This is a genomic window from Parageobacillus caldoxylosilyticus (genome assembly GCF_019272935.1).
Classification (GTDB): domain Bacteria; phylum Bacillota; class Bacilli; order Bacillales; family Anoxybacillaceae; genus Saccharococcus; species Saccharococcus caldoxylosilyticus.
Map to the genome: position 1 here is coordinate 3,612,349 of NZ_CP040553.1, position 57,671 is coordinate 3,670,019.

General features: G+C 43.5%; 55 protein-coding genes, 2 pseudogenes and 1 riboswitch (2 of these 58 only partly in view). Of the genes and pseudogenes, 47 read left to right on the top strand and 10 right to left on the bottom strand.

Annotated features, from left to right (window positions below):
- A protein-coding gene (metA, locus tag BV455_RS18370) for a homoserine O-acetyltransferase MetA (protein ID WP_081160219.1) crosses the window boundary here: on the bottom strand, positions 1 to 22 show its beginning. Its footprint begins 887 nt before the window's first position; only the first 22 of its 909 coding nucleotides appear in the window; its start codon is at positions 20 to 22; its stop codon lies off the left edge, out of view.
- A gap of 153 nt (positions 23 to 175) precedes the next feature.
- Here metA and BV455_RS18375 point away from each other — a divergent pair, with 153 nt between their 5' ends.
- The 21 genes and pseudogenes from BV455_RS18375 to BV455_RS18475 all read left to right on the top strand — a co-directional run bounded on the left by BV455_RS18375 (position 176) and on the right by BV455_RS18475 (position 17,432).
- The gene (locus BV455_RS18375; protein ID WP_223845386.1) at positions 176 to 319 is read left to right on the top strand and encodes a formate--tetrahydrofolate ligase; all 144 of its coding nucleotides are present in this window, start codon (positions 176 to 178) and stop codon (positions 317 to 319) included.
- A pseudogene (locus tag BV455_RS18380) lies at positions 312 to 896 on the top strand (formate--tetrahydrofolate ligase); the annotation flags it as partial. The gene BV455_RS18375 and the pseudogene BV455_RS18380, both read left to right, overlap by 8 nt.
- Before the next feature lie 12 nt (positions 897 to 908).
- The gene (locus BV455_RS18385; RefSeq protein ID WP_042407942.1) at positions 909 to 1,430 is read left to right on the top strand and encodes a hypothetical protein; all 522 of its coding nucleotides are present in this window, start codon (positions 909 to 911) and stop codon (positions 1,428 to 1,430) included.
- A 61-nt stretch (positions 1,431 to 1,491) separates the two neighbouring features.
- Complete coding sequence (locus tag BV455_RS18390) at positions 1,492 to 1,968, top strand: glutathione peroxidase (RefSeq protein WP_017434155.1); 477 nt, start codon at positions 1,492 to 1,494, stop codon at positions 1,966 to 1,968.
- Between the two features lie 201 nt (positions 1,969 to 2,169).
- Positions 2,170 to 4,050, top strand: coding sequence for an ABC-F family ATP-binding cassette domain-containing protein (locus BV455_RS18395; RefSeq protein WP_218687531.1), 1,881 nt, complete (start codon positions 2,170 to 2,172; stop codon positions 4,048 to 4,050).
- Between the two features lie 18 nt (positions 4,051 to 4,068).
- Positions 4,069 to 5,202: a conserved virulence factor C family protein gene (locus BV455_RS18400; protein WP_042407945.1), complete on the top strand. Its 1,134-nt coding sequence runs from the start codon at positions 4,069 to 4,071 to the stop codon at positions 5,200 to 5,202.
- Positions 5,203 to 5,403: 201 nt separating this feature from the next.
- Entirely contained in the window at positions 5,404 to 5,841 is a 438-nt protein-coding gene (locus BV455_RS18405) for a BrxA/BrxB family bacilliredoxin (RefSeq protein ID WP_017434152.1), read from the top strand.
- A gap of 102 nt (positions 5,842 to 5,943) precedes the next feature.
- Positions 5,944 to 6,075: a YuzL family protein gene (locus tag BV455_RS18410; RefSeq protein ID WP_017434151.1), complete on the top strand. Its 132-nt coding sequence runs from the start codon at positions 5,944 to 5,946 to the stop codon at positions 6,073 to 6,075.
- 247 nt (positions 6,076 to 6,322) lie between these two features.
- Complete coding sequence (locus BV455_RS18415; RefSeq protein ID WP_017434150.1) at positions 6,323 to 7,486, top strand: LL-diaminopimelate aminotransferase; 1,164 nt, start codon at positions 6,323 to 6,325, stop codon at positions 7,484 to 7,486.
- Positions 7,487 to 7,502: 16 nt separating this feature from the next.
- Complete coding sequence (locus BV455_RS18420) at positions 7,503 to 8,114, top strand: YpjP family protein (RefSeq protein WP_017434149.1); 612 nt, start codon at positions 7,503 to 7,505, stop codon at positions 8,112 to 8,114.
- Positions 8,115 to 8,246: 132 nt separating this feature from the next.
- Entirely contained in the window at positions 8,247 to 8,954 is a 708-nt protein-coding gene (locus tag BV455_RS18425; RefSeq protein ID WP_017434148.1) for an anthrax toxin lethal factor-related metalloendopeptidase, read from the top strand.
- A gap of 62 nt (positions 8,955 to 9,016) precedes the next feature.
- Positions 9,017 to 9,811 carry a thymidylate synthase gene (gene thyA, locus BV455_RS18430; protein WP_017434147.1) on the top strand — a complete coding sequence of 265 codons (795 nt, stop codon included), beginning with the start codon at positions 9,017 to 9,019 and terminating at the stop codon, positions 9,809 to 9,811.
- 12 nt (positions 9,812 to 9,823) lie between these two features.
- Entirely contained in the window at positions 9,824 to 10,312 is a 489-nt protein-coding gene (locus BV455_RS18435; protein ID WP_042407947.1) for a dihydrofolate reductase, read from the top strand.
- Positions 10,313 to 10,419: 107 nt separating this feature from the next.
- The gene (locus tag BV455_RS18440) at positions 10,420 to 10,860 is read left to right on the top strand and encodes a YndM family protein (protein WP_017434145.1); all 441 of its coding nucleotides are present in this window, start codon (positions 10,420 to 10,422) and stop codon (positions 10,858 to 10,860) included.
- A gap of 169 nt (positions 10,861 to 11,029) precedes the next feature.
- Complete coding sequence (ilvA, locus tag BV455_RS18445; protein ID WP_218687532.1) at positions 11,030 to 12,301, top strand: threonine ammonia-lyase IlvA; 1,272 nt, start codon at positions 11,030 to 11,032, stop codon at positions 12,299 to 12,301.
- Between the two features lie 107 nt (positions 12,302 to 12,408).
- A complete protein-coding gene (locus BV455_RS18450; protein WP_042407952.1) occupies positions 12,409 to 12,660 on the top strand; it encodes a YpmP family protein in 252 nt (83 codons plus the stop codon).
- Positions 12,661 to 12,801: 141 nt separating this feature from the next.
- A complete protein-coding gene (locus tag BV455_RS18455) occupies positions 12,802 to 14,370 on the top strand; it encodes an IS1182 family transposase (RefSeq protein ID WP_218687463.1) in 1,569 nt (522 codons plus the stop codon).
- A 186-nt stretch (positions 14,371 to 14,556) separates the two neighbouring features.
- The gene (locus BV455_RS18460; RefSeq protein ID WP_017434142.1) at positions 14,557 to 15,399 is read left to right on the top strand and encodes a DegV family protein; all 843 of its coding nucleotides are present in this window, start codon (positions 14,557 to 14,559) and stop codon (positions 15,397 to 15,399) included.
- 31 nt (positions 15,400 to 15,430) lie between these two features.
- The gene (locus tag BV455_RS18465) at positions 15,431 to 15,997 is read left to right on the top strand and encodes an SCO family protein (RefSeq protein WP_042407956.1); all 567 of its coding nucleotides are present in this window, start codon (positions 15,431 to 15,433) and stop codon (positions 15,995 to 15,997) included.
- Between the two features lie 71 nt (positions 15,998 to 16,068).
- The gene (locus BV455_RS18470) at positions 16,069 to 16,860 is read left to right on the top strand and encodes an SGNH/GDSL hydrolase family protein (RefSeq protein ID WP_042407957.1); all 792 of its coding nucleotides are present in this window, start codon (positions 16,069 to 16,071) and stop codon (positions 16,858 to 16,860) included.
- Positions 16,857 to 17,432, top strand: coding sequence for a YpmS family protein (locus tag BV455_RS18475; RefSeq protein WP_017434139.1), 576 nt, complete (start codon positions 16,857 to 16,859; stop codon positions 17,430 to 17,432). The genes BV455_RS18470 and BV455_RS18475 overlap by 4 nt, the downstream gene beginning before the upstream one ends.
- Positions 17,433 to 17,458: 26 nt before the next feature.
- Here BV455_RS18475 and BV455_RS18480 read toward each other — a convergent pair whose 3' ends face one another.
- Positions 17,459 to 18,823: an RsmF rRNA methyltransferase first C-terminal domain-containing protein gene (locus BV455_RS18480; RefSeq protein ID WP_042407960.1), complete on the bottom strand. Its 1,365-nt coding sequence runs from the start codon at positions 18,821 to 18,823 to the stop codon at positions 17,459 to 17,461.
- A gap of 96 nt (positions 18,824 to 18,919) precedes the next feature.
- Positions 18,920 to 19,513 carry a glycerol-3-phosphate 1-O-acyltransferase PlsY gene (gene plsY, locus BV455_RS18485; protein ID WP_017434137.1) on the bottom strand — a complete coding sequence of 198 codons (594 nt, stop codon included), beginning with the start codon at positions 19,511 to 19,513 and terminating at the stop codon, positions 18,920 to 18,922.
- A 193-nt stretch (positions 19,514 to 19,706) separates the two neighbouring features.
- On the opposite strand from plsY, the gene BV455_RS18490 reads away from it, so the two are divergent.
- Complete coding sequence (locus tag BV455_RS18490) at positions 19,707 to 20,132, top strand: OsmC family protein (RefSeq protein ID WP_017434136.1); 426 nt, start codon at positions 19,707 to 19,709, stop codon at positions 20,130 to 20,132.
- 100 nt (positions 20,133 to 20,232) lie between these two features.
- Here BV455_RS18490 and BV455_RS18495 read toward each other — a convergent pair whose 3' ends face one another.
- Positions 20,233 to 21,693 carry an aldehyde dehydrogenase family protein gene (locus tag BV455_RS18495; protein ID WP_218687533.1) on the bottom strand — a complete coding sequence of 487 codons (1,461 nt, stop codon included), beginning with the start codon at positions 21,691 to 21,693 and terminating at the stop codon, positions 20,233 to 20,235.
- 283 nt (positions 21,694 to 21,976) lie between these two features.
- Here BV455_RS18495 and BV455_RS18500 point away from each other — a divergent pair, with 283 nt between their 5' ends.
- Positions 21,977 to 23,608, top strand: coding sequence for a bifunctional metallophosphatase/5'-nucleotidase (locus BV455_RS18500; RefSeq protein WP_218687534.1), 1,632 nt, complete (start codon positions 21,977 to 21,979; stop codon positions 23,606 to 23,608).
- Between the two features lie 45 nt (positions 23,609 to 23,653).
- Here the strand turns inward: BV455_RS18500 and pepT are convergent, their stop codons facing one another.
- The gene (pepT, locus tag BV455_RS18505) at positions 23,654 to 24,886 is read right to left on the bottom strand and encodes a peptidase T (RefSeq protein WP_218687535.1); all 1,233 of its coding nucleotides are present in this window, start codon (positions 24,884 to 24,886) and stop codon (positions 23,654 to 23,656) included.
- 154 nt (positions 24,887 to 25,040) lie between these two features.
- Positions 25,041 to 25,174, top strand: a riboswitch (FMN riboswitch).
- A 156-nt stretch (positions 25,175 to 25,330) separates the two neighbouring features.
- On the opposite strand from pepT, the gene BV455_RS18510 reads away from it, so the two are divergent.
- On the top strand, positions 25,331 to 25,912 hold the full coding sequence (locus BV455_RS18510) for an ECF transporter S component (RefSeq protein ID WP_081160196.1): 582 nt from the start codon (positions 25,331 to 25,333) through the stop codon (positions 25,910 to 25,912).
- A 63-nt stretch (positions 25,913 to 25,975) separates the two neighbouring features.
- Here the strand turns inward: BV455_RS18510 and BV455_RS18515 are convergent, their stop codons facing one another.
- Positions 25,976 to 26,593 (bottom strand): sulfite oxidase-like oxidoreductase, encoded by a 618-nt coding sequence (locus BV455_RS18515; RefSeq protein WP_218687536.1) that lies wholly within the window; start codon positions 26,591 to 26,593, stop codon positions 25,976 to 25,978.
- A 335-nt stretch (positions 26,594 to 26,928) separates the two neighbouring features.
- On the opposite strand from BV455_RS18515, the gene BV455_RS18520 reads away from it, so the two are divergent.
- From BV455_RS18520 to rhaA, 5 genes are all read left to right on the top strand, one after another.
- A complete protein-coding gene (locus BV455_RS18520) occupies positions 26,929 to 28,263 on the top strand; it encodes an MFS transporter (protein ID WP_218687537.1) in 1,335 nt (444 codons plus the stop codon).
- A 36-nt stretch (positions 28,264 to 28,299) separates the two neighbouring features.
- Positions 28,300 to 28,671 (top strand): sensory rhodopsin transducer, encoded by a 372-nt coding sequence (locus BV455_RS18525; protein ID WP_218687538.1) that lies wholly within the window; start codon positions 28,300 to 28,302, stop codon positions 28,669 to 28,671.
- 131 nt (positions 28,672 to 28,802) lie between these two features.
- On the top strand, positions 28,803 to 30,872 hold the full coding sequence (locus BV455_RS18530) for a bifunctional aldolase/short-chain dehydrogenase (protein WP_218687539.1): 2,070 nt from the start codon (positions 28,803 to 28,805) through the stop codon (positions 30,870 to 30,872).
- Positions 30,873 to 30,955: 83 nt separating this feature from the next.
- Positions 30,956 to 32,392 (top strand): rhamnulokinase, encoded by a 1,437-nt coding sequence (rhaB, locus tag BV455_RS18535; RefSeq protein WP_033313578.1) that lies wholly within the window; start codon positions 30,956 to 30,958, stop codon positions 32,390 to 32,392.
- Positions 32,389 to 33,639: an L-rhamnose isomerase gene (rhaA, locus tag BV455_RS18540; RefSeq protein ID WP_017434126.1), complete on the top strand. Its 1,251-nt coding sequence runs from the start codon at positions 32,389 to 32,391 to the stop codon at positions 33,637 to 33,639. Before rhaB ends, rhaA begins: the two co-directional genes overlap by 4 nt.
- Positions 33,640 to 33,781: 142 nt before the next feature.
- Here rhaA and BV455_RS18545 read toward each other — a convergent pair whose 3' ends face one another.
- On the bottom strand, positions 33,782 to 35,350 hold the full coding sequence (locus BV455_RS18545) for an IS1182 family transposase (RefSeq protein ID WP_218687463.1): 1,569 nt from the start codon (positions 35,348 to 35,350) through the stop codon (positions 33,782 to 33,784).
- A gap of 243 nt (positions 35,351 to 35,593) precedes the next feature.
- Between BV455_RS18545 and BV455_RS18550 the strand changes: the two genes are divergently transcribed.
- The 6 genes from BV455_RS18550 to BV455_RS18575 all read left to right on the top strand — a co-directional run bounded on the left by BV455_RS18550 (position 35,594) and on the right by BV455_RS18575 (position 45,279).
- The gene (locus BV455_RS18550; protein WP_223845256.1) at positions 35,594 to 37,369 is read left to right on the top strand and encodes a cache domain-containing sensor histidine kinase; all 1,776 of its coding nucleotides are present in this window, start codon (positions 35,594 to 35,596) and stop codon (positions 37,367 to 37,369) included.
- On the top strand, positions 37,366 to 38,853 hold the full coding sequence (locus BV455_RS18555; protein WP_081162816.1) for a response regulator: 1,488 nt from the start codon (positions 37,366 to 37,368) through the stop codon (positions 38,851 to 38,853). Before BV455_RS18550 ends, BV455_RS18555 begins: the two co-directional genes overlap by 4 nt.
- Positions 38,854 to 39,101: 248 nt before the next feature.
- Positions 39,102 to 40,415 carry an ABC transporter substrate-binding protein gene (locus tag BV455_RS18560; protein ID WP_218687540.1) on the top strand — a complete coding sequence of 438 codons (1,314 nt, stop codon included), beginning with the start codon at positions 39,102 to 39,104 and terminating at the stop codon, positions 40,413 to 40,415.
- A gap of 87 nt (positions 40,416 to 40,502) precedes the next feature.
- On the top strand, positions 40,503 to 41,369 hold the full coding sequence (locus BV455_RS18565) for a carbohydrate ABC transporter permease (protein WP_218687541.1): 867 nt from the start codon (positions 40,503 to 40,505) through the stop codon (positions 41,367 to 41,369).
- Positions 41,366 to 42,253, top strand: coding sequence for a carbohydrate ABC transporter permease (locus tag BV455_RS18570; RefSeq protein WP_217994785.1), 888 nt, complete (start codon positions 41,366 to 41,368; stop codon positions 42,251 to 42,253). The genes BV455_RS18565 and BV455_RS18570 overlap by 4 nt, the downstream gene beginning before the upstream one ends.
- A gap of 95 nt (positions 42,254 to 42,348) precedes the next feature.
- Positions 42,349 to 45,279 (top strand): glycoside hydrolase family 78 protein, encoded by a 2,931-nt coding sequence (locus BV455_RS18575; protein ID WP_042407988.1) that lies wholly within the window; start codon positions 42,349 to 42,351, stop codon positions 45,277 to 45,279.
- Between the two features lie 248 nt (positions 45,280 to 45,527).
- On the opposite strand, the gene BV455_RS18580 is transcribed toward BV455_RS18575, so the two are convergent.
- Positions 45,528 to 46,304 carry a DeoR/GlpR family DNA-binding transcription regulator gene (locus BV455_RS18580; protein ID WP_017434119.1) on the bottom strand — a complete coding sequence of 259 codons (777 nt, stop codon included), beginning with the start codon at positions 46,302 to 46,304 and terminating at the stop codon, positions 45,528 to 45,530.
- Between the two features lie 318 nt (positions 46,305 to 46,622).
- Here BV455_RS18580 and BV455_RS18585 point away from each other — a divergent pair, with 318 nt between their 5' ends.
- From BV455_RS18585 to BV455_RS20520, 4 genes are all read left to right on the top strand, one after another.
- The gene (locus tag BV455_RS18585; protein WP_042408052.1) at positions 46,623 to 47,009 is read left to right on the top strand and encodes a GNAT family N-acetyltransferase; all 387 of its coding nucleotides are present in this window, start codon (positions 46,623 to 46,625) and stop codon (positions 47,007 to 47,009) included.
- On the top strand, positions 47,006 to 47,503 hold the full coding sequence (locus BV455_RS18590) for a GNAT family N-acetyltransferase (protein WP_042407990.1): 498 nt from the start codon (positions 47,006 to 47,008) through the stop codon (positions 47,501 to 47,503). The genes BV455_RS18585 and BV455_RS18590 overlap by 4 nt, the downstream gene beginning before the upstream one ends.
- A 162-nt stretch (positions 47,504 to 47,665) precedes the next feature.
- Positions 47,666 to 48,160 (top strand): hypothetical protein, encoded by a 495-nt coding sequence (locus tag BV455_RS18595; protein ID WP_042408056.1) that lies wholly within the window; start codon positions 47,666 to 47,668, stop codon positions 48,158 to 48,160.
- 207 nt (positions 48,161 to 48,367) lie between these two features.
- Positions 48,368 to 48,457 (top strand): putative holin-like toxin, encoded by a 90-nt coding sequence (locus tag BV455_RS20520; RefSeq protein ID WP_017434114.1) that lies wholly within the window; start codon positions 48,368 to 48,370, stop codon positions 48,455 to 48,457.
- A 364-nt stretch (positions 48,458 to 48,821) separates the two neighbouring features.
- On the opposite strand, the gene BV455_RS18600 is transcribed toward BV455_RS20520, so the two are convergent.
- Entirely contained in the window at positions 48,822 to 49,670 is an 849-nt protein-coding gene (locus BV455_RS18600; protein ID WP_218687542.1) for an MBL fold metallo-hydrolase, read from the bottom strand.
- A 150-nt stretch (positions 49,671 to 49,820) separates the two neighbouring features.
- On the opposite strand from BV455_RS18600, the gene BV455_RS18605 reads away from it, so the two are divergent.
- The 3 genes from BV455_RS18605 (at position 49,821) to BV455_RS18615 (ending at position 52,464) form a co-directional block, all read left to right on the top strand.
- On the top strand, positions 49,821 to 50,279 hold the full coding sequence (locus BV455_RS18605) for a YoqH family protein (RefSeq protein WP_061579189.1): 459 nt from the start codon (positions 49,821 to 49,823) through the stop codon (positions 50,277 to 50,279).
- 164 nt (positions 50,280 to 50,443) lie between these two features.
- Positions 50,444 to 50,737 carry a phasin family protein gene (locus BV455_RS18610; protein ID WP_017434110.1) on the top strand — a complete coding sequence of 98 codons (294 nt, stop codon included), beginning with the start codon at positions 50,444 to 50,446 and terminating at the stop codon, positions 50,735 to 50,737.
- A 50-nt stretch (positions 50,738 to 50,787) separates the two neighbouring features.
- Positions 50,788 to 52,464 (top strand): ABC1 kinase family protein, encoded by a 1,677-nt coding sequence (locus BV455_RS18615; protein WP_218687543.1) that lies wholly within the window; start codon positions 50,788 to 50,790, stop codon positions 52,462 to 52,464.
- Positions 52,465 to 52,844: 380 nt separating this feature from the next.
- Here BV455_RS18615 and BV455_RS20835 read toward each other — a convergent pair.
- A pseudogene (locus tag BV455_RS20835) lies at positions 52,845 to 52,928 on the bottom strand (zinc ribbon domain-containing protein); the annotation flags it as partial.
- A 214-nt stretch (positions 52,929 to 53,142) separates the two neighbouring features.
- Here BV455_RS20835 and BV455_RS18625 point away from each other — a divergent pair.
- The 5 genes from BV455_RS18625 to BV455_RS18645 all read left to right on the top strand — a co-directional run.
- Positions 53,143 to 54,045, top strand: coding sequence for an XdhC family protein (locus BV455_RS18625; RefSeq protein ID WP_245005299.1), 903 nt, complete (start codon positions 53,143 to 53,145; stop codon positions 54,043 to 54,045).
- 283 nt (positions 54,046 to 54,328) lie between these two features.
- Complete coding sequence (locus tag BV455_RS18630) at positions 54,329 to 54,919, top strand: nucleotidyltransferase family protein (protein WP_061579186.1); 591 nt, start codon at positions 54,329 to 54,331, stop codon at positions 54,917 to 54,919.
- 226 nt (positions 54,920 to 55,145) lie between these two features.
- Positions 55,146 to 55,628, top strand: coding sequence for a MogA/MoaB family molybdenum cofactor biosynthesis protein (locus tag BV455_RS18635; RefSeq protein ID WP_042408002.1), 483 nt, complete (start codon positions 55,146 to 55,148; stop codon positions 55,626 to 55,628).
- A gap of 42 nt (positions 55,629 to 55,670) precedes the next feature.
- Positions 55,671 to 56,105: a MoeA family protein gene (locus tag BV455_RS18640; RefSeq protein ID WP_042408059.1), complete on the top strand. Its 435-nt coding sequence runs from the start codon at positions 55,671 to 55,673 to the stop codon at positions 56,103 to 56,105.
- Between the two features lie 444 nt (positions 56,106 to 56,549).
- On the top strand, positions 56,550 to 57,671 hold the 5' portion of the coding sequence (locus BV455_RS18645) for a cytochrome ubiquinol oxidase subunit I (RefSeq protein WP_042408005.1). The gene runs 285 nt beyond the window's last position; the window shows 1,122 of its 1,407 coding nt (coding positions 1–1,122); its start codon is at positions 56,550 to 56,552; its stop codon lies beyond the right edge, outside the window.

Consider the following 57,671-nt stretch of genomic DNA (forward strand, 5'->3'; position numbering starts at 1 on the left):
CTTTTGGAATGTTGATTGGCAACAGTCTCACCCTCCATTCTTTCAATGTTTTAAATAACTTAATTATAAAAACATTACAAATTTTATTCAACGAATTTTTTTTCAATTTGTATCAATGGTAAAATGTATATGTTTACGTTTATTACAATCAATGGGGGAACAGAGGATGGCAATAATGGCGAATCAGGCGACCAACTTGGAAATCGCACAACAGGCGAAGCTGGAGCACATTCAAGACATTGCCGAAAGCTTAGGTCTTCAAGAAGACGAATGGGAGCCATACGGACGCTACAAAGCAAAACTTTCCTTAACACATTGAAACGGTGCAAGCGTTTGGTTTGCCGTTTGTGATTGCCATTAACCGTTTTACGACAGATACAGCTCGTGAAATAAAAGCGCTTACGGATTTTTGCGATATGAATGGATATCCTGTATCGTTAACGGAAGTGTGGGCAAAAGGTGGAGAAGGCGGCCTCGATTTAGCGGAAAAAGTTCTCCATGCGATCGAAAGCGAAGAGAATCATTTCTCCCCTTTATATGACGTTAACGAACCGATTCCGGAGAAAATCCGTAAAATCACCCAAATCGTGTACGGGGCGAAAGATGTCGAATTTTCTTCCAAAGCACAAAAACAAATAAAACAGTTTATGGAATTTGGCTGGGACAAGCTTCCGATCTGCGTGGCGAAAACGCAATATTCGCTTTCTGATGATCCGGCAAAACTAGGCAGGCCGACAGATTTTACGATTACGGTGCGCGAATTTAAACCGTCGATTGGCGCGGGGTTTCTCGCTGCATTGACAGGAGATGTGATGACGATGCCAGGCTTGCCGAAGCAGCCGGCGGCGCTACGCATGGATGTTGATAAAAAAGGAAATGCAGTCGGGCTATTCTAAAGGAGAGATGAGATGTTTGATCCAACAGCGTTTGACAATTTAAAGACGGTGCTCGAAGGTGCAGTGTACGATTTGGATTTAGAGGGAGAGATTGTAGTCATTGACCGGCATGACCTGGTCGATTTAGCTCATTTTTCACGAACGTATACCATTACTTTTGGCTTGGCGTCGGATCATACACCGCATGTATCTTGCACGATCCGCTTGGAAATGGATTTAGAGCAGATTGCCAAAGAGCTGCTTCGGCAGACGATTCGACCGGGCTGTACGCTTTCCATTACGTTTTCGTTACCGATTCGGCAAACAGCGGCATGTTTACATATAGAGAGGGTGTTGCGCCAAGTTTGGGGAAAGGAGCGCACCATCCGGCAAACGTTAAGCCATGAGTTTCTTCATGAAACACCTAGCTATCGCAATGAGGCAACGATCGAATTCGGCCGTTTGATTTATGAAGATAATGTCGCCGACCTAGAGGAAATGATCCCGTACATGATCGCTTCGCTCGAACAATTGCAGAAGTTTTCTGACAAGTAAAGAGCGCGGAAGTGGAAAAAGGGAGGAAAATCCATTATGATGGGAAGTGAGGTGAAGTGGGGTGAGTGTATACGATTTTACCGTGAAAACGATTCGCGGCAAAGAACAGTCATTAGCGGATTATAAAGGGAAAGTATTGCTGATTGTCAATACGGCAAGCAAATGCGGCTTTACCCCGCAATATAAAGAGCTGCAGGAGCTGTATGAGCAATACCGTGATCGCGGTTTTGTCGTTCTCGGCTTTCCGTGCAATCAATTTGGCCATCAAGAGCCGGGCACGGAAGAAGAGATTGAACAATTTTGCCAAGTCAATTACGGGGTTACCTTTCCGATGTTTGCCAAAGTCGATGTCAATGGCGAAAACGCCCATCCGCTTTTCCAGTATTTAAAGGAAAAAGCCTCAGGTGTGCTGGGAACAAAGGTAATTAAATGGAACTTTACGAAGTTTTTGGTTGATCGAAACGGAAATGTGGTCGCCCGTTTTGCTTCGCAGACGCGGCCGAGCGAGTTAAAAAGCGAAATTGAAAAACTGTTATAAAAAAGGAGAAAAACTGTCTTTCCACTGCGGAAGACGGTTTTTTGTCCATAGCGGAAGAAAGCGGAAGCGGTAAGCGATGGCGATTCGGCACATTTGGAAATAGAAAAGCAGTTATGGTTTTTCCTAGCGGTGCACAAGCGGGATATCACGCTCCGCCCATTCCGCGCCCGAAGAAACCGAAGCGAGAGTGGGATGATGGTCATGAAAATGTTAACAGTAGAAGGGATTTCGAAAAACTACGGAGAAAAAACGCTGTTTCAGCAATTGTCTTTTACAGTGAAAGAAGGGGAGCGCATCGGCATCATCGGCGTCAATGGCGCCGGAAAATCGACATTATTGCGCATCATTGCCGGTGTGGACGCGCCGGATGAAGGAAATATTGCCTATCCAAAAGATTTCACGATCGGCTATTTGCCGCAGCAGCCGGAACTTCGCCCTGATTTGACTGTGCTAGAGCAAGTATTTCAGCGCGATACGCCGCTGATTCGCCTGTTGCGCGATTATGAGCTGGCGCTCGCTGCGCTCGCCGAGCATCCGCTTGATGAAAAGCGTCAAGCGCGCTTGTATGCCCTCTCACAGCAAATGGATGCGCAAAATGCGTGGGATGCCAATGCCAACGCCAAAGCGATTTTAACAAAGCTGGGTATTCCAGACATGACGAAGCGAATCGGCGAGCTTTCCGGCGGACAAAAGCGGCGTGTCGCGCTGGCACAGGCTTTAATTGAAGCGCCCGATCTGCTTGTGCTTGATGAGCCGACGAACCACCTTGATGACGAGGCGATTCGCTGGCTCGAGGAATATTTGGTGCGCTATCAAGGGGCGGTATTGTTTGTCACGCACGACCGCTACTTTTTGGACCGCGTCACGAACCGCATCTTTGAGCTAGAAGGCGGCAAGCTATATACGTATGTTGGAAATTATGCGGCGTTTTTGGAAGCGAAAGCCCTTCGCGAAGAACAAGAGCGCACTGCTAGGCAAAAGCAGCGTCAGCTGTACCTTCGTGAGCTCGAATGGGTCAAACGTGGCGCCAAAGCGCGGACGACGAAGCAAAAGGCACGTTTGCAACGGTTTGCCCAGCTCGAAGCGTCGCTTGCGACGGAAAAAAGCGGACAGCTTGAGATGAAGCTGGGCGGCAGCCGGCTTGGCAAAAAAGTAGTCGAGCTGAAGCGAATCAGCCATTCGTTCGGCGGCAAGCCGCTTTTTCATTCCTTTGACCTGCTTGTCAAACCGGGTGACCGCATTGGCATTGTCGGGCCGAACGGCAGCGGCAAATCGACTTTGCTCAACATCATCGCCGGTCGGCTGCGGCCGAAGGAAGGAGAAGTGGAAATTGGCCCGACCGTGAAAATCGCTTATTATACACAAGAACAGGTGGAAATGGACGAACAAAAACGGGTCATCGAATATATTCGCGAAGCGGGCGAGGCAATACGCACCGTCGATGGAGAGACGATCTCCGCCGCGCAGTTGCTCGAGCAGTTTTTGTTTCCGATGCATATGCATGGAACGCTGATTCGCAAGCTGTCCGGCGGGGAAAAGCGCCGCTTATATTTGTTGCGCTTGTTGATGAGCGGGCCAAACGTGCTATTGCTCGATGAGCCGACAAACGATTTGGATACGCAAACGTTAACGGTTCTTGAAGATTATTTGCAGTCGTTTCCAGGTGTGGTGATAACCGTTTCCCACGACCGCTACTTTTTAGATAAAGTCGCCGAACAGCTTTTGATTTTAGATGGGAACGGCAACATCCGTACGTATATCGGCGAATATTCCGAATACTTGGAGGAACAGCGGCGACTGCCGCCAAAACGAGAAAAGCAAGCCGCAAAAGAAACGAAGCTGACAAGAAAACAGACGAAGCGCCGGCTGACGTACAAAGAACAAAAAGAATGGGAAGAAATTGAAACCAATATAGCCAAACTGGAAGAAGAATTGCAGCGGGTGGCCAAAGAAATGGAAAACTGTGCGAGCGACTATGAAAAAGTTCAGCAGCTTGCCGAGCAATACGAAACGCTTTCTGACGAGCTTGATGCGCTGTTAGAGCGGTGGGCCGAGCTGTCGGAGCTTATCGAGTCGTCATAAGCAAAGGAGGAAATAGAAATGAAAATTAAATCGATTGAACCGACGCCAAGTCCGAATACGATGAAAGTGCTCTTAGATGAGGAGCTGCCGTTTGGCACGAGCCATAACTATAAGCCGGACAATGTCGATACGGCGCCGCCTCTGATCCAAGAGCTGATGAAAATCGAAGGCGTTAAAGGGATTTACCATGTCGCTGACTTTTTGGCGATTGAGCGCAATCCCAAATACGATTGGAAAGGAATTTTGACAAAAGTTCGTGAAGTGTTCGGTGAAGATGTAGAAAGCGAGCAAGAGACGGCTAAAAAGCCAAACGAACATTTTGGCGAAGTAAAAGTATATGTGCAAATGCTTTACGGGCTGCCAATGCAGGTGAAATTGACGGACGGAGAGCGCGAGCACCGCGTCGGACTGCCGAAGCCGTTTGTCGATGCGGTGCTTGAAGCGCAAAAATATGCGGGTAATGTGGTGCTCGAGCGGAAGTGGGTGGAAAGAGGAGTTCGCTACGGCACGTTCGAAGAAATTGGAAACGAAATTGTTGAAGAGCTTTCCGCCGCCTATCCGCCGGAGCGGTTAGAGCGGATCGTGCAAATGTTCCGCCGCGGCGAGCAAGAAAAAACAGCGCAAAAACGACCGAACATGAAAGTAACGAAAGAAATGCTCGATGATCCGGATTGGCGGAAACGGTATGCGGCGCTAGAACAAATGGCAGAGCCGACAGAAGACGATATTCCGGTGCTGGCGAAAGCGCTGAAAGACGAAAAGGTGGCGATTCGCCGCTTGGCGACCGCGTATTTAGGAATGATCGGCGGCAAAAAAGTGTTGCCGTATTTGTATGAAGCGCTAAAAGATAAGTCGGTGTCCGTCCGCCGCACCGCGGGCGACTGTTTGTCTGATATCGGCGATCCGGAAGCGATTCCGGTGATGATAGAGGCACTGAAAGATCCAAGCAAGCTCGTTCGCTGGCGCGCTGCCATGTTTTTATATGAAGTCGGTGATGAATCGGCATTGCCGGCGTTAAAAGCGGCGGAAAACGATCCAGAATTTGAAGTAAGCATGCAAGTGAAAATGGCAATTGAGCGCATTGAAGGCGGCGAGGAAGCGAAAGGATCGGTTTGGAAACAGATGACGGAAAGCAGAAGAAAGGGCCAATAGTAAAACATGATAAAAATCGAAAAGGCTCGCTGCATACGATAACACCTTTTCTTTTTACGTCTTTGTCTATGGCAAAAATTTTATGTGAAATGTTTGCACTATTCATAACGTAATTACGTTCGTTTTAGTTATTTTGATTGATTTTTTAGGAACAAAATAGTATTCTGATGACAGCGAAAATGGTTTGGAGGGATTGTTGTTATGTCGATGGCTTACGAAGAATATATGCGCCAGCTTGTGCAGCCGATGCGCGACGAATTAGTGAACGCCGGATTCCGCGAACTGCGCACAAGTGAAGAAGTGGAACAATTTATGGAAAATGTCGAAGGCACAACCTTTGTCGTTGTGAACTCCGTTTGCGGATGTGCAGCAGGATTAGCGCGCCCAGCGGCAACGCAGGCGGTATTGCGCAGCGAGAAAAAACCGGATCATTTAGTGACGGTCTTTGCCGGCCAGGATAAAGAAGCGACGGCGAAAATGCGCGAATATTTTGTTGGCTACGCCCCTTCATCTCCGTCAATGGCGCTGTTAAAAGGAAAAGAAGTCGTCCACTTTATCCCGCGCGAAGAAATTGAATTTCAATCAATGGAAACTGTAATGGAAAACATTATGAATGCGTTTGAAAAGTATTGCGATTAAGGATGCTATCTAGCATCCTTTTTTTCATATAGATGATGGTAGATTTCGAAAGGGAATAGAAACAGGGAGGAAAGGGAACGTTAAAAGCGGAGGTGACGTAAGGTGGCAAAGCGGAAAAAAGATCCGTCGAAAACCGGGGTTAGTGCGCCAAACGTGAAAGGACAAGGAACAACGCAAACGGAAACTGGAGCGTATGAGCTCGATTCCGCCCGCAAAAAGACAAAAATTGATTAACAACAGAAAAACTCGCAGCCATCCTGCGAGTTTTTCTTATGCGTTGGCAATACAGCTGTAGATAAAATACAAAAGCGTAATAATGCTTGCAGCAAAAAAGACCGTATTCATATGATGTCTCCCGCCCTTCCCTCTATGTTTCTTTCCATAAAGTATGATACACTATTCATATACTCATAGTATATACCATTTCAAACAGAAAAAGAAAGCGGTTTTCCGCGACGCAAGTTGGGGGAGAGATCGGAACATGAAACTAGCTATGCGAATGAATGCTTTTTCTGCGTCTATTTTTGCCGAATTATCAGCATATAAACAGCAAAAACGCAGCGAAAACGACGACTTGATTGACTTAAGCATCGGCAGCCCTGATTTGCCGCCGCCGCCGTTTGTCATGGAATCGCTTAGCCGCTATGCCAACGATCCACAAGCGTACGGCTATACCTTAAAAGGAACAAGTGAATTTCATGAAGCGGTGGCATATTATTATCAAACTTCACACGGTGTCACGCTTTATCCGGAAACGGAAATTACGTATACAATCGGTTCGCAAGATGGGCTTGTTCATTTGCCGATGGCGTTTGCCGATCCGGGGGATATCATCCTCGTTCCGGATCCCGGCTATCCGGCGTATGTAGCAGGAATTGCGATGGCGGAAGCGGTTCCGTATTTCATGCCGCTTCGCAAGGAGAATAATTTCTTGCCAAATTTGCGGGAAATTCCGCACGAGATTGCGGAAAAAGCGGTGATGATGTTTATCAATTTTCCAGGCAATCCCGTTCCCGCACTGGCGACGGAAGCGTTTTTCCGCGAAGTGGTGGAGTTTGCTAAACGATATAACATTATTGTTGTTTCCGATTTTGCCTATAGCGAACTGTATTATGACGGTCAAAAGCCGATCAGCTTTTTATCAGTGCCTGGAGCAAAAGAAGTCGGCATTGAAATCAATTCATTATCGAAAAGCTACAATATGGCCGGCTGCCGCATCGGCTATATTTGCGGAAATGAAGAAATCATCCGCGTGTTTAGCAATTTTAAATCGAATTTGGATTACGGCATTTTTTTGCCGATTCAGAAGGCTGCGGTGATGGCATTAACAAAAGGAGCTTCTTTTTGTGAACAAAGCCGAGCTGTGTATCAGGCGCGCCGCGACTGCTTTATAGATGGTCTCGCTTCCATCGGCTGGCATGTCGATCGACCGAAAGCAGGGATGTTTGTTTGGGCGGAAATTCCAGAGGGATGGACATCGCTTGATTTTGCGTATGCGTTAATCGACCGCGCCGGTGTGGTCGTCACGCCTGGCCATGCGTTTGGACCAAGCGGAGAAGGCTATGTGCGCATCGCTCTTGTGCAAGAAGAAGACAAGCTGCTGCGGGCGGTAGAAAAGCTGAAGCAGAGCGGGATTTTTCACTAAAGAGAGGTGAAGAGGCGTGAAGCTACCAAAATGGCTGCGTAAAACGCTCGTTGTCGCGATCACCGCCTGTACGTTTGGTCTCGTTACCCCGCCGTCTTCCTTAATGGCGGCGGACGAACCGACTACGGATGATGCCCGGTCTTCTGATTGGCCACAAGGTGATCGCGGCCCACAAACCGCGTCCGTTGCGGCTGAATCGGCAGCGCAAGCTCTGCCCGTTACCCGTCAGCAATTTATCGAGCAGACGATGGAGAAAGCCGCTCGGCAATCGTACGAAAAGTTCGGGCGCAAAATCGCCCCCGTTATTGAAGACGAGTTTCGCGATGTGATTTTGCCGCGCATCGAGGAAGTGATTGCGTCGCTTGCCGAGCAATATCCGGAAGAACAGCTGCAGTATTTGGCGGTGACGGAAAACCCATCAGGCGGGATGGGGGAACGCATTTTTCATATTTACCGCGTTGATAACGGGGAGGATATTATCCGTTTCCATGTCAGACGCGAACACCCGCCGCAAGATGGGTATTGGTTTCAGTTTCATTACCATACGTACCATGACGGTTTCCAAGCCCATTATGAACTGGGAAAAATTTATTGGGATAAAAATACGCCGCCGCAATGGCGGACATGATCGGTTTTATGAACGTTTCTCGGTGATCCCGCTTCCTTATTTTACGCATTTGTCCCTGTTTTTGTATGTGTTATAATTTTAATAGAAAAAGAGATTTTCATATTTGTAGTAAAAGAAGCGGGGGAAAGGTTCATGAAACGGGTTCTTTTTTGGATCATAACGGTGCTGGCAATCGTTCCGCTTCTTTCACTTTCCCCTTATCCTGCCGCACACGGCGTTTTGCTTGATGACAGCAATATGGGCATAAAACATACAATGCCGTACGATATATTAAGAAAAATGGTCATTGTTCCGGAAACGAATTTTTCCCATAAAGAGGCGAAAACAATGATTGATACGCTGGCCCATATCGACCCATCCATATTGCAAAAAGCGGCAGATCATCATATTTACATTCAGCTGTTGAACGGGAAGATTACCGATGAACCGTCGGCGAGATATTTACGCGGGAAAACGCCGCGCGGATATTTGTCCTCTTCGGCAACGTGGGATGATGTTCCAGGGCTTGGCGGCTCGCATTTAGTGCTCGTTAGAATCGGTCACAGCGAGAAGGGAAAAGGGCACGGCTCGGTCAATTTGGAACTGCACGAGTTCGCTCATTCCATCGATTATATCGTGTTTAATCATATTCACGAGACTGCGGCTTTCCGTTCGATTTGGCAGGAAGAAGCAGCAAAACTGTTTCCGCATCATTATTATTTTCTTATGTATCCGGAAGAATATTTTGCTGAATCGTTTGCGTATTATTACTATAATGATGAGACACGCAGGCATTTGCAAATTGTCGCTCCCAAAACGTATCAGTTCATCCGCCATTTGGCCGAAAGAGCTCGTTTATGAGCTCTTTTTTCTGTTTCTGAATGAGACTCCTTTATGTTATGATAGAGCGTGAGGTGAGAACATTGCGTCAATACTTACAATTGCTAGAAGATATTTTAGAAAACGGGGTAGAAAAAGACGACCGTACTGGGGTCGGGACGTTATCTGTGTTCGGCCGTCAGCTGCGTTTTCATTTGCAAGAGGGCTTTCCGCTGCTAACAACTAAGAAGCTACATATCCGCTCGATTATTTACGAATTATTATGGTTTTTAAAAGGCGATACGAACGTTCGTTATTTGCAGGAAAACGGCGTGACCATCTGGGATGAGTGGGCTGACGAAAACGGGGATCTAGGTCCGATTTACGGAGCGCAGTGGCGGTCGTGGAAAGGGGCCGACGGCAAAACGGTGGATCAAATCAGCTGGGTCATTGAAGAAATAAAACGAAATCCGAATTCCCGACGCTTATTAGTAAGCGCCTGGAATGTGGCGGAGCTGGACGAGATGAAGCTTCCGCCTTGCCATTACGCGTTTCAATTTTATGTCGCCGACGGCAAGCTTTCCTGCATGTGGCAGCAGCGTTCCGTGGATACGTTTTTAGGCTTGCCGTTTAACATTGCCAGCTATGCGTTGTTGACGCATATGATCGCCCAGCAGTGCGATTTGGACGTCGGCGAATTGATTTTTAGCGGCGGCGATGTACATTTGTATAAAAATCATATGGAACAAGCGAAACTGCAGCTGACAAGAGAGCCGCGCCCGCTTCCGAAGCTGGTGATCAAGCGGAAGCCGGCATCGATTTTTGAATACGAATTTGACGATTTTGAAATTGTCGACTATGATCCTCATCCGCATATTAAAGCGCCGGTTGCAGTATAAAGGAGAGATACGATGATTTCGCACATTGTCGCCATGGATCAAAACCGCGTCATCGGCAAAGACAACCGCCTGCCATGGCATTTGCCGGCCGATTTAGCTTATTTTAAAAAAGTAACGATGGGTCACGCCATTGTGATGGGGCGTAAAACATTTGAATCGATTGGCCGGCCGCTTCCCGGCAGAGAAAATGTCATTGTCACTCGCAATCGTTCGTTTCAACCGGAAGGATGCAAAGTGTTGCACTCGATCGAGGAAGTGAAGCAGTTTGCCGCAAAATGCGATGATGAAGTGTTTGTCATCGGCGGCGCGGAGCTGTTTCGGGCGACGCTGCCGGTTGCCGACCGTCTTTACATTACGAAAATTGAGGCGAGTTTTCCGGGTGATACGTTTTATCCGGCTTTCAATGAGTCAGAGTGGCAGCTCGTTTCCTATACGAAAGGAATAAAAGATGAAAAAAATCCATATGATTATGCGTTTATCATTTATGAACGCAAACATTAACGTGTTTCGCCGTTTGGCGGGACACGTTTTTCTTTATGACCGAATAGAAGCAGCGCAAAAAAGGAACGATAACAGTAGTAAACAATGAGTGGAAATGGAGGAATACGATGAAACATATCGTTCCATTGGTGGTGAAATTCGTTGGCTGGAGCATCGCGCTGCTTTCCATCTTTGCGATTTTTAATGCCCCGTTGCTGCTGGTTTTGTTCATGGCGGCAGGAACCGCGCTCGCTTCTTATATTGTCGGCGATTTGCTGATTTTGCCCCGCTTTGGCAATTTTGTCGCTGTTATTGCCGATCTTCCGCTCTCGTTTTTGCTGATCTGGCTGGCAAGCTATGCGCTCATTGAACCAACGATGAACATGGCATACGCTTCCTTTTTCTGCACACTGGCCATCGGCGCCATTGAAGCATTTTTTCATTTGTTTATGGAAAACCATATTCTTGAAGAAGCGAGAAAGGAACAGGCGTACCGCTGGTATGACGAAGGGAGATGGGCGACGGAGTTTGCCGAGGAATATGAACGGGAGAAAGACGACCGCACATAAGACGGTCGTCTTTTTTTTTAGATGCAAAAAAATGCAGCAATACATCATCGTGCTGCCGCCAAGCATAAATGTTTTTATAAACTTTTTGAAAATTCCCTTTTCTTTTTTTTAATTTGTGATATAATTTACAAATTAAAAAAAACAACTTAGAAAGAAAGGGAAAGAAAGTATGGAACAACAACTGAAACGAAAACAAGGGACCGTTTACGTGGAAGACATTTTAATCGCTTATCATACGTTAAAAGACGTTGTCTATCATACTCCGCTGCAAAAAAATCCCCTATTGTCGGAACGATACGAATGCAACGTCTATTTAAAGCGCGAAGACTTGCAGGTGGTCCGTTCGTTTAAAATTCGCGGCGCTTACAATCGAATGAAGCATTTAAGCGCGGAAGAACGGAGAAAAGGGATCATTTGCGCGAGCGCGGGCAACCATGCGCAAGGGGTCGCGTATTCATGCCGGTCGCTCGGTGTGCATGGAAAAATATACATGCCGGCGACAACGCCGAGACAAAAAGTCTCGCAAGTGCAACTGTTTGGAAAAGATATGGTAGAAATTGTGTTAGTAGGCGATACGTTTGATGACTCCTTTAACGAGGCCATGAAGTGTGCGAAAGAAGAAGGCCGTACGTTCATTCATCCGTTTGATGATGAGTATGTCATCGCCGGACAAGGGACTATCGGCGTTGAAGTGCTCAATGACTGCGAAGAACCGATCGATTTTGTGTTTGCGAGCATCGGTGGCGGCGGATTGATGGCTGGGCTTGGTACATATATCAAGAGCATTTCCCCAGCCACCAATATTATCGGCGTCGAACCGGCAGGAGCCCCGTCGATGAAATCCGCACTTGAACAAGGCCGTGTTGTGACATTAGAGGAAATTGATAAATTTGTAGACGGGGCGGCGGTCAAAACGGTTGGTGAAAAAACGTTTGCCCTTTGCAAGGAAATCCTTGATGACATTGTTGTTGTCCCAGAAGGAAAAGTATGCACGACGATTTTGGAATTATATAATGAAAACGCGATTGTCGCGGAGCCGGCGGGGGCGCTTCCGATTGCGGCGCTCGACTTTTACAAAGAGAAAATCCGCGGCAAAACGGTCGTCTGCGTTATCAGCGGCGGCAACAATGATATTGACCGGATGCAGGAAATTAAAGAGCGGTCAATGATTTACGAAGGGCTGCAGCATTATTTTATCGTGAATTTTCCACAGCGCGCCGGCGCACTGCGCGAGTTTTTGGATGAAGTCTTAGGACCGACCGATGACATCACCCGCTTTGAATACACAAAGAAAAACAATAAAGAAAGCGGTCCGGCTTTGGTCGGCATCGAGCTAAAGCGCCGCGAAGATTACGCGCCGCTGATTGAACGGATGAAGAAAAAAGGCTTTCCGTTTCAAGAAGTGAATAAAGATCCGAAGTTATTCCACTTGCTCATTTAGAAAAAAAGCGCGAAAAAAGTCGGAAAGATTTCGCGCATTTCTGACATACTTTTTCACCGGTTTGGTGTATAATAAAAGTAAATCGGTGAAAAAAGAGGATTGATATTTTGTTATTCAAAAGCCTAGAGTTCAAAAACGCTTATGGGCAAAAGGTGAAGATTATCGAAATTCCAGTATTGGAGGAAGATAACACGTATCGATTTATGATTCAACTCCGTTTAGAAACGTTTATTGCCAAAGTATATCGATCCCCAAATGATCGTTCTGTGTATTCGTTTCGCGAATATTTGAAAAAAGTATTAAAATGGCCAGTGTACGAACAAATTTTTAAAACGAATGTATTAAAAAACAACGCGTAACACTTTCACAAGAGGATGTCCCAAAAGTGTTCGCATAGCGTTCGCTTTTGGGACACTTTTTTGGATAAAAAAGAAGAAAACCGTTCCTCTTTTGGTATAATAGAGTCACCACAACCCTACCAAAGAAAGGACGGTTTTCTTATGTACATTTATTATAACCGAGATCAACTCATTTTGCCAATGGATCTTGAAATTTTCATTCCCAAACATCATCTTTGCCGGATTGTGGATCTGGCAGTGGAAAAAATGGATCCGGCTCTGTTCGTTTCCCTCTATCCTGGCGGAGGGCGTCCAGCCTATCATCCGAAAATGATGTTGAAAGTCATCCTGTATGCCTACGCCAATCGGATCTACTCCTCTCGCCAAATCGCCAAGCAGTTGAAAGAAAACATTTACTTTATGTGGCTATCCGGCCATCAAACACCGGATTTTCGCACGATCAACCGATTTCGGTCGGAACGGATGAAGGACATCATTTACGAAACGTTTTTCTCCATTGTCGATCTTCTGCGTCAAGAAGGGTTGGTCAAGTTAGAGGATTATTTTCTGGATGGAACGAAAATCGAGGCCAATGCCAACCGATATACATTCGTTTGGCGCAAATCAACGGAAAAGTACGATCAGAAACTGGAGGAGAAATTCCGGAAAATCGTTGCCTCGATCGAACAGGTGACGAAAGAAGATGAAGAGGCGGAACAAGAGGGGGATTTTCAAGAAAAGCTGGAAGCTTCACCGATCACGTCCGAAAGGATCGAAGCCGTCATCGAACAAGTGGAAGAGCGCCTAAAGAAAGAGCCGAAGAATCGTACGTTAAAGAAAGCCAAACGGCAATTGGAACAAGATCTTCTCCCCCGTAAGAAAAAATATGAAGAATACAAAGAAAGATTAGGCGAACGGAACAGTTTTTCGAAAACGGATCCGGATGCCACGTTTATGCGGATGAAGGACGACCATATGAAAAATGGCCAGCTCAAACCGGGGTACAATGTGCAGATTGGGACAGAGAACCAATTCATCACTGGATTTAGCGTGCATCAACGGGCAGGGGATGCCGGATGTTTCATTCCGCATTTGGAGCAATTGGCCGCCTATGGGCGTCCAATGCCTAAACAAGCCATTGCGGATTCCGCCTATGGGAGTGAGGAGAACTACACGTACTGTGAGAAAAAGAAGATAGTCGCCCTGATCAAGTACAACACGTTAGATCGGGAACAAACGAAAGCGTGGGCGAAGGAGATCGGCCGAATCGAGAACATGACGTATGATGAGGAGCTGGATGAGTGGATTTGCGCTAAAGGGGAACGGTTGGTGTTTGTGTATGAACGGAAGGAAACGACCGACAACGGGTACGTTACCGTCAAACGGACGTATCGTTGTACGGCTTGTGCCGGATGTCCGTTTCAGGCGACATGCGCCAAAGGCAAAGACACGAAAACCATCCGCGTTTCCTTGAAAAATCAACAACAACGGCAAGAGATCCGTAAACGGCTGTCCACGGAAGAAGGGGCGGCGACGTACCGAAAACGACAAATCGAAAACGAGCCGGTGTTTGGGCAAATCAAGCACAACCAGCAATTTCAGCGCTTTTTGTTAAGAGGGCTCCCAAAAATTACCTTGGAATGGGGGCTTATTTGTGCTGCTCACAATTTGAGAAAGTGGGCGGCCACAACCGATCCAACAAAGAAAAAACAGGATAAAATTCAGAAATAAGGAGAAATTCCTGCTTCAAAAAAGGAATAAATAACCAAATAGTAAAGAAAAGAAACAGAGGCTGTCCCCAAAAGGTCGGTTTAACGACCTTTTGAGACAGCCTCTTTTTTCTTTGGTGGTTTTGTATAGGAATTTTTCTCATTTCATTATATAATTGTACAGAAAGCTATATTTAGGAGTGAATGCATGAAAAACGTAAAAATTGTAACCGACTCGACGGTGGATTTATCGAAAGAGGTGCTCGAGGAACACGGAATTGAAGTCGTCCCGCTTCATTTTACGATTGACGGGGAAGCGTTGATCGACCGCGTCACGATTACGCCTGATGAGTTTATGAAAAAAATGAAAGCGGCAAAGGAGCTGCCGAAAAGCTCGCAGCCTTCTGCCGGTGAGTTTCTTTGCGCCTACGATCGTCTTGGCGAGGATGGAAGCGAAGTCCTTTCCATTCATATGTCTGGCGAGCTAAGCGGCACAGTCCGCTCCGCCCAGCATGCCGCGAACATGTCCAAAGCGAACGTGACCGTCGTCGACTCCCAGTTTATTTCGTGTGCGTTAGGCTTTCAAGTGCTGGAAGCGGCGCAATTGGCAAAAGAGGGAAAAAGCGTAGCGGACATTGTCAGCCGCCTGCAAAACGTTCGCCGTCATACCCGATTATACGTCATGCTTGATACGCTCGAAAATCTTGTAAAAGGCGGGAGAGTTGGCCGTGGGAAGGCGCTGGTCGGTTCGCTTTTAAATATTAAACCGATCGCCGCGCTGGACGATGGCATGTATACGCCGATCACGAACGTGCGCAGTTATTCACAAGCCGTTAAATATTTGACGAATCAATTGATTTCAGATATTGCGAACAAAACGGTGCGGAGGGTGGCGATTGCTCATTCTGATGCGCTCGCTTTAGCGGAACGGCTGAAACAATCGATTATCGGGGCGATAGGATATCAGCACCTTGATATCGTTCAGACGACACCGGTCATTTCGATTCATACCGGAGCGGGAGCGGTTGGGCTTATGTATTATACCGACTAAGATATGGAATAGAAGATGGGGGCACGAAAAGATGAAAAGAATGCTGCTTCTTCTTGCTATCGTTCTGCTTGCTGCCTGCGGAAAAACGATTCCCGATGCCAAAAACTGGCCAGTTAGTAGTTTTACGTTTACGGACCAAAATGGGAAGCCATTTGGTTTAAAAGATTTAAAAGGGAAAGTATGGGTTGCCGACTTTATTTTTACAAATTGTGAAACGGTTTGTCCGCCAATGACAGCCCATATGGCCAAGTTACAAAAGAAGGCGAAAGAAAAAGGGCTCGATGTTGAATTTGTCTCATTTAGTGTGGATCCAGAAGTAGATACACCGGAAAAGTTAAAAGAGTATGTGAAAAAATTTGACGGTGATTTATCAAACTGGCATTTGCTTACAGGATACAGCCAGCCAGAAATTGAGAAATTTGCCGAGAAAAATTTTAAAACGATTGTAAAAAAACCGGAAAATGAGGATCAAGTGATCCATGGAACAGAGTTTTATCTTGTTGACCAAAACGGTACCATTGTTCAAACTTATAGTGGAGTGCAAGATGTTCCGTATGAAAAGATTTTAGAGCATATCGAAATTTTGCAGTCGTCCTGAAGGGCAAAAATGTAGGCGCATTTTTGCCTTTTCGTGTTTTCTCTGTTTGCGGCATAAGGTAGGTGTAGATCATGAAAAAATGGGGATTGCTTTTTTTATTATTGTTCTATTGCGCCGGCTGTTCTTCGCAGCAGGCAATCAATGCCAGCTTGCCTGAACGGCAAATAAAGCTAGCACCGCGTATGGTTGCCAATGATTTTTTTCCAAAAGATATCCGCGTGCTCGCTCTTGGCGATTCATTAACGGAAGGAATAGGGGATCGCGAACAAAAAGGCGGATATATTTCGCGCTTGCGCCAACAATTATTACAGCATAAAGGGGTGCGGACGATTACGGTCGTCAATTTAGGAAAACGGGGATTGCGGATTAGCCAGCTTGACGACGTCGTCCATCAACATATAGAAGCAGTAGAACAAGCTGATTTGATTTTCATTACGATCGGCGGCAATGACATGATGAAAATTGTCCGTTCCCATTTTTTTGACTTATCATATGAACTGTTTGCTAAAGAGCAAAAACGGTTTGCCGCTCGGTTGGATCATTTATTGGCTACGATTCGCGCCGCCAATCGACATGCCACCATTGTTCTTATCGGGTTGTATAATCCATTTTCGAGCTCGCTGTCCAATGTTCCGGAAATTGACGATGTCATTGAGCTATGGAATAACGGCAGCAAAGAAGTATTAAAACGTTATGACCGTACAATATTTGTAAACGTGAAAGATTTATTTGACAACCGTGATGATATGTTATACAGCGATCAGTTCCATCCGAATGAAATCGGCTATGAACAAATGGCAAGACGAGTATATGACGAGCTGACAAAACATGAAGAGATGTGGCTAAGGAGATCGGAACAATGAATTGGAAAAAGTGGTTTTGGGCATTAGTGATATTGGACATTGCCGTTGTCGTGCTGCTTGCGGCGTGGCTGTTTCAGCCGGCTAAGCCGATTTCGGTGCCGCCGCCGAAAAAAGCAAAAGGGGCGACATTTACGGTATATTCGCACAAAGAACATTTGAATACGGTAATCAATGATTATATTCGCAAAAAGACAAAAGATCATCCGCTGCAATATCGCGTCTGGCTTGATGACCGCGTGTATGTGGCAAGCAAGCTTCCGGTATTCGGCCGGGAGCTTGACCTCGTCGTTTCCTTTATTCCAAAAGTGGTTAAAGGTGGAAATGTGGAGCTGCAACGTCCGGAAATATCACTGGGAGAGTGGGAGCTTCCCGTCACCTATGTCTTAAAATATTTGCGAAAACATGCGCCGCTGCCGGATGAAGTGATCATTGACCCAGTGGCAAACCGCGTTTATGTGGCGCTCACCGATATTCGTTTCGGCAACGGTTATCAAGTTTCCGCCCGGAAAATGGATTTGGCAAAAGATGAAATTGTATTCACGTTGACCATTCCGACATCGGCAAAACAATAAGGGCCGCTGATCAGCGCGCCCTTTTTCTACATCATTCGTAATCCTTTCGGATAAAAGTTTTTCAGCATACCTTTTACTTCTTTTCCCCAGCCGAGCGGATAGCCATCAACGGTCACAAGCAGCCAGCCGCGGTCTTCTCCCGTCTGGATCGTTTCCCCGCGCAAATATTTTAGACATTCGACGCTGTCGCTTGACAAGTCAAGGGAGTAACGAACTTCTTGCGGCTTTAGCGATAAGGCAAGCGCGTGGTTTGGCTCAAACCGTTGCTTTTTCGCTTCTCCTAAGTGCAGTCCTACCCGTACCACTTTTAGGCCATCGAAATTCGGACAGTGATCAGGCAAGGCGAAAAGATGATGTTGAAAAGCATACAACGGTTTGGTGATTTCTATCTGTAACACTTTCTGTTCAAACTGTCGATAATCGCGAATCATTTGTTTGGAGACGTTCGATTTGGCATAACGCCCATTCCATGAAGGAGAGGGGCCTGTTTTTTTTATTTTCGCGACAAAATGGCCTTCTCCTTTTAACGAATGTGGCCATAGCCGGGCCGTTCGTTCTATTTCCTCCAAGTTCGTGTTCGTCCATTCCGGTCTTCCTGGCTGAATGCCATGAACTTTTTCAATCGATAGCAATTCAAGATCATCATATGTTTGTAAAAAAGCTTCTATTGTCTGTTCGTTTTCTTCGGGAGAAAACGTGCAAGTGGAATAAACGAGAATGCCTCCTTCTTTTAACATCTCATAGGCGTATTGCAAAATATGCTGTTGTTTGATGGCGCATTGTTCGACGTACGCCTGGCTCCAATATCGAACGGCTTTCTCGTCTTTTCGGAACATGCCTTCCCCCGAGCATGGAGCGTCTACTAAAATTTTGTCAAAAAACCCAGGGAAATATTTCGCGAGCTTTTCCGGTGTTTCATTCGTAACAAGCGCGTTTGTAACGCCCAACCGCTCGATATTTACCGAAAGTGCTTTGGCGCGTTTCGGATGAATTTCATTGGCGATAATCAGCCCTTGATTTTTCATCATTGCCGCAAGCTGAGTCGTTTTTCCGCCAGGTGCGGCACAAAGGTCAAGAACCGTTTCCCCCGGATTCGGTTTTAACACCTCAGCCACAAACATCGCGCTCGGTTCTTGGATATAATAGAGCCCTGCCGCATGATACGGATGCTTTCCAGGTTGTTCGTCTGCATCATAATAAAAGCCGGTAGGGCAAAACGGAACGGGGGAAAGTGCAAACGGGACGATCGTTAAAAATGCTTCTCGGTCGATTTTCAACGGATTGAACCGTAACCCGTTTGCTTTTTCTTCCCGATAGGTGGAAAAAAAACGAGAAGCTTCATCTTTTAACAGCCTCTCCATTTTTTCGATGAATTCGCTTGGTAATTTCAATGATCAAACTCCTTTCCTGTCCGATCAAATGGCTTGTTTTTATTATACACTTGATCAAGTGTTCGATAAACGATGTTTCAAAATGACGCGATGGTGCTATTTTCCGCCTAACCATTTGATTTTTGGTTCCGTTTTGTTGATAATGCGTTTTATATTCGCGCGGTGACGGTAAAAGATAAACGCCGTTAATAACAATACTGCGATCATTAGCGGAATATCATCAGTAAAGAAGATCGTATAAATAACAGCATATACCCCGGCTAACATCGAAGATAATGAAACATATTTGGAAATATACAAAACAATGAAAAAGACAATAAGAAGGGAAACGAATAAAAGCGGTGAATAAAACAGCATCACCCCTGCTGATGTAGCAACCGCTTTTCCGCCGCGAAATTTAGCAAAGATCGGATAGATATGCCCGAGAACCGCGCACACTCCTGCCAAAAGCGGATGTACGTGAACGGAAAATAATACAGGTAAGCTTGCTGCTAATGTTCCTTTCAAAATATCTCCGCATGTGACCATAATCCCCGCTTTTACGCCAAGCACACGAAATGTATTTGTCCCTCCTAGGTTTCCGCTTCCATGCTCGCGAATATCGACTCCGTATCCTATTTTTCCAACAAGGAGCGCAAACGGAATCGACCCAAGAAGGTAAGCTGCGATCAAAATGAGTGCTTTTTCCATCAATCTCCCTACACCCTTTACTCATCAAATTTGTGCATGTTTTTATTTTATCATGCATGAAAAAAAACGGTAGATAGAAAAATAGAATATGTATACGAAAAGATATTTTTTTTGCATTTATTTTTTTGGCAAAGTAAACTGAATAGTAACATCATTTATTTCACCGCTGGAGCAAAAAGAGGAGGAAGAAAAAGTGAAAGCGAAAGTGACGTGGAATGGGCAAATGTCATTTACAGGGATGAGCGCTTCGGGAGTGGAAATCCCGATGGATGCCTCCAAAGAAGCAGGGGGGCAAGATTCTGGAGCGAGACCGATGGAATTGATTTTACATGGGCTTGCCGGATGTACGGGAATTGACATTATATCGATCTTGACAAAAATGCGACTTGAGGTTCGTTCGTTTTATATGGAAGTGGAAGGAACCCGTGCGGACGATCATCCGAAACGGTTTACGGATATTCACATTCATTATGTGTTAGAAGGGGATTTGCCAGAGGACAAAGTCGTCCGCGCCATTCAATTGTCTAAAGAGAAGTACTGCTCTGTATCCCATTCGTTAAATGCCGACATTACGGCAAGCTACTCGATTAATGGTGTGAAAGGGGAAAAACAGTTGTAAAAATCCAACAAGTCACGATTCACGCCAATACAAGCGAATTTTAAAAGGGGCTGATTGGAAAGCAATTCTGCTTTTCGGTCGGCCCCTTTTTCTTGGATTACTAAAACGGATAGCGGCGATACTCTTTTTGAACCGATACCCATTTTGTCATCGTAAACTCTTCCACAACCCACGGGTTTCCGAACCGTCCGATTCCGCTCGCTTTTGTGCCGCCAAACGGGACGGTCGGGCTATCATTGACCGTCTGATCGTTAATATGTGTCATACCGCTTTCAATTTGTAAGGCTAATTGTTCGCCTTCGCTTAAATCTTCGGTGAAAATCGCTGAACTTAAACCATATTCGGTATCGTTCGCCATCGCGATCGCCTCGTCATCGGATTCAGCTTTAATAATGGTCGCGATTGGGGAGAACAATTCGGTTTGTGCCAGTTTGCTGTTATTATCGACATCGACAAATACAGTCGGCGTTAAAATGTTGCCGATTCGCTTTCCTTCGAGCGCCACTTTGGCGCCTTCTTTTTTCGCTTCTTCAATGATCGCCAAGGCTTTTTCGATTTGTTTTTCGTTAATCAGCGGACCGATGATCGTTTTCGGATCGCGCGGGTCGCCATACGGAAGTTTTTTCGCCCGTTCGACGAATTTTTCGACAAACTCATCATAATGGTTTTTATGGACAATGATGCGGTTAATAATCATACAAATTTGCCCTTGATGGATAAACTTGCCGAATATTGCTGCGTCAACGGCACGGTCCACATTGGCATCAGCAAGAACGACAAACGGGTTGTTACCGCCAAGCTCTAGCGCGACGCGTTTTAACATTCCGCCTGCAATCGCTCCGATATGCTTGCCGACAGCGGTCGAACCAGTAAAACTAATAAGCTGCGAATTCGGATTGGTCAACATGTCGTCGCCGATTTCATCGATATCGGTGAGAATGATGTTTAAAACTCCTTTTGGCAATCCGGCATATTCAAAGGCTCTTGCGATGATGGAGCCGCCTGTAAAGCATGTTTGGATATCCGGCTTATGTACGACGCTATTTCCTAACGCAATTGCTGGGGCGATTGTTCTCATCGACAAATTCATCGGAAAGTTAAAGGGAGAAATCGATGTGATGACCCCTAATGGCAGGCGATAAATCCGGTTGATTTTTCCTTCCGTTTCCGACGGAATTTCCCTCACTTTTGTCAATTCATCCACCATGTTGATTGCTTCTTCGACAAGCCCAATCGATAAATCGACTTCCACATTCGCCTTAATGATGCTCCCGCCTGTTTCGCGGGCGATCATATCCATAATTGCATCCCGATTGGAACGTAAATATTCCGCCGCTTTGCGGAGCACTTCCTTTTTCTCTTCTGGGGGTGTGTTCGCCCATTCTTTTTGAGCTTGTTTGGCGACGTCAAACGCTTCGGCAAGCTGTGTTTTCGTTGCCAGACGAATGGTTGCAATAACGGAATTGTCATACGGGTTTAAGTTATCATATGTCCGTTCGCTAAGCCCATCGATCCATTCGCCGTTGATGAAGCTTTTGTTGAATTCTTCATACCGTTCCATCAGAGACACCTCCTTTGTATACAGTGACAATCCTATTTTTTACACTCATGATTTTTGTTATGCATTACGTTATTCAACCTTTTAGGATAAAACGCGAGTGAATGACAAAAGATTTTTCCGTAGATTCATAGACAATCACGAATAGTTAGATAGAAAAAATACTATACAAATTTATGAAAAATTTACAATAGTTTAGCAGAAAATAAGTCATTTGACTCTATTATTTTGATAGAACGAAAAATTATGCTGAATAGTAGAAAAACAAAAAGGGGGAATTAATGTGATGAAATTTTCTTCAAAATGGCTGAAAACGGCTGTCCCTGCCTTGATGTTATCGACGATGATCGCTTCGGGAAATGTCTTTGCGGCTGGAAAAGCTGGCGATGAAGAAAAACAGCTGAAAGCGGATGCGTATCAACACCGTTACATCGATGTTCAATTGCTAGGAATTAACGACTTTCACGGACAGCTTGATGTAACAAGAAATGTTGGAGGAAGAGCGGTCGGGAGAGCGGATTATTTAGCTGCGTATTTGAAACAACGGGAAAGGGAAAATAAGCATACGCTTCTTGTGCATGCGGGAGATGCTGTTGGGGCTAGTTCGCCTGTATCGGCACTGCTGCAGGATGAGCCGACGATAGAATTTTTAAATAATCTGGGTTTTGATGTGGGAACACTCGGAAACCACGAATTTGATGAAGGGGTCGACGAAATGCTTCGCCTCATTTATGGCGGTACACATCCAAAAACCGGCTATTTTCGTGGCGCCGACTTTCCATACGTAAGTGCGAATGTAATAGATAAAAAGACAGGCAAACCGATTCTTCCGCCTTATGTTATTAAAAAAGTGAAAGGGATGCCGATTGGCTTTATCGGAGTAACGTTGTCCGACACGCCAAGCATCGTCACTCCAAGCGGTGTGGCGGGGGTTACATTCACAGATGAAGCAGAAGCGATTAACAAAGCGGTGAAACAGTTAAAGCGGAGAGGAGTGCGTGCAATCGTTGTCCTTGCGCATAATCCAGGGGTGTCTAATAAAGATGGTTCCAATGCGAGTGGTGAAATTGTGGAAATTGCGAAAAAAGTGGATGATGAAGTCGACGTGATTTTTGCCGGCCATAATCATGCGTATTTAAATGCAGAAGTGGATGGCAAACTGCTTGTTCAATCGTATTCTTATGGAACTGCTTTTTCTGATGTCGATTTAAAAATTGATCGGCGAACAAAAGATGTTGTTGCGAAAAAAGCGGAAATCGTGACTACCTATCAAGATAGCATTAAGCCTGATCCAGAGATTACGAAACTAATTAACAAGTATGAAGAAAAGGTCGCGCCGATTATTAACCAAGTCGTCGGCACGGCAAAAACGACGATTAGCGCTGAGCAAAATGCGAGCGGTGAATCGGCTTTAGGAAACTTGATTGCGGACGCGCAGCGGACAGCGATGAAAACCGACTTCGCTTTTATGAACCCTGGCGGCATTCGCGCCGATGTGGAACAAGGGGAAGTGACATGGGGAGAGCTGTATAACGTGCAGCCATTTAGCAATCAACTAGTAAAAATGACGCTTACGGGAGAACAAATCCGCAAACTGTTAAATCAACAATGGCAGTCGAATCAAACGCGCATGCTGCAAATTTCCGGTCTTACGTATACTTGGGACGCAAGCAAACCGATTGGGGACAAAGTCGTCGATATTTATTTGCCAAACGGCGCAAAACTCGATCCAAATGCGGAATACACCGTTACGGCGAACAGCTTCCTGGCTGATGGAGGAGATAACTTCACGGTATTTACGGAGGGAAAAAATCGGGAAGTGGGACCGGTCGATCTGGATGCGCTCGTCGATTATATCAAACAGCTTCCGCAGCCATTTGATGCCCACATCGAAGGGCGCATTCAAAAACTGCGCTGAAAAACAAAGCTGGTTCCAAACAGCGGCTTGGAACCAGCTTTTATGTTACGCTTTTTGCCCGAACAGCTTGATAATTTCAATAATCACGTTCGTTGCTTTGATCATGTTGTCGACGGAAATATATTCGTAGCGGCCGTGGAAGTTTTCGCCGCCGGTGAAGATGTTTGGCGTCGGCAGTCCCATGTAGGAAAGCTGCGAACCGTCCGTCCCGCCGCGGATCGGCGAAATTTTCGGCTCAATATTTAAGTTTTTCATCGCTTCATAGGCGATATCGACGACTTCACGGACCGGTTCGATTTTTTCTTTCATGTTATAATATTGGTCTTTTATTTCGATCATGATTCGCTCTTTTCCGTACTTTTCTTGCAATTTTGCCGCGATTTCCTGCATTTTTGCTTTGCGTGCTTCAAATTGCTGGCGGTCAAAGTCGCGGATTATGTAATGAAGCATGGTTTCTTCGACATTTCCTTGAAAGGATAGCAAATGATAAAATCCTTCGTATCCTTCCGTATGCTCAGGCGCCTCGTTAGCAGGAAGCTGTCCGTGAAATTCCATCGCGATTTTCATCGAGTTGATCATTTTTCCTTTGGCAGTGCCCGGATGGACGTTTTTCCCTTTGATCGTGATTTTTGCTTCCGCGGCGTTAAAGCTTTCGTATTCCAATTCGCCGAGCGGGCCGCCGTCGACCGTATACGCAAATTTAGCGCCGAACTTAGCGACGTCAAACTTATGCGGGCCTCTGCCGATTTCTTCATCCGGCGTAAAGGCGACGCGCACTTTGCCGTGTTTAATTTCCGGGTGCTGAATTAAATAAGCCATCGCCGTCATAATTTCGGCGATCCCTGCCTTATTGTCTGCTCCCAATAACGTCGTGCCGTCGGTGGTGATGAGCGTATGGCCTTTATAGTTGGCCAATTCCGGGAAATCTTTTGGCGACAGGACAATGTTTAACGATTCGTTTAAGACGATATCGCCGCCGTCATAATTTTCGACGATTTGCGGATTGACGTTTGCTCCCGTAAATTCGGTTGCTGTGTCCATATGGGCTAAAAAGCCAATGGTTGGCACATCTTTATCTGTATTCGCCGGCAATGTTGCCATTACGTATCCGTTTTCATCCATTGTCACGTCTTTCATGCCGATTGCTTTTAATTCTTCCACCAACATGTTTCCAAGCTCCAGCTGGCCAGGAGTGGAAGGGCAAGTGTCGCTGTTTGGGTCGGATTGTGTGTTGACTTTAACGTATTTCGTAAAGCGTTCGATGATTTCCTGTTTCATCTAGCCACTCTCCTTACTATTTGCTATCTTTTTCCGTTTTTATTTTATCATAAAAATGTTGTGCAAATAAAAAACTTTGTTGCATAAAAAATGGTAGACAGAATTTATATAAAAATTGTATACTAAATGTACAATCGCATATAAAAAATATACGATTCATCTTCGGGGCAGGGTGAAATTCCCGACCGGCGGTGATGAAGCGATTGCGCTTCTCAGCCCGCGAGCCGCAAGGCAGGATCCGGTGCGAGTCCGGAGCCGACAGTATAGTCTGGATGGGAGAAGATGAAGGTTTGCCGGCGTTCGAATGCGGCGCGCTCGAACGTCTATTTGAGCATACCCTTTTTCTCCCTTAAGTGTGAGCACTTAAGGGTTTTTTATTTGACGCTCAAGATGGCAGCCTTCTTTCTTGTGAGGATGAATCACGAGAAGGAGAGGAGAATCGACATGAGAAAAATGAATGTCCGCGCACTTGTCTTGATTGGGGTATTTAGTGCCATCTCGTATTTGCTGATGCTGTTAAACTTTCCGCTTCCGCCGTTTCCAAACTTTCTATTGGTGGATTTCAGCGACGTTCCGGCATTGATCGCCGCGCTTTTGTACGGTCCGCTGGCGGGAGTGCTCGTTGAATTGCTAAAAAATGTGCTGAATTATTTCATGGTCGGCAGTCCTACCGGCGTTCCGGTCGGGCATATCGCCAACTTCATGGCCGGGATTACGTTTATTTTGCCGACATATTACGTATATCATAAAACAAAATCGAAAAAAGGAATGCTGGCTGGGTTAGCCACTGGCACCGCCGTCATGGCGTTGATGATGAGCGTATTGAACTACTATGTGTTTCTGCCGGCATATACGATCTTTCTAGGCGCTCCGGCGATGAGCGCGCCGGAAACAAAAGCGCTCGTCGTTTCTGCCATCCTTCCGTTTAATGCAGTAAAAGGCGTCATGATTACCATTGTCTTTATGCTTTTGTTTGCCCGGCTCAGCCCTTGGCTACAAAAACAAACAGCAGTCAATCATGTTTAGTCATAATAAAACGAGGACCCTTCCTGAGCGAAGCGGTCCTCGTTTTTCGTTCGGAAAGCTCCGTCACCATAACTTAAACGTGCCGGCCGGATTGGCAAAGCGTTCTTCTTTAAACGGATTGGCGGTCATCGAATAGCCGCGCTGTTCCCAATATCCCGGCTCGTCTTTTTTCATAAACCGGATGCCTGACGCCCATTTCGCCCCTTTCCATAAGTAAAACGATGCGGGCGGAATAAAGCGGAGCGGATAGCCATGTTTCGGGGAAATATCCTGCCAGTCATGATGTTTATCTTTCCAGCGGTACACAAACAACGCGTCATCGCCCATGAGCGCTTCAAGCGGCAAGTTCGCCGAATAGCCGAAGCGGTCTCCGTTCAAATAGCCGTAAATTTTCACATATTTTACATCCGGCTCCAGCTCAACAAAGCGCAAAAACTCGCGAAAAGCGATTCCTTCAAACGTTGTATCAAACTTTGACCACGTGGTCACGCAATGCATATCGATCGTCGATATCGTTTTTGGCAGCTCCATTACTTGCCGATAGGAAAGAGAGACTTCTTCTTTCACATCCCCAAATAAGCGGAATTCCCATGTTGATTCATCAAATTGATAGACATCCCCCTCATGGAGAATCGGCCATTTTTCCGTTTCAAATTGGCCTGGCGGCAGTTGTTTGGTCATTTATCTCCCTTCCTTTCTATTATGATCGTATGAACTAATCATACTGCTTTTACATAAAGTGATGCAACTATGTAAGGAAAAGGAAAAGATAATAAGAAAACGAGTAAAGCAATGACGAATAGATGAGACTTTTATAAGTAATATAGTTAAAACAAATAAAAATAACATATTCAAATAAAAACAAAAATATAATATAATTTAAAATAAACATAAACAAAAAAGGTGGGGATAAATAGAATATCTTAGAAGAGAATCAAAATGATAGTATCTCAACATTTTTCCGAATATTTTATTTATATTTAAAATTTAGTTAAAAAACAAAGGGGGAGAAAACAATGTCTGGTTATATTGGCATCAAGCAAACCAAAGGATGGAAGGCAACGATTTCAGTGGCGATGTCGAATTATATTGAAGCGGGTTCAATCGTTGCTGGAGCTGGAGGATTATCTCTTTGGGTGGAGTATTTGCATTTGAATGACATTGAAATCGGATTATTGGGTGCTGTGAGTGCAAATGCATTTGGAGCTGCGATTGGTGCTTTATTAGGTGGTTATCTTTGTGATAAGTATGGTCGCAAATTCATTTATACCTATGATTTGCTCGTGTACATGCTTGGAATGTTTTTTATTATCTGTTCAATAAATTTCCCTATGTTGTTGACGGGTTACATTATTACTGGTTTGGCAGTGGGAGCGGGTGTTCCGGCTTCTTGGACGTATATAGCTGAAGAGGCGCCGCATACAAAAAGGGCAGCACATACAGGAACAGCGCAGTTAGCTTGGTCCTTGGGACCAGTAGCGGCATTACTGCTTTCCGTATTACTAGCACCTCTAGGTCTTCTCGGTAGCCGTCTTATTTTTGCGCATCTATTTGTAATCGCATTCATCACATGGTATATACGACGAGGTTTAGTGGAATCGTCCATATGGAAAGAAGAAAAAGCAAAACAGGAAGCATTGCGGGCTATTGGTCAACATTCCAATACTTCCTTGAGGGAATTATTTAGCAAAAAAGTAAATCGTAGGGCGTTACTTCTTTTACTTGGAGTCTATCTGTTTTGGAATTTAACAGCGGGGGCGATGGGCTTTTTTATGCCATATATTTATGAGACCGTCGGTGGATTGTCTGCAAGCACTGCGAACTTGTTGCAAGCAGTTCTTTGGATTTTTACCGTCCTTTCTACATACTTTGTCTTCATGAGGTTAGGGGATAGGAAAAGTCGTAGGGCGATATACGCTGTTTCTGCTATCATGGGTATTGTTGCTTGGGTATTACTGGTATATGCGAAAATGACAATTCCAGTTTTGCTTTTATTCGTTTTTCTGTGGGGTTGTTCTGCAGGTTTTGGGGCACAAGCGTTTTATGGATTATGGGCTAGCGAGTTGTTTCCAACCAAATATCGTGCAAGAGCTCAAGGATTTATGTTTTTTGTCGCGCGTGTTGCTGTAGGTATATGGTCTATCGTGATGCCGACGATTATCTCTAAGCTCGGGTTTAGTGTTGCGGGAAATATGATGATTATATTTCTAATCATTGCAGCAGTAGTTGGGATTGTTGGTGCTCCTCGCACACAGGGGAAAACACTTCAAGAAATAGAAAGAGAACGTTATGGAAGTGAGGAGAACGGAGAGTTGTATGCTTCGACCTCATCGTTAGAAGAAACGATGTAAGTGATATTTTAAAGGGTAAGTAAGGAGGAAAGAAAAATGAGTAGAAAAGGGGCAACACATTGGGTTATTCCAGACGGGTATATTCCGGTAGACAGTTCGGGGAAATTAATCAGTCACGAATCGATTTGTGTAGTGAACTTGCATGAACAAGACGCCCATATTGACATCACGATTTATTTTGAAGATCAAGAGCCAATAGAAAAAATTTCTGTCACTGTCAAAGGAAAACGGACAAGACATATTCGCACTAGTTCTCTTGAGAAGGGAAGCAAAAAAATACCGGCAGGTGTTCCATACGCTTTAGAAATAGAAAGCGATATTCCGATTATTGTGCAATACAGCAGGCTGGATACCACACAAGCGGAACTAGCACTATTGTCTACGATGGCTTATCCATTAGATAATTGAATGATTATATACATTCAAAGAAACATCAACATTTTTAATTTATAAAAAACAAATAAATAAATATATTCAAAAATAAATAAAAATAAAATATAATAATATTAATCAAAAAATATAAAAAGGTGGCGAGGTGTATGGTTAAAAGTTTATGGGATCAGAAAAAGGCATCACAGCTCTGCACAGGGCTGGACGAACTAGTATATCGCTCTAACTTGATTGGAGCAGATCGCTCTGTTTGTAACTGGGGCGGCGGGAACACATCGATGAAAACCATTGAAAAAGATTTCCGAGGTCGCGATATCGAGGTGATGTGGGTAAAGGGTAGCGGCTCTGATTTAGCAACAATGAAGAAGCAGCATTTTACAGGATTGAGACTAGAAGATATTCGTCCATTAATCGAACGTGAGCAAATGACTGATGAAGAAATGGTCGAATATTTATCGCATTGTATGATTAACCCGAAACATCCCCGCCCGTCTATTGAGACATTGCTGCACGCCTTTTTGCCGTTTAAGCATGTCGACCACACTCATCCAGATGCCATTATTAGCATTTGCTGTGCCGATAACGGGAAGCAGATTGCCGAAGAGATATATGGGGATCGGTTTGTTTGGGTTCCATATGTTCGCCCAGGGTTCACATTATCAAAAATGATCGCAGAAGGAGTCAAAAATAACCCAAATGCCGAGTTAGTACTAATGGAAAAACATGGCCTAGTTACTTGGGGAGAAACAGCAAAAGAGTGTTATGAAAAAACCATTTCGATCATTAACGAAGCGGAACAATATATACGAGAACAAATTGATGAAACTTCTGTGTTTGGCGGACAAAAGTATAAGGCGCTTTCAGCAGAGGAAAGAAAGAAAATTTTGGCGCAAGTGATGCCAATTATCCGCGGAGCAGTTAGTGATCAAAAGCGGATGATTTTGTCATATGATGATTCAGATGATGTTCTGCAGTTTGTGAATAGTTATGAAGCTCCTGTGCTTTCACAAATCGGTGCGGCTTGCCCCGATCATTTGGTACATACGAAGCGTGTTCCTTTATATGTTGATTGGGACCCGCAAACAAACGATGTTCATCAATTAATAGAAAAAGTGAAAGAGGGAATTGAAAGATTTAAAGAAGAATATAAGGCTTATTTCGAACGGAATAGAAAAGAAGGAGACCAAATGTTTGAACCGGCGCCACGTGTAATACTCATTCCTGGTATTGGTATGGTTAATACAGGTAAAAGTTTAGCAATGGCGAACGTTAGTGGCGCGCTATACCATCGGGCTATCGCGGTAATGAAAGGGGCAACATCGCTAGGAAACTTCGTTTCCTTAGATGAAAAAGAGTCTTATAATGTTGAATACTGGCCGTTGGAGCTTTACAAATTGACCCTTGCGCCGCCTGAAGCAGAATTTTCGCGGAAAGTTGCTTTTGTCACGGGGGGAGCTGGCGGTATTGGCAGCGAAACTTGTCGTCGTTTTGCGTCAGAAGGAGCACATATTGTAGTAGCTGACCTGAACATCGAAGGAGCAGAAAAGGTAGCTGCGGAAATTAATGAGAAATATGGAGAGGGACGGGCTATTGCCGTTCAAATGAATGTGACAAAAGAAGAGGAAGTGAAAGCCGCTTTTGAGCAAACAGTGTTGACTTACGGTGGAGTGGACATCGTTGTCAATAACGCGGGGCTTGCGACTTCCAGTCCATTGGAGGAAACGACATTACAAGAATGGAATTTGAATATGGATGTGCTCGCTACAGGATATTTCCTTGTTGCACGAGAAGCGTTTAAACAAATGAAAAAACAAGGAATCGGCGGAAGTATGGTATTTGTCGGCTCCAAAAACTCGGTATATGCGGGCAAAAATGCATCAGCATACAGCGCTGCAAAGGCATTGGAAATGCATTTAGCAAGATGCATTGCAGTAGAAGGTGGACAATACGGTATTCGTGTAAATTCTGTGCTTCCTGATGCAGTGTTGCAAGGATCTGCAATTTGGAATTCAGCTTGGCGCGAGGAGCGGGCGAAAGCATATGGAATCGAACCAGATCAACTAGAGGAATATTACCGGAAACGGACCACATTATTAGTGAATGTTTATCCAAAAGACATTGCTGAAGCCATTGCCTTTTTTGCTTCTTCCAAGTCTGAGAAAACAACCGGATGCATGCTGACTGTAGACGGCGGTGTGCCGGCAGCATTTACTAGATAATCCATATCATCGCGTTTGGAGATAAAGTAATAAAAAAATCTCCAGCGCGATGAACATATGTGTTAGTAGGTAAGCGCTTTCTGATGAGGGGGATTGAAGTGAGCAAGCATTGTTTAGCTGTAGATATTGGTGCGTCCAGTGGGAGAGTGATTGCAGGAAGGTTAGAAGAGGGAAAGTTAAAGATTAATGAGATTTATCGTTTCGACAACCATATTATCCAAAAAGGATCTCATTTTTGTTGGGATCTTGAACACTTATTTCAAGAGATCAAAAAAGGAATACACGCATGCCAGGAAATAGGGATAAAGCCGGAAAGTATTGGTGTGGATACGTGGGCAGTGGATTTTGTTCTGTTGGATGAAGAAGACCAACTGTTGACCGAAGCGGTAGCCTATCGTGATCCACGCACCGATGGCATGATGGAGAAAGCGTTTCAAATTATTGGAAAAGAACAGTTATATTTTGACACAGGAATTCAGTTTCAAAAATTTAATACAATTTATCAGTTGTATGCCATCCAGCAAACCAACCCTGAACTTTTACGGCAGGCCAGAACCTTTTTAATGATTCCTGACTATTTCCATTACTTATTGACAGGGAAAAAAGTCAATGAATACACGAATGCAACCACCACTCAATTAGTAAATGCGTTTACACGGACATGGGACAAACGGATATTGCGGCAGCTTGGAATCAATGAAGAGATGTTTCAACCCATTCATCCGCCAAAAACATTGTTAGGAAATTTGAGAAAGGAATTGGTCAAGGAATTTGGCTTTGATATGAAGGTGATTTTACCAGCGACTCATGACACTGCTTCTGCCGTTATTGCTGTTCCGGAATCAGAAAATACAATTTATATCAGCTCAGGTACATGGTCATTAATTGGTGTGGAAAATCATGACCCGATTTGTACAGCTGATGCACTGAAATGCAATTTTACCAATGAAGGTGGCATCGATTATCGTTTTCGATTTTTAAAAAACATAATGGGGCTTTGGATGATCCAAGAAGTGAAAAGGAATTACAGGGATCGGTATTCCTTTGCACAATTAGTAGAAATGGCTCGAGAAGAGAAAGAATTTACCTCTATTATTCATGTAGATGACGGAAGATTTTTGAAGCCAGATAATATGGTGGAAGAAATCCAAAAATATTGTCAAGAGATGAATCAGCCTGTACCAAGAACACCAGGGCAAGTGGCAAAATGTATCTTTGATAGTTTAGTCGTCAGTTATCAAAAGGCAATCCAAGAGATTGAAGAGATCGTTGGGAAAAAGTTTAGTCAAATTAATGTTATTGGCGGCGGCTGTCAAAATGAATTATTGAATCAAATGATTGCAGATGTGACTGGTAAAGAGGTGTACGCTGGACCAGTGGAAGCGACAGCGATCGGAAATATTGTTGTACAGCTTATGGCTCTTGGTGACATTCAAACGCTGGATCAAGCAAGGACGATCATCAAACGTTCTTTTCCATTACGGCGATTTGTATCGAAAAAGGAGAGGGGCAGAGTATGAGAAAAGAAAACTTTGACAGAGCGAAACAAGATTATGAAAAATGGGGAATTAATGTTGATGAAGTATTTCATCAATTAAAAAGTGTATCTATTTCGATTCATTGTTGGCAAGGGGATGATGTATCAGGTTTTGAGGTGAAAAAGGCGGAATTATCTGGCGGAATTGATGTTACTGGTAACTACCCAGGTAAAGCACGAACACCGGAAGAATTAAGACAAGATTTAGAAAAAGCACTATCACTTATTCCAGGTAAGCATCGTGTGAATTTGCATGCGATGTACGCAGAAACAAAAGGAAAAGTAGTAGAAAGAGACGAATTAGAACCGGAATATTTTGGGAATTGGGTGAATTGGGCCAAGGAACATGGGTTAGGATTAGATTTTAATCCAACGCTTTTTTCTCATGAAAAAGCGGCAGATGGCCTTACATTATCCCATCCGAATGAAGAAATCAGGCAATTTTGGATTCGTCATTGTATTGCGAGTCGCAAAATTGGGGAGTATTTTGGTAAACAACTCGGCACTCCTTGTTTAACAAACATATGGATTCCAGATGGATATAAGGATATTCCAAGTGATCGGTTAACACCAAGACAGCGATTAAAAGATTCATTAGACCAAATTTTTGCCGAAGAGATAGATGAAACTTATAATATTGATGCAGTCGAAAGTAAATTATTTGGAATTGGTTCGGAGTCATATGTTGTCGGCTCTCATGAATTTTATTTAGGTTATGCGCTAACGAATAAAAAGGTATACTTACTGGATACAGGACATTTTCATCCAACGGAAACAATTTCTAATAAAATTTCTGCTCTACTGCTTTACTTTGATAAACTCGCATTGCATGTATCGAGACCGGTTCGATGGGATAGTGACCATGTTGTTATTTTTGATGAGGAACTAAGAGAAATTGCACTAGAGATTGTTCGCAATCAGGCGTTGGAGCGTGTGATGATTGGCTTGGACTTTTTCGATGCAAGCATCAACCGGATTGCAGCTTGGGTTATCGGAACGCGCAATATGATTAAAGCATTGTTATATGCGATGCTAATGCCAAACGATTACCTGAAGCAGTTGCAGGAAAGCGGAAACTTTACAGAAAGACTCGCACTCATCGAGGAGTTTAAAACATATCCGTTTGGGGCAGTATGGGACGCTTATTGTGATTATATGGGCGTGCCTGTAAGAGAGACATGGTTAGAAGAAGTGAAAAAGTATGAGCAAGAGGTATTACGAAAACGGTAATTTCTGGATTGATTTGAAAAGTGGTATGCACATGAATGGAGGCTGTCTCAAAAGGTCGTTAAACCGACCTTTTGGGGACAGCCTCTGTTTCTTTTCTTTACTATTTGGTTATTTATTCCTTTTTTGAAGCAGGAATTTCTCCTTATTTCTGAATTTTATCCTGTTTTTTCTTTGTTGGATCGGTTGTGGCCGCCCACTTTCTCAAATTGTGAGCAGCACAAATAAGCCCCCATTCCAAGGTAATTTTTGGGAGCCCTCTTAACAAAAAGCGCTGAAATTGCTGGTTGTGCTTGATTTGCCCAAACACCGGCTCGTTTTCGATTTGTCGTTTTCGGTACGTCGCCGCCCCTTCTTCCGTGGACAGCCGTTTACGGATCTCTTGCCGTTGTTGTTGATTTTTCAAGGAAACGCGGATGGTTTTCGTGTCTTTGCCTTTGGCGCATGTCGCCTGAAACGGACATCCGGCACAAGCCGTACAACGATACGTCCGTTTGACGGTAACGTACCCGTTGTCGGTCGTTTCCTTCCGTTCATACACAAACACCAACCGTTCCCCTTTAGCGCAAATCCACTCATCCAGCTCCTCATCATACGTCATGTTCTCGATTCGGCCGATCTCCTTCGCCCACGCTTTCGTTTGTTCCCGATCTAACGTGTTGTACTTGATCAGGGCGACTATCTTCTTTTTCTCACAGTACGTGTAGTTCTCCTCACTCCCATAGGCGGAATCCGCAATGGCTTGTTTAGGCATTGGACGCCCATAGGCGGCCAATTGCTCCAAATGCGGAATGAAACATCCGGCATCCCCTGCCCGTTGATGCACGCTAAATCCAGTGATGAATTGGTTCTCTGTCCCAATCTGCACATTGTACCCCGGTTTGAGCTGGCCATTTTTCATATGGTCGTCCTTCATCCGCATAAACGTGGCATCCGGATCCGTTTTCGAAAAACTGTTCCGTTCGCCTAATCTTTCTTTGTATTCTTCATATTTTTTCTTACGGGGGAGAAGATCTTGTTCCAATTGCCGTTTGGCTTTCTTTAACGTACGATTCTTCGGCTCTTTCTTTAGGCGCTCTTCCACTTGTTCGATGACGGCTTCGATCCTTTCGGACGTGATCGGTGAAGCTTCCAGCTTTTCTTGAAAATCCCCCTCTTGTTCCGCCTCTTCATCTTCTTTCGTCACCTGTTCGATCGAGGCAACGATTTTCCGGAATTTCTCCTCCAGTTTCTGATCGTACTTTTCCGTTGATTTGCGCCAAACGAATGTATATCGGTTGGCATTGGCCTCGATTTTCGTTCCATCCAGAAAATAATCCTCTAACTTGACCAACCCTTCTTGACGCAGAAGATCGACAATGGAGAAAAACGTTTCGTAAATGATGTCCTTCATCCGTTCCGACCGAAATCGGTTGATCGTGCGAAAATCCGGTGTTTGATGGCCGGATAGCCACATAAAGTAAATGTTTTCTTTCAACTGCTTGGCGATTTGGCGAGAGGAGTAGATCCGATTGGCGTAGGCATACAGGATGACTTTCAACATCATTTTCGGATGATAGGCTGGACGCCCTCCGCCAGGATAGAGGGAAACGAACAGAGCCGGATCCATTTTTTCCACTGCCAGATCCACAATCCGGCAAAGATGATGTTTGGGAATGAAAATTTCAAGATCCATTGGCAAAATGAGTTGATCTCGGTTATAATAAATGTACATAAGAAAACCGTCCTTTCTTTGGTAGGGTTGTGGTGACTCTATTATACCAAAAGAGGAACGGTTTTCTTCTTTTTTATCCAAAAAAGTGTCCCAAAAGCGAACGCTATGCGAACACTTTTGGGACATCCTCTTCTCTCGTTGTTGGGGCTAAATGATAAGTAGATATTAATTGTAACATATTTTGTTAAGATAGATTGATTATTATAATGTAGGTCAAATAAGCTTTGCTAGGGTAGGATTGTAATGAAAAAACAATGGTTTAGGAGAATTATGAGACTGTTTCGTTTTCAGAATGTTCGCGACAAATATTTTATTGCGATGATCAGTCTTTCGCTTCCGCCTCTTTTTCTGTTAGGGTTCTTTTCCTATAATATTGCAAAAGATACACTAGTGCAAAACCAGTTGCGAGTGACAGAAAACCATCTGGAGACAGCCAACGAGGTAGCTGATTTGCTGTTACGCAATATTATCAATATGGAGAGAGTCATTTCGTGGAATAAGGACATTCAACGAGAATTAAAAAGAAGTGCTTCCCATAAAGATAGCAAACAGAAAATCATTAATATGGGTACAGTTAGGCGTATCCAAAATTTGCTTTCTAATTATCTTATTGATACTCAATATATTGATTCGGTTTGTTTATTTGATCCACATTACCGTTCTGTATGTTACGGAAATTCTAAAAGTATGGGCCACTATGGAAGCAATGATAACTTTGCGGAGATTGCGCAGACGGACTGGTATAAAAGAAGTGTAGAAGCAAAAGGAAAGCCAGTATTTTTTGATTACAATGTTTTAACAGATACACGGACAAGCAACACATTTTCTTCGGTCAAGCTATTAAGGGATCCTGAACAATTATTTCATCCACAGATTACAGGATTATTAGTGGTAAACATTAAAAAATCCATATTTTTAAAAGTGTTTAATGAAAAGGAGAACCGAGGATTTATTGTCCTTAATCCTTCTAGAAAAGGAGTAAGTGTTGTATATGATTCTACTTCTTCTTTTCATATAGAAAGTAATTTAGGAAATAGTATTTCATCTGCGTTTCAAAAGCTAAGGGATAGAGGCTATTTTCTTAGCAGCTATACAAATCAAACAACAGGATGGATGTTTATCCATGTAATTAAAGAAAAAGAGTTGCTCCAACAGCCAAACCAAATAGGAATGGTGACGGCCTTCATCGCTTCTTTCATGGCTCTTATTTCTTTATTTCTTTCCTTTGTTTTTTCTGGGTCTATTACAAGACCGCTTAGACAATTAAAAAAAATAACCGTAGAATTAGCAAAAGGGATATGGGATGTTCATGACGCTACTGAAGAGAATGAAATTGTTGTCATTGAAGAGACATTTAAGCGAATGACAAAAGAGAATCAAAAGCTTAACGAACAGTTGATCCGTTTGCAATTAAAGGAGCGGGAGGCAGAACTACGGGCGCTCCAAGCGCAAATTAAACCCCATTTTCTATATAATACATTAGATTCGATTTACTGGATGGCCGTATTACAAAATAATCATGATATCGCTAAAATGGCAATATCTCTGTCAGAGAGTTTTAAGTTAAGCCTGAATAATGGGAAAGAATTTATTCCTGTAGCGAAAGAGCTGGAACATATTCAACACTACATGACGATTCAAAATATGCGGCATAACAATCGCTTTCAGTATATTCAAAAAGTAGATCCTGCCCTAATGGATAAAGAAATATTGAAACTATTACTTCAGCCGCTTGTAGAGAATGCTATTTATCATGGTTTAGAACCGAAAGTGGGGAAAGGAACTGTTCGATTGACTGGAAAAATAGAGAGTGGATTTATTACTTTTACAATCGAAGATGATGGGGTAGGAATGGAAGATTTGGAAGCGATCGAGAAGGGATACGGTTTACGAAATGTTCGTGAACGTTTATCGCTATATTATGGGGTAGACAGTAGATTTACCATTTCAAGCGAAGTAAATCGAGGAACGAGAGTAGAAATTCGATTCCCTATGGAGACAAAGGAGGGAAATCCGTGATAAAGGCTGCTGTATTTGATGATGAATATATTGTACTCCATGGTCTCCAAACGATGATTGACTGGTCACAATATGGAATTGAATTAGTAGGAACTGCTGCGGATGGGCTTAGTGCTTTATCGTTATGGAAAACATACCGTCCTGATATTGTCTTTACAGATATCCGGATGCCTGGTATAGATGGGTTGCAACTTGTGGAAAAGATCTTGTCAGAATCGCCTGAAACGATATGTATTGTATTCAGTGGTTTTAATGAATATGAGTACGTAAAGAAAGCCATTAAATTAGGGGTGGCGGACTATCTAGAAAAGCCAATTACCGTATCTATGATGAAGGATACCATTCCTAAAATTATTGAGAAGATCGAGCAAAAAAAGGAACTTTCTATGCTGAAATCAAAATGGGAGAATAGCCAACGCGAGTTACTAGAAAAAGCCACATTAGACTTGCTATTGCTGGGGAATGAGGCAGAAGCAAAGTGGCGGGAATGCTTTGGAGATGATGAAGACCGTGTTGTTGGGATAACGGTTATTGCGTTATCGGAATATCGCTATTTTATAAGCAATGCCCCTTCTTACCGTATTGTTTATGTGCGAAATGGATCCGAGCAGCTGTTTGTCGTTTTTCATTTTGATGTTCAATCGGATGTTTTATGGAAACAATTATGTTTTTGGGCAGAGCAGGTAGGAATAACAGTAGGATGCGGCCGAACATATTCACATATAACTGATGCCCCGAAAAGCTATAAAGAGGCTTTACAGGCGTTGAAATATGGGCGGTTTATGGAGGAAAATGGTTGGATTCATTTTGAAGATATAAGTGGCGATTCTCCATTTTCTACGGATCTACCAAAGCAAGAGGAAGCAGTTATGTTTTATATACGGACTGGAGATAAAGAAGGGCTACTTCGTCAGCTGGATGGTTATATAAAACAATTAAAATCGAAAGGGCTCCATCCAAATATTGTGGAGAGGGAAGTATTGAAATTTGTTTATTTTGCAATCGAAGCAGCAAAGGAAACAGGAGCAAACATAGATGAGATATGGGGGAAAGATTATTTGCCTCATGTGGAGATACGTCAAATGAATACAAGGGAAGAAATGTTTCAATGGCTGCATTCGCAAATGGAAATGATTATGGATTGGGTAATGGCGTTCCGCCAAAAAACGAAGCATAGTGCTGTAGAAAAAGCGTGCATCTATATAAAAGACAATTATAATAGGGACTTGACCCTGCAGGAAGTCGCCGAACATGTAGGGATGAATCCTGCCTATTTTAGTTTGCTGTTTAAAGAAGAAATGGGGCATTCGTATATTAAATATTTGACTGAAATTCGTATGGAGCAGGCGAAGGAATTGCTTCGGGAAGGATATAAGGTAACGGATGTTAGCGAGATGGTCGGCTATCATAGCTATAAACACTTTTCTGAGGTGTTTAAAAAATATGTTGGGATGAAACCAGGACAATATAAAGAAATTTTTTAAAAAGTTTTTTGGAAAAGGCTTAAAAGCCTTTTTTTGTTTGGTTAGGTTTGTATGCGCTGTAATATTTCTGATCTAAAGATCATTTTATTATTACTGCTATCCAAAAAAAAACGGACAAAAAACAAAAAGAACACACTTATCAAGTTCCTTAGCAATCGTTTACAATGATCTTAAGTAAATCTGGGCTCAGAGAAGAAACAAGAAGAAACAATATAAAAAATGAAAGCGTTTAAAAAGGGGGATTAAAAATGAGGAAGAAAACAAAAATATTTTCATCACTATTGTGTAGTACGGTACTTATGATGGGGATATTGACGGGGTGCAGCGGTAGCGGTAAAGACACGTCGAATAATGCAGCAAAAGAACAAAAAACCCTTACACTTTTAATTGACAATCAAACAACATTGGATGGAATCAAAGCGGTTGCAGATGCATTTGAGAAAAAATACGACATTAAAATAGAATTTGAAACTCGTCCAGGGGGAGCAGAAGGAGATAATGTTGTCAAAACCCGTTTGGCCACGGGAGATATGACCGATCTTGTTTACTACAATTCAGGAGCTCTCGTACAAGCGTTAAATCCAGAACAAAACTTTGTAGATCTAACAAATGAGCCTTTTATGAAAAACGTGATGAATTCTTTTAAGAAGACGGTTACCGCAAATGGAAAGGTATATGGTATTCCTGCAGGGCCTGTTATAGTTGGTGGATGGTTATATAATAAGAAAGTTTATAAAGAACTTGGACTTTCCGTTCCAAAAACTTGGTCAGAGTTAATGAAGAATAATGAGAAAATAAAGGCAGCAGGTAAAACACCGGTAATTGGAACTTATAAGGATGATTGGACAACACAATTGATTGTATTAGCAGATAACTATAATGTCCTTGCAAAGACCCCTACATTTGCAGAAGACTACACTGCTAATAAGGCGAAATTTTCTGATACCCCAGAAGCACTTCGCAGTTTCAAAAAATTAGAAGAAGTGTATAAAAAGGGGTATTTGAATAAGGATTTTCTAGCTACAAATTATGATGCTGGTTTAAAAATGCTGGCTGAAGGCAAGGGTGTTCATTATCCAATGCTTACGTTTGCACTGACAGCAATTGCAAAAAATTATCCAGATAAGATTAATGACATCGGTGTATTTCCACAGCCTAGCGACAGCCCGGATATTAACGGTTTTACTGTATGGATGCCTGCAGCTATCTATATTAACAAAAATAGCGATCATGTTGAGGAAGCAAAAAAATTTGTAGAATTTTATATCTCTCCAGAGGGAATGAATGCATATCTTTCTAAAGTGAAACCAGAGGGACCTTTAGCAATAAAAGGAGCTAAACTTCCAGATGATGTTTACCCAGCAGTAAAGGAAATGCTTCCTTATTTTGAATCGGGAAAAACGGCTCCGGCTTTAGAATTCCTTAGCCCTGTCAAAGGTCCAAGCTTGCCGCAAATCACGACAGAAGTAGGGAGCGGTATTAAATCAGCGAAGGAAGGAGCCAAGTTATATGATCGAGATGTTGAAAAGCAAGCAAAACAACTTGGTCTCCCAGGATGGTAATAATAAAAGATTTTAAATGATGAGAGGCCCTGTTTATGTTTCTATAGCAGGGCCGATCTTCTACATGGAAATGAGGTGGATAAGCAGATGACGAAGTCAATCAATCGATTTTATACGTATTATTTTCTGTTACCTGCCGGAATTATTTATTTTGTGTTTTTCTTATTTCCAACTATTATGTCGTTCTTTTTTAGTATGACGTGGTGGACGTTGACAGATTGGAAGTTTATTGGATTAGAAAATTTTACCACTTTTTTCACGGAGCCATCATTGAATATCGGTTTTAAAAATACGATTATCTACGCTGTGGTGACATCTGGTCTGAAAGTGATATTCGGCTTTCTTCTCGGTGTGTTTCTTTGTTCAAGATTAAAAACGAAATCGTTTATTCGTTCGATGGTTTTCTTTCCAACGTTGTTGAGTACGATTGCTGTCGGGATTGCATTTACTGTGATGATGCATCCAACTCAGGGATTGATTAATAAAACTCTCCAGGTACTCGGAATGGTCGGACCAGATTGGCTTGGGGATACGCGCATCGCTCTTTTATCGGTTGCGCTTGTCGATGTATGGAAAGGCGTAGGAATAGCGACCGTGATTTTTATTGCTGGGATTATGTCGATTCCGGAAGAATATTATGAAGCACTGATGATGGACGGAGGCAATGCATTTCATAAATTTTGGTATATTATCCTCCCGCTTAGCCGTCCAGCTATGAATTCAGTCATTATCCTTTCATTTATCGGAGGATTGCGTTCTTTCGACTTGATATGGGCGATGACAAAAGGAGGACCGGGATTTAGTACGGATCTTATTGCTTCGATTATTTACAAACAATATCAAGCTGGTTTTTATGGGCTCTCAACCGCCGGAAACGTGATTTTATTTATAGTAGTATCTGCTTTAGCACTTCCATTATATGTATACTTAAACAGAAAAGAGGTGGATGTATGATGCCGATGAAAAAAGAAATGAGTCAACTAGCAGAAGAGACAAAAAGAGCAGTTTGGAACGGAAAAAAGGTAAAACAGTTAATTATTGAAGTCATTGCAGTCCTATTAACTATTGTTGTTTTTGGCATTCCTTTTTACTTCGTCATTATTAATGCAGTAAAGAATACACAAGAATCTTCCTTATTAAATATGAGTTGGCCTAGTAGTTTTCATTTGCTAGAAAACGTAAGGACGGTATTAACTGCTAATGATGGTATGGTGGTGCGTGCATTTATCAACAGTACACTGCTTACTGTATTTTCTATTATTATTTTAGTTCTTGTAAGTTCCATGGCTGGGTTTGTTTTACAAAGAAAAATAAACAAGCTTAGCTCATTTTTTAACTTTCTAGTTATTACAGGATTAATTATTCCTCCTGCTGTGGTACCAACGATATGGGTTCTTAATTCTCTTGGGTTGTTTAAAACATTGCCAGGTATTGTGCTTGTGGAGGTAGCACTTGGATTTCCTTTTGCTGCTTTGCTTTACAAAAGTTTTATGGCCACGATTCCACGTGAAATTGACGAAGCAGCACTTATAGACGGTTGTGGGAGTTTTCGCTTGTTTTTCCATATTATTTTCCCACTTCTAAAGCCGGTTACATCAACTATAGTCATTTTATCGGCAGTAGGAATTTACAATGATTTCGTTAACCCATTGTATTTTTACCCTGGAGCGGAAAATGTGACATTGCAGCTTACTCTTTACAATTTTATGAGCATGTATAAAACGGATTGGAATCTTCTTTTTACAAATATATTACTCATCTCCCTTCCGCCGCTAATATTATTTATTTTCTTCAGTAAAAAGATTATTGCTGGAATGACAGCTGGTTCAATTAAGTAGTCGTTGCATAAGGAATGATTTGTACCTCTATTGTGGTCAAAAAAATGATTTTAATAAACGTCTGTTGAAAAAATCAAAGAGAGGAGTAGAAGAGAATGAATGCTTTAAAAGTAAAGGATTTGAGGTGTGAATATAAAACCAATCCACTCGGAATAGATGTAAGAAAACCTCGAATCAGCTGGCGCATTGAATCGGATCGTCGGGGAACGATGCAACGAGCTTACCGTCTTCAAGTTTCTATAGTGGAAAATGATTTTGAAAACCTAGTGTGGGATACGGGATATATAGAGTCAGACCAATCCATTCATATCGAATATGATGGACCAGAACTAACTTCTCGAACAAGATATTATTACCGAGTGAAAATTTGGGACAATTTTGGTCGTGAGTCGGATTGGAGCGAAACTGCTTGGTGGGAAACGGCGCTTCTTGATACCAGCGAATGGAAGGCACAGTGGATTACTCCTGATCCAAACGAGATAGATCCTTTATCTGAACCCGTTTTTCTCCTTCGGAAAAGTTTTGAACTGAAAACAGGAATTTCCGCGGCACGCGTTTATGTAACCGGGGTTGGTCTATATGAATTGTATTTGAATGGAGAACGTGTGGGGGAAGATCTTCTAACCCCGGGTTGGACTAGTTATAAAAAGCGTCTTCAATATCAAACGTATGATGTTACATATCAGCTTCAAGAAGGATCAAATGCTATCGGTATTATGCTCGCGGATGGCTGGTACAAAGGAACATTAGGATGGGAAGGAAAGCGTCACATTTATGGGGATCGTCGTGCAGCCTTGGTTCAACTTCATGTTCAATATGAAGATGGGACGGAAGAATTAATTGTAACGGATACAACTTGGAAAGCCTCGATAGGGCCAATTTTGTATTCGGAAATTTATCATGGCGAAGTGTATGACGCTCGTTTAGAAAAACAAGGATGGAGTAGTGCGCATTTCAATGATGCGGACTGGAAAGGCGTTGTTGTTTGTGATTTACCACTGATTCATTTAGTGGCGCAGGAAAATTGGCCTACTCTCGTAACCGAAACGCTCCGCCCAATCTCTTCTTTCGTGACACCGTCGGGAGAAACGGTGTTGGATATGGGACAAAATATGGTGGGACGGATCCGAATGACAGTCCATGCCCCTGCTGGCACGCGTATCACCCTTCAGCATGCTGAAGTGCTTGACAAAGAAGGAAACTTTTACACGGGAAACTTGCGCAAAGCGAAGCAGACGGTAACATATATTGCAAAAGGGGAAGGTACGGAAGTTTATGCGCCTCATTTCACTTTTCAAGGATTTCGTTATGTGAAAGTGGAAGGATATCCGAATCAAGAAAACGGTCTGCCACTCAACTGCTTTATTGGCGAAGTCATTCATTCGGACATGGAACCGACAGGATATTTTGAATGCTCGAATCCATTAGTTAATCAGCTCCAACAAAATATTCGATGGGGGCAACGAGGTAACTTTGTCGATGTGCCGACCGATTGCCCGCAGCGTGATGAACGTCTAGGCTGGACAGGCGATGCACAAGTGTTCATTCGTACAGCATTGTTTAACTATCAAGGAGCTCCATTTTTTACGAAGTGGCTTCGCGATTTAAGAGCGGACCAATTGTCTGATGGCGGCGTTCCATTTGTAATCCCTGATGTGCTGACTAATTCGATCGGTGAAGCTTCCTCAGCTGCATGGGGAGATGCAGCGGTGATTTGTCCATGGACCGTCTATCTTGTTTATGGGGATAAGCGTTTGTTATCGGAGCAGTATGATAGCATGAAAGCATGGGTGGAGTATATACGAAACCAAGGAAACAATGAGTATCTGTGGAATACAGGGTTTCATTTTGGAGATTGGTTGGCATTAGACGCAAAAGAAAACAGCTATATTGGTGCAACTCCTAAAGATCTCATTGCCACCGCGTTTTACGCTTATTCGACACGCCTTGTTCGCGATGCGGCGGTTGTACTAGAAAAAGCGGAAGATGTAAGAATATATAGTGAACTATTACATCGAATTATTGCGCAGTTTCGTGAAGAATTTGTTACGCCGTCTGGGCGATTAGCATCCCCGACGCAGACAGCTCATGTGCTGGCCCTTATGTTTGATTTAGTGGAAGGAGAAACGAAAAAGCGAATTGCCCATGAATTAAATGAAATGATTATAGAAAACGATTATCATTTAACAACAGGATTTGTAGGTACGCCTTATTTATGCTTTGTTCTTTCAAACAATGGTTACCACGAAACGGCAATGAAACTGTTATTACAGGACACATATCCGTCATGGCTTTATAGTGTGAAGAAAGGTGCAACGACAATTTGGGAGCATTGGGATAGCATTAAACCAGACGGTTCATTTTGGAGCGACGATATGAACTCCTTCAATCATTATGCCTATGGGTCTATAGGAGATTGGATGTATCGTGTAGTGGCTGGATTAGATATGGATGAAACAGAACCTGCCTTTAAGCGCATTCGTATTCAGCCAAGAATCAGCGGTCCCGAATTGACGTATGCAAAAGCATCTTACCATTCGATGTATGGTCTAATTGAATCGTTATGGCATTTGAGCGATGATGAAGTAGAAGTGAAGGTTCAGATTCCTGCCAATACAACGGCAGAAGTACTTCTTCCGGACGCAAAGCTGAAAGAGGTAAAAGAAAGTAGAAGTTCTATAGAATCCGTCACAGGTATTTATTCTGCTATAGAAACAACAAAAGGTGTACAGCTAACAGTTGGATCAGGTGTCTACCATTTTGTATATCCAAATAAGCATGGGCTTAGAGTTACTTTCTCTGCAGATACAAGATTGATTGATTTGTTGGCATATGAGGAAGCGGTACAACTATTGGAAACATACGCTCCAGGAATTACAGCTCAACCGACATTCGGTCAAACGAAGACATATACGTTAAGACAATTAGCAAGTATGCCGAAAGTACCGCTATCGATTCATCAATTAGATGAGATTGTGGAAAAGTTAAATGCTCTTGATCTAAGACAAGCAGCCATCAAAAATTAGAGGTTAAAATGATATTGTGAATATCCAAATGACAGTCAGGTGACACTGATATGTAGGAGAATAAAGGTGCTAATATTCGATTTCTCCCGCAAGAAAATCCCCTTAATACTGAAAGTTTGATCATCTGCGGTGTTTTAGTGGTTAGTGTAAACCAAAGAAAACAGTGCACGTTCCATTCGATTTATGGAACGCGCACTTATTTTTACGTAAACATAATGATGCAGGGAAGTTTGTATTGCTTGACATCATTAGTATGCTGAACGAAGAGTTTCCACTATAGTGAAAGGGACGTTCCTATCTTCTAGTTCCTTTCTACAATGGATATCAATTTTGTTGTCCGTAATAATGTGATCGATATCGCTTAAGGATGCCATGTGCACAAATGTACGAATACCAAATTTGCTGGAGTCCACCATTAGAATCGTTTGATCGGCAATATCCATCATTCTTTTTTTCAATAAAGCTTGCCATTCGTTAGATTCACTTAATCCGTTCTCCAAATGGATCCCTTTACAGGAAAGAAAGGCTTTATCAACATGATAAGTTTCAAGGGATCGTTCTGCTAATGGACCAACATAGGAAAGCGATCTTGGCAGCAGCATTCCTCCTGTAGAAATGACTTGAATTTTTTCTTTTTTGCTTAATTCAATAGCTACTTTGATAGAATTTGTTACAACAGTTAAAGGCATATCAGGAAGCGATTTGGCAAGATACCAAGCTGTCGTGCTGGCGTCCAAAATAATACGGTCACCGCTAGAAATTTGTTTGACAGCCTCTTGAGCAATCGCCTTCTTTTCTGCTACATTAGTAATTTCCCGTTCGGAAAAATCGATTTCGCTTTCATCGCGAATGCTAATAGCCCCTCCATGGCTTCGTTTTAATTTATTTTCTCTTTCCAATTTTTCCAAATCACGACGAATGGTTTCCTCTGTTACTGAAAATAGCTTGCTTAGCTCGGATACACGAACGCTTAATCGTTCGTTTACAATTTCTACAATTTTTTGTTGTCTTTCTGCTGCTAACATCATGAACTCCTTTCCGGTTTGTTTTTCTAAAAATTGTTTGTTTATGTTTGTTTATTTCTGTTTATATCATAACATACTTTTGTTTATTGTCATGATAGTATTTTGTTTATTCAGAAAAAATACGGGATACAGTGGAAAGTTTATAGAAGGAGGCAATGTTGTTAAGGTCGAAAAAATAACATTAACAGTTAGATGAAAAAACAAAAATTTAGAAAAAGCAAAGAAACCATCCGTTCTTGATAACTTTTTCAAAGAGTGAAGGGAAGAAGATAAGTGATCGAAATCAGTCATGATCTATCCAAGGCAAATTGGCAACAGATGAAAGAGGTATATGAATCCGTCGGCTGGACGAAACATACGGAAGAAGTCATCCGGCAGGTATTTGAAGCAAGCAATGTCATTGCACTTGCCTTTTGTGACGGCCGCATTATCGGATTCGGCCGCGCTCTTTCCGATGGCGTGTTTAATGCGGCGATTTACGATGTGGTCGTTCATCGTGATTTTCAAGGGCGTGGCATCGGAAAAGCAATTGTGGAAGATTTGCTTGATCAGCTGCAGCATATTTCTTGCGTTCATTTGATTGCGACGACAGGAAACGAGCCGTTTTACCAACAAGCAGGGTTTAAAAAGGTAAAAACGGCGATGGGGCGGTATCGCAGCCGCGATTTAGCGCGGGAATATTTAGAGGGGGGAGAAAATGCATGAAAATAAGGCATGCGACGGTAGACGATGCGGAAGAATTGGCACATCTTATCTTGCAAGTAGAAAAAGAATCAGACTTTTTATTGTTTGAAGCAGGAGAACGAACTCTCACCCCAAAACAGCAGCGAAGCCAAATCGAAGCAATGCAGAATGAGGAAAACTCCACGATACTGGTGGCAGAGGCGGAAGGAAAACTGGTTGGGTATTTAGTCGCAAGGGGAGGGCGTGCGAGACGAAATAAACATACGGCATATATCGTCATTGGTGTGCTGGCTTCATACAGAGGAAAAGGAATCGGTACGATGCTGTTTGCCGAATTGGAGCGTTGGGCTCGCACGAAAGGCATTCACCGGTTGGAACTGACGGTAGTCGTTGACAATCAACGCGCGGTATCGCTGTATCGCAAAATGGGATTTGAACGGGAAGGAATCAAGCGTCATTCTCTTTTGATAAACGGAAAATATGTTGATGAATATTATATGGCAAAATGGTTGTAATTCGGAGGAAACAAGATGGAACGCATTCATTTTTTAAAGCAAAGCCACTTTTATGAACAAAACGATAATAGGATCGAATTCATCACGATGACAAAAAACCGTCTAATATGAAAACAAGGTACTTTGTTTTCAATTAGCATTGGAGGATTAGAAATGGAAGAAATGAAGCTATTTGTTAAAATCGCTCTGCATCGAATGTATGACCATTATCTGCCTAAATTGCTTCGTTCGATTCAGGCATTCAATACGGAACAATTGTGGGAATGTAATGCGCCAGGTTTGAACTCTGTTGGCGGTATCGTTCTGCATATTTGTGAACACGTGAAAAGGAATACGCTCAGCTATTTGCAGCGTAACATCAAGTTTGATGCAGGAATTGAAGAATATTTTCCTCAGTTAGATTTCACACCGGATATGCTGTCCACCATCGTTCAGGAAACTTTTGATAAATGGAAACATCAGATTACGAATATGATCAACGAGAACAATTACAGTGACATCGATATGCATAGCCTCTTTCATTTGGTCGAACATACGAGCTACCATTTAGGGCAAATTGTCGATAGAGCGAAGAGAATGACGGGAACTTCATTTCAGTTTTGCCAAAACGGATTAAATGAAAAAACGTTACGGTCGATTATCGAAAACGAAAAGTGATAGTGAGGAGAATGAATTAGCTTAAAGAAGGAAAAGAGTGGGAAGCGCAGATACATGCTACTATCCATTTAACAGACGGAAACATCACCTTTTTCCTATTTTGCGAATATATGTTCTTATATTCTGGCAATTTATGATATAATAAACATGCACAGCTACATGCAGGGTGGGCAGTGGCTACTCCCTTAAAGAAGGGAGGTGCCGCTGATGATGACCATTGCCGATGCGCTGACATTAATGATTGCCTTTGCATCGCTCATTGTCACCGTCATCGCTGTATCCAAAAACAAAAAGTAACCCACCCTGCTCGGCCTAAGTGAGGGTAGGTTACTATCCGCTTTCCGGGCCACTGCACTTCTTGCAGTAAGCTGTGTATCTATGGGACATTGGTTGCCGCCAATGTCCTGTTTTTATCTTATTGCTGTTCAACTTTATTATACGCATACAGTGGATGACATGACAAGAAAATTATCTTTGTATTAGTATTATTGGTTTTTTTCACAGGGAAACGTTCGCGGTTGTTGCGCTGGCGTTATACGTTTCGGGTGAACGAAGGCGATGAAGAATGGGAACGATTGCTTGTTGCGGCATATGTGCTATTTAATTACACGTATTGCCAGTAAATATGACGCCTCCCGACTATTTGCGGAAGGCGAATTTGTCAATGAACATATTTTCCGTAATCCGGCACGGCGATGCGGTCAAACTCACGCGCTAGCTTTTCTAATCCTTTCCGCAGTTTGTCACCTGATACTGGCACTCCATGTCCGGTAATAGCCGCTTCTGGCTGCAATGCCGCCAGCTTTCTTACTGATTCGCGGGCGGCGTTCCAGTCGGTCGTATAGTAGCGCGGCGGCCCGCTAATTTCCGTTTCTTGCGTGAACACTTTATATAAAGAATCTTGGCGGACGGTGACAAACGCATCCCCGGCAATTAGCGCGCGGTCTCTGTCGCGAAACAGCGATACATGTCCAGGAGTATGCCCAGGCGTATGAATCCAACGGAAATCAGACAAGTGCGGCACCGTGCCGTCGCTAGGAAGCGGCTGAACATGACTGCCTAAATCGATTGGTTCATTTGGGAAAAACGCTGACATTTTCGCCACCATTCCGCCTTCCACCGACGGGTCTGGCTCCGGATAGCGCGCTTTTCCTGTTAAATAAGGCATCTCTGCTTCATGAGCATAAACAGGAACGTTCCAATATTTCACAAGCTCTATAACCGCCCCGACATGGTCAAAATGGCCGTGCGTTAAGATGATCGCCTGCGGACGGCTGTCGGTACCAAAACGCTTTTCGGTGACAGCGATGATATCGCCCGCTGATTTTGGCATTCCGGCATCCACCAGGACAAACTCTTTTTTGTCAGGATCGCCGACAAGGCAAATGTTGACGATTTGAATCGTATGGCAATATAAATCCGGCCGTACTTCCACGCTCGCACCGCTGGTGACCGAAGTGGCAGGGATAAATTTATAATCCTCGCCGTAACGGAGTTCTTCCTTTGTCATTTCGGCTGGCCTCCTTCCATTGAATGTCCAATGATACTATTCCACTTCCTTTCGTCCGCTATGCGCTTTCGAAAGAAGACAAAGCTGTTTCATAAAAAGACAGTCGAAAAGGAAAACTAACAAAAATGATATGTGCTAGGAGGGAAGTTCATGAAACAATTGGTGTTGGCTTTACTCTTATTTGGATCTGCCGTTTTCAGTCCTGTGCAAACGAAGGCCGCTTCATCTATATCCGTTCCTTGCAGCTTAGTATTAAAGCCAGTAGACAGCAGCTATCCAAACGCGATGGGGGCGGCTCTCGTGTATAAAGTAAAATTGATCACAGGCTCCCCACGCACCAGTATTAGCATTCATGCTCTTCACTTGCCTAAGCCTTCCTCTTTTGGAGATTACGATCGCTTCGAGGGTTTTGCATTCATCCCAAATGTCATTAGCTGGCGTTTCCCGCTTTATCCGACTCCAGAAACGGATGATCCAACATGGGCTGGGCGTCTTGACAGTATAACAGCAGGATTGGAAGGCGTTCAAATACAAGTACGGCTTTCTAACACAAAAACAGGGAAGTTGGGGCCGGTAATCTTAACGAACAGCATCAATTACTGTAAGTAGTTGTTAGGATTACTTCCTGTTTTATCTGCCAATAGGAGGAAATATGAGGAAAATGGGAAAATGAAACTTGAAGGGTATTTTCCTTGCGAATGGAAGAGCTCGACACAAGATTGTGAAAGTGGTATCATAATGGAAACAAAACCATAAAGGAGGTCGCGGCCATTATGAGCATTCTCAAAAAAGGGCTGGCGTTTGGAATTGGATTGGCGTTAGCGAGTAAGGAACAGGCAGAAAAGCTGATTGACGAATTGGTGAAAAAAGGGGAATTGTCGCTCGAAGAATCGAAGGATATTATCGATCAGTGGAAGCAGCAAACAGAAGAAAGAAAAGCAGAATTGCAGCGCATCGTGCGCGAACAGATCAAACAAGTAATCGATAAATTCGATTTGGTGACGAAAGATGAACTGCAACAATTAGAGCAACGAATCCGCCGTTTAGAAGAAAAAGAAGACCAGTAATTGAACGGGGCCGCCCATGATGGCCCCTAGACATTAAAGGGGATGGACGGATGATTGGGAAAAGAATGCGTCATATGAGCCGTTATCGCGATATTGCGGTTGCTTTGCTCCGCCATGGCTTTGAAATGGTGGTCGAGGAAATCGGCTTTTCCCAGTTTCTTTCCCTTCCACAACGGCTTCGTGTGGACAAAAAGGAGAAGAACGGAAAAACGATTGGTGAGCGCATCCGTCTTGTGCTTGAGGAATTAGGACCAACTTTCGTGAAATTAGGACAGCTGGCCAGTACGCGCCCCGATCTGCTGCCGGAAGGCATTATCCGTGAACTGGAAAAATTGCAAGATCAAGTCCCGCCTTTTTCGTTTGACGATGTTCGCCGCATTATTGAGGAGGAGTTGGGAGGGAAGCTGGACCATATTTTTCAGTCTTTTGAGGAAGCTCCGCTTGCCGCTGCCTCCATCGGACAAGTTCATCGGGCGGTCCTTCATTCCGGCGAAAAGGTGGCGGTGAAAATCCAGCGTCCGCATATCGCCGCGATCATTGAAACGGATTTGGAAATTCTTCAAGATTTGACCGTGCTCGCGGAACGCCGCTTAGAGTGGGCGGCGCAATATCGCATACGTGATATATTGGACGAACTATCGAAATCGCTTCGCCTAGAACTCGATTACACCGTAGAAGCGCGCAACGCCGAGAAATTTTCCAAACAGTTTCAAAACGATTCGGCTATTTATGTGCCAAAAGTGTTTTGGGACTATTCAACAAAAAAAGTGCTGACGATGGAATATGTGGAAGGCATCAAACTAGGGGAACTAGAGTGGCTGAAACAACGCGGCTATAACTTAAAAATTCTGGCGAAGCGGCTGGCAAAGGGAATGTTCCAGCAAATTTTCATGGCAGGCTTTTTTCATGGCGATCCCCATCCGGGAAATGTGTTGGCTTTGCCAGGTGACGTAATTGCCTTCATTGATTTCGGCATGGTAGGGCGAATTACTCCAGAAATGAAATATCACTTATCGTCCTTCATTATCGCTTTGATGCGTCAAAGCACCGATGGAGTCATGAAAGCGATCGGGGATATGGGCTTAGTACCGGATGAAGTAGATATAAGACAGCTGCGTCAGGATATCGAGCAATTACGGGAAAAATATTATCATATTCCGTTGAGCCAAATCAGCCTCGGCGAAGCGGTTCAGGATTTGCTTCATGTTGCATTCCGCCACTCGATTCGCATCCCGAGCGATTTAACATTGTTAGGGAAGGCGCTGTTGACGATGGAAGGGGTCGTGGAAAAGCTGGATCCTGACTTTAGCATGATCGACATTGCCGAACCGTTTGGCCGCCAGTTGCTAAAGGAGAGGATGCGGCCGAAAAACGTAGCGGAAATGGCATGGAAACGCCTTTCTGATTATGGGGAACTGTTCGTGGATTTGCCGAAAAATGTAAAAGAATTAACGAGGCTGATGAAACAAGGAAAAGTGCGCTGGGAGATTGGCATCGCTGACTTGGAGTTTTTATTGAGAAAATTAGACCAAATCAGCAACCGCTTATCGTTTAGCATCGTTTTGCTTTCCTTCAGCATCATTATGGTCGGCATCATCATCGGCTCGTCGATGGGCAGACAATCGACATTGCTGTGGAAAATCCCGGCGATCGAGATTGGCTTTTGCGTCGCTACCTTAATGTTTTGCTGGCTTTTATATTCGATTTTTCGATCGGGAAGGTTTTGATGATCCCCACTTACCAGCTAACGTCGGTGAAAGTGGGGATTCTTTAGTGATCTGTCCCTCTTAGTTTGCGTTCTGCCTACCTTTGTCAACCATCTATTTAAAAAAATAGGAGTTTAACTTTTGTACATTTCCTTTCCCGGGAGCCGTTTTCGAAAGGAAGAGGCCTATTTGGCTTCTTTCTTATCAGGAGACGTGACTATGTCAACTACCCAACGGCTTAAGCCGTGAGCTTGCAGCTAGCTAATTGGCTGCCGCGTTCGGATGGTTGACCGCAGCCCTGCGGATATTTTCCGCAGCCACGTTGTTGGCAGGGAGGGAGCATACCCACAAGCGCGACAATAAAACTGCCCCCTTGACGATCTGCTTTCTTTGGCAACATGCCCGCAAATCGGACAGTTGCAGGAAGTATTCTTCGGAGGAACCAATACCATCCGAACGCCAACGATCGCTGCTTTATACTCCATAAGCTTTCTCAACTGATAAAAAGATCAAGAAGAATGTTGATATATAATATACAAATTCACATCATCTCTAATCATTCTTGTTTTCCCACAGCCGTTAAACTACTAAAATAACTTTGCTAATTTGACGGAGTCGAAGATTTTAGAACTAATAATGAATGCTCTATTGACGATTACCCAGGTACAAGGCTCCGCGTACCGCCTGCCGGGTGCCAAAATGATGATGACCGAAACAGGTAATATGTTTGGTACACTCAGCGGGGGCTGCCTCGAATCGGACCTTTATGGATGGGCGGAAAAAGCAATAGAAGAAGGCGAACCTCGACTCGTAAATTATGACCTCAGTGAAAATGAATTATGGTCTCTTGGGATTGGCTGCAAAGGAACGATGGAAGTCGCCATCTTTCCTATTCATTCTGAAGATCCTTTCTGGCGATCGGTGCAGGAAGCCATCGCCCAAGATCGTGCCATCTCACTGGCTATTGAATTGCCAACGGGTATCCGTGTCGTATTTGACGAGAAAAATCCCATCGCCGGCGATATTGACAAGCTGCCAGAAGCTGTCGCGCGGAAGCTGATAGATCGTGTCGAAAATCGTACGAGAGCGGAGATAGCTATAGTCGATAATCGACGTTTTTACATTGACACGATGCGGCCAAACGAACATTTGATCATCTGCGGCGCAGGTCACGATGCCGTTCCAGTGGCGAAGCTCGCTGCCAAATGCGGATTCCGTGTAACCGTGCTCGATCCACGCAAAGAATTTAACGGAGTCAAACGCTTTCCTATGGCCCAACACCTGGTAGCTGAACCTGACGAGATTGATCCAGCACAACTGGAGGGGAACTGGTGGCTAATCATGAATCACTTGCAAATGCGAGACGAAGTTGCACTACGTCTAGCACTGCAGGCAAAACCAAAATTTATAGGTATACTTGGTCCCTTGTCACGTACTCGGGAGATGTTTCAGAATATTGGCGCCGACATGAACAGTGCACCGATTCATGCACCGGTTGGATTGGATGTGGGTGCAGAAACGGTTGAAGAAGTTGCTGTTTCCATCGTGTCTGGAGTTACTCGCAGTGCGATCGGCTCGCCCGGGGCAGCCGCTGCACGGTAGAGAAAAAATTCATGTTTGACGGCTGGGGGCGCCTCTACTTGCAGCGCCCTACCAAATGATCCTTTCTTCCAAGATATTACATTTTGAACATCGGCAAACATGCTAATGTGGTATTGACAAATATTGTGGAAGAATGAACACCTTCGGAACGAAAGGAAGCGTAAAGGGGTCTTGTATGTTGCTTATTGTTCGGCGAAAACATACAGTCGCTTGAAGCCCTCACCTCTGAGCGAAGCGCAGGTGGTGGGTAGTTCACATACTATTTAATTGGTGGGAAAAGTGTATGAACGATATTGGTGCTATTATTTTAGCTGCCGGCATGTCTAAACGAATGGGACAACCAAAACAATTTCTTAACTTGCACGGAAAGCCCCTGTTTCGACATGCAGTTGAAACAGCTGTACACTCGGGACTCCGACCAGTTGTCGTAGTGGGCGGCGAACAGACCGAGTTACTTAAGGAACATACCCGTGATTTACCGGCTATTGTGATTCACAATCCAAATTTTGCTGAAGGGTTGTCGTCTTCGTTAAAGGCCGGGGTGAAAGCTATTCAGGATAAAGTTTCAGCAACATTTATTTTTTTGGCTGATCAACCGTTTATTCCTGTTATGGTTGTTAAGCGGTTGAGGGAAACATATGATATGGCAAAGTCAAAAAATATCAAAATTATCCGTCCCCGCTATGCATCTGTCCCTGGTCATCCAGTCTTGTTTGATGCGGAAATTTTCCCGGAGTTGCTTTGTATTGAAGGAAACCAGGGTGCACAACAAGTCATTCAACAACATTTAGCTGAACTAAAATATGTCGATTTTGACAATCCACTATGGGGGGCAGACATCGACACTCCAGAAGAGTGGCAAAGATACAAATGAGGTACGGCCAGCCCTAACTAGTTTTCTAGGTACAAAGGTTAAACAGACAAGTAAGGCAAACTAATACATAAGAAGTTGCCGATTTTAGTCGTGTAGAGGTTCAGGATATGTGCAAAGTTGCAGATAAAAGCAAAGTAAACGGCCCCATCTACTTGGTGCGGAAAACAGGGGCAAAAGCGGTGACTATGTGTAAGGGAAGACAGATGAGAGGAAGGAGAAGTGACGATTGGGTTGGAAAGTCGGTGTATTAACAGTAAGCGATAGAGTCTTCCACGGTGAGCGAGATGATAGGGGCGGGTTGCTCTTGTGTGAGCTTGTCCGCCGTATTGATGGGGAAGTAGCGGTATATGAGATTATTCCTGACGAACAACCGGTCATTGAGGCAACACTCATTCACTTCGTTGATGAGGTATGCTGTGATCTTGTGCTGACGACTGGGGGCACGGGGTTTGCACCTCGAGATGTGACGCCGGAAGCGACGAAAGCCGTGATTGAAAAGGAAGCTCCCGGATTAACTGAAATGATGCGAATGAAAACACTTTCGAAAAAGAAGTATGCCTCCCTTTCCCGCTCTGTAGCAGGTATTCGCAAAGAAACACTTATTGTAAACTTTCCAGGAAATTCGAAAGGGGTACAAGAATGTTTTGATGTCGTTCAACCTGTCCTTCCCCACGCACTTGTCCTTATAAAAGGGAAGGACGTTCATTAGGGCATGCCTTTCTTAAGTTTAGCAGAAAGAAGGAGACGAAAGATGAGATTTCAGCGAGAAATTGTTGACATTTGGGATGCACAAAAACGTCTTGAATCATGGATTCGCCCACTTGGTACAGAAAAAGTGAAGCTGACGGACAGCATTGGCCGATACCTCGGTGAAAATGTGGTAGCGACGCACGACTTTCCCCACTTTCGCCGGTCGATGATGGACGGGTTTGCCGTCCGGTCGACTGATACAAAAGGGGCCTCCGACGAACGGTCAGTTACTCTGCAAGTTATTGAATCGATCCCATGTGGTGCAGTTCCGACCAAGAAACTGACAGCGAATACGGCTGCGTGCATTATGACCGGCGCGATGATGCCAGAAGGTGCCGACTCTGTCGTCCTCATTGAATTGACGGAACAGATGGAAAAGAATGGTCAAACGTATACGGTGGTTAAAAAGGAGACGACACCCAATGAAAATATATAAGAAAAGGAAAACAACGTCTCTAAGGGCGTTGTTTTTTCATATTAATCTAAACATGGTGAACATGATCTTACATGCAGTAAGATCTTTTACGAATTTCGACGTAATTTTGTAACATATTTGTCAAACTATCAAAGAATTTATGATCGTTTTTTTGTTATAGTATTAGTAAGTTTCTCATTCAATAAAGCTGTTTTCGCCACTCAGAAGGTGACTGTTTTTTTTGTGCGATTTTCACATTTACCATGTTAATAATGTTTAATTTTATGAATTTATGAATATGATATCACCCCAGGCCGTGTTCTGATGAAAGTCCTAAAAGAGGAAATACCATGGGTTAAGGTGCATAGTTATGTGAAGTTTTGAACATATAGTCATCTTTGTGAAAATATGAACATGATGTCAACACAGGTCAAATTCTGGGGAATACTTAAAGGAGGAAATGTCATGGATCCAGTAATGTTGGCAAGGATACAATTCGCTTTGACTACAATCTACCACTTCTTCTTTGTGCCGCTTACCATTGGCCTAGCATTTATTATCGCTTTGATGCAAACGTTATACGTAGTGAAGAAAAATGAGATTTATAAAAAAATGGCGAAATTCTGGGGACATTTGTTCCTGATTAACTTTGCCGTAGGGGTTGTAACAGGAATTATTCAAGAATTCCAATTTGGGATGAACTGGTCGGATTATTCTAGATTTGTCGGTGACGTCTTCGGGGCACCCCTCGCCATTGAGGCATTGCTTGCCTTTTTTATGGAATCTACTTTTATCGGACTTTGGATTTTTGGCTGGGATCGGTTGCCTAAAAAGGTGCACTTGGCAAGCATTTGGCTTGTATCGATTGGAACTATGCTTTCTGGTTTTTGGATTTTAACAGCAAACTCCTTCATGCAAGTGCCTGTTGGTTATGAAATTAGAAATGGCAGGGCAGAAATGGTTGATTTCCTTGCGCTTATAACGAATGGACAATTGTGGGTGGAGTTTCCGCATGTCATCACAGGTGCATTATGTACCGGAGCGTTCTTCGTTGCTGGTGTTAGTGCCTATAACCTATTAAAAAAGAAACATATTCAATTTTACAAGAAGTCCATGAATATCGCCTTAATTATTGGTTTAGTCGGCAGTTTGGGTACTGCCTTCAGCGGACATGCACAAGCACAATATCTTGTGAAAACACAGCCGATGAAGATGGCAGCTGCAGAGGGCATTTGGGAAGATACGCCCGATCCTGCGCCATGGTCAGCATTTGCCTGGATTGATACAAAAAATCAAAAAAATAAGTTTGAACTAAATATTCCTTATGCATTAAGCTATTTATCTTATTCTAAATTTGAAGGCAGTTTAAAAGGAATGAAAACTCTCCAAGCTGAATATGCGAAAAAATACGATCGAATCGTTGGCGAAGGTACGAATTATATCCCTCCAGTCAAAACGACGTATTGGAGCTTCCGTTTAATGGTTGGCTTTGGCATGGCGATGATCTTATTATCGATGATTGGTCTTTATCTGTGGAAAAAGGGACGTCTTCTGCAAAGCAGTAGGTTCTTGAAAATCCTAGTTCCT

What these genes read in the sequence shown, in the direction of transcription:
- pepT (WP_218687535.1), bottom strand. Translation starts at nt 24,886, where the DNA reads ATGAAACAGGAAATCATCGAACGCTTTACGAAATACGTTAAAGTCAAC.
- BV455_RS18640 (WP_042408059.1), top strand. Translation starts at nt 55,671, where the DNA reads ATGAGATTTCAGCGAGAAATTGTTGACATTTGGGATGCACAAAAACGT.
- BV455_RS18470 (WP_042407957.1), top strand. Translation starts at nt 16,069, where the DNA reads ATGAAAAAATGGGGATTGCTTTTTTTATTATTGTTCTATTGCGCCGGC.
- BV455_RS18475 (WP_017434139.1), top strand. Translation starts at nt 16,857, where the DNA reads ATGAATTGGAAAAAGTGGTTTTGGGCATTAGTGATATTGGACATTGCC.
- BV455_RS18510 (WP_081160196.1), top strand. Translation starts at nt 25,331, where the DNA reads ATGAGAAAAATGAATGTCCGCGCACTTGTCTTGATTGGGGTATTTAGT.
- BV455_RS18570 (WP_217994785.1), top strand. Translation starts at nt 41,366, where the DNA reads ATGATGCCGATGAAAAAAGAAATGAGTCAACTAGCAGAAGAGACAAAA.
- BV455_RS20520 (WP_017434114.1), top strand. Translation starts at nt 48,368, where the DNA reads ATGATGACCATTGCCGATGCGCTGACATTAATGATTGCCTTTGCATCG.
- ilvA (WP_218687532.1), top strand. Translation starts at nt 11,030, where the DNA reads ATGGAACAACAACTGAAACGAAAACAAGGGACCGTTTACGTGGAAGAC.
- BV455_RS18580 (WP_017434119.1), bottom strand. Translation starts at nt 46,304, where the DNA reads ATGTTAGCAGCAGAAAGACAACAAAAAATTGTAGAAATTGTAAACGAA.
- BV455_RS18605 (WP_061579189.1), top strand. Translation starts at nt 49,821, where the DNA reads ATGAAACAATTGGTGTTGGCTTTACTCTTATTTGGATCTGCCGTTTTC.
- BV455_RS18435 (WP_042407947.1), top strand. Translation starts at nt 9,824, where the DNA reads ATGATTTCGCACATTGTCGCCATGGATCAAAACCGCGTCATCGGCAAA.
- BV455_RS18590 (WP_042407990.1), top strand. Translation starts at nt 47,006, where the DNA reads ATGAAAATAAGGCATGCGACGGTAGACGATGCGGAAGAATTGGCACAT.
- BV455_RS18550 (WP_223845256.1), top strand. Translation starts at nt 35,594, where the DNA reads ATGAAAAAACAATGGTTTAGGAGAATTATGAGACTGTTTCGTTTTCAG.
- BV455_RS18585 (WP_042408052.1), top strand. Translation starts at nt 46,623, where the DNA reads ATGAAAGAGGTATATGAATCCGTCGGCTGGACGAAACATACGGAAGAA.
- BV455_RS18465 (WP_042407956.1), top strand. Translation starts at nt 15,431, where the DNA reads ATGAAAAGAATGCTGCTTCTTCTTGCTATCGTTCTGCTTGCTGCCTGC.
- BV455_RS18560 (WP_218687540.1), top strand. Translation starts at nt 39,102, where the DNA reads ATGAGGAAGAAAACAAAAATATTTTCATCACTATTGTGTAGTACGGTA.
- BV455_RS18525 (WP_218687538.1), top strand. Translation starts at nt 28,300, where the DNA reads ATGAGTAGAAAAGGGGCAACACATTGGGTTATTCCAGACGGGTATATT.
- rhaB (WP_033313578.1), top strand. Translation starts at nt 30,956, where the DNA reads ATGAGGGGGATTGAAGTGAGCAAGCATTGTTTAGCTGTAGATATTGGT.
- BV455_RS18610 (WP_017434110.1), top strand. Translation starts at nt 50,444, where the DNA reads ATGAGCATTCTCAAAAAAGGGCTGGCGTTTGGAATTGGATTGGCGTTA.
- BV455_RS18530 (WP_218687539.1), top strand. Translation starts at nt 28,803, where the DNA reads ATGGTTAAAAGTTTATGGGATCAGAAAAAGGCATCACAGCTCTGCACA.
- BV455_RS18515 (WP_218687536.1), bottom strand. Translation starts at nt 26,593, where the DNA reads ATGACCAAACAACTGCCGCCAGGCCAATTTGAAACGGAAAAATGGCCG.
- rhaA (WP_017434126.1), top strand. Translation starts at nt 32,389, where the DNA reads ATGAGAAAAGAAAACTTTGACAGAGCGAAACAAGATTATGAAAAATGG.
- BV455_RS18565 (WP_218687541.1), top strand. Translation starts at nt 40,503, where the DNA reads ATGACGAAGTCAATCAATCGATTTTATACGTATTATTTTCTGTTACCT.
- BV455_RS18600 (WP_218687542.1), bottom strand. Translation starts at nt 49,670, where the DNA reads ATGACAAAGGAAGAACTCCGTTACGGCGAGGATTATAAATTTATCCCT.
- BV455_RS18455 (WP_218687463.1), top strand. Translation starts at nt 12,802, where the DNA reads ATGTACATTTATTATAACCGAGATCAACTCATTTTGCCAATGGATCTT.
- BV455_RS18545 (WP_218687463.1), bottom strand. Translation starts at nt 35,350, where the DNA reads ATGTACATTTATTATAACCGAGATCAACTCATTTTGCCAATGGATCTT.
- BV455_RS18440 (WP_017434145.1), top strand. Translation starts at nt 10,420, where the DNA reads ATGAAACATATCGTTCCATTGGTGGTGAAATTCGTTGGCTGGAGCATC.
- BV455_RS18425 (WP_017434148.1), top strand. Translation starts at nt 8,247, where the DNA reads ATGAAACGGGTTCTTTTTTGGATCATAACGGTGCTGGCAATCGTTCCG.
- BV455_RS18495 (WP_218687533.1), bottom strand. Translation starts at nt 21,693, where the DNA reads ATGGAACGGTATGAAGAATTCAACAAAAGCTTCATCAACGGCGAATGG.
- BV455_RS18415 (WP_017434150.1), top strand. Translation starts at nt 6,323, where the DNA reads ATGAAACTAGCTATGCGAATGAATGCTTTTTCTGCGTCTATTTTTGCC.
- BV455_RS18500 (WP_218687534.1), top strand. Translation starts at nt 21,977, where the DNA reads ATGAAATTTTCTTCAAAATGGCTGAAAACGGCTGTCCCTGCCTTGATG.
- BV455_RS18575 (WP_042407988.1), top strand. Translation starts at nt 42,349, where the DNA reads ATGAATGCTTTAAAAGTAAAGGATTTGAGGTGTGAATATAAAACCAAT.
- BV455_RS18630 (WP_061579186.1), top strand. Translation starts at nt 54,329, where the DNA reads ATGAACGATATTGGTGCTATTATTTTAGCTGCCGGCATGTCTAAACGA.
- BV455_RS18400 (WP_042407945.1), top strand. Translation starts at nt 4,069, where the DNA reads ATGAAAATTAAATCGATTGAACCGACGCCAAGTCCGAATACGATGAAA.
- BV455_RS18385 (WP_042407942.1), top strand. Translation starts at nt 909, where the DNA reads ATGTTTGATCCAACAGCGTTTGACAATTTAAAGACGGTGCTCGAAGGT.
- BV455_RS18395 (WP_218687531.1), top strand. Translation starts at nt 2,170, where the DNA reads ATGAAAATGTTAACAGTAGAAGGGATTTCGAAAAACTACGGAGAAAAA.
- BV455_RS18625 (WP_245005299.1), top strand. Translation starts at nt 53,143, where the DNA reads ATGATGATGACCGAAACAGGTAATATGTTTGGTACACTCAGCGGGGGC.
- BV455_RS18615 (WP_218687543.1), top strand. Translation starts at nt 50,788, where the DNA reads ATGATTGGGAAAAGAATGCGTCATATGAGCCGTTATCGCGATATTGCG.
- BV455_RS18520 (WP_218687537.1), top strand. Translation starts at nt 26,929, where the DNA reads ATGTCTGGTTATATTGGCATCAAGCAAACCAAAGGATGGAAGGCAACG.
- plsY (WP_017434137.1), bottom strand. Translation starts at nt 19,513, where the DNA reads ATGGAAAAAGCACTCATTTTGATCGCAGCTTACCTTCTTGGGTCGATT.
- BV455_RS18595 (WP_042408056.1), top strand. Translation starts at nt 47,666, where the DNA reads ATGAAGCTATTTGTTAAAATCGCTCTGCATCGAATGTATGACCATTAT.
- BV455_RS18375 (WP_223845386.1), top strand. Translation starts at nt 176, where the DNA reads ATGGCGAATCAGGCGACCAACTTGGAAATCGCACAACAGGCGAAGCTG.
- BV455_RS18460 (WP_017434142.1), top strand. Translation starts at nt 14,557, where the DNA reads ATGAAAAACGTAAAAATTGTAACCGACTCGACGGTGGATTTATCGAAA.
- BV455_RS18405 (WP_017434152.1), top strand. Translation starts at nt 5,404, where the DNA reads ATGTCGATGGCTTACGAAGAATATATGCGCCAGCTTGTGCAGCCGATG.